We start from the raw sequence: 45,321 nt of genomic DNA, 5'->3' as shown, positions 1-45,321 counted from the left end.
GCCCTTGTGACATAATAGCTTCTACGAATTCGGAATTGCCTACTACACTTAATGCACCTTCTTTAGTCACGGGAAAAGCTGAAACTTCTGTGACAGCACCGATGATGCCACCAAAACGTTCGCGTTGCACTGTACTAGGGGTAACTTGTAACTTCATCCCCGGTTGAATTTGCTTGCCATCGCCAACGGGAAAAAACGCCACACTCACAGGTTGAGCCGATCGCTGTTGGGCGGCGATCGCTCCTATGGGTGTACCCTGTAAAACAACTTGTCCTGGACTTGCCGAGATTTCTAAAACTCGTCCGGAGTAACTGCTCTTGACTAAGCTGTTGCTCGATAGTTGCAGTGCTAATTGAGCAATATTGCGCTGGACTTCCTGAATTTCTTTTTTGCGGTTGGTTAGGGCTTCTAAATCTTGTTGCGCCGCAGTCGCCTGTTTGCTATCTAGTTGTTTTAACTGAGCTTGCAAATCTTTAATTGAGTTCAAGTTCTCTAGGTATTGTCGTTGTGCATCTGCTTCCTTGACATCTAGTTGCTTGAGTTGCGATTCGGCTTCATTAATTTGTGTCACAGCATTTAAGTAGTCTTGCTGTGACTGTAGGACTGTATCGCCAGAAATTGCTCCCTGCTTCAATAGCTGCTGGCGGTTGTCCAATCTCTGTTTGAAGGTAGGCAACAGATCCCGCAGTGCTTGTAAGGTTTGGGTTTGGTTGGCGCGATCGCGTTGAATCGAGTTTAGCCCTTTCTCTCTTAAAATCGGGGTGAGCTTCTGTACCGCCTGAAGGTTTTGCTGTAAAGATAAGCGTTGCTGTTTAATGGCTTCTTTGTCTGCGTTTTGCCGCTGTAGTTGCACTAAGCTAGCAGCGCGATCTTCTGTTTGTAGTTGTTCTAATTTAGAGCGTACTAGTTGTAGCTGTTTGATCAGTTCGCTTTGGTCTAGCGTCGCCAACACATCTCCTCTAGTTACAAAGTCCCCAACCCGAACGTTGATTGTTCGCAATTTACCTGCGATCGGTGACTGGAATGAGGTAATTGTACTGGGATATACTATTATGCCAGTACCCGTTACTGTAATTGGGATTCGACCTAAAAAACTCCAAGTTAGCCCTGTTGCCACCAACGAACCAACAGCAACTAGAGGTAGCCACTTTTTCGGGCTGACTACCTGCATAATTTGATCTAGTTCTTCAGGCGAAGAAGCACGCTCTAAAGCTTCTTTGCGGAACAGGTCGCTTTTTTGCCTAACCACCGAACACCGTCCCCATTTCTATGGGAATGAAAGTAAAAAACAGTTTTGAGTGAGTACAATACTGCTGCTGCGATCGCTAGGAGTTGCAGTCTAAATAGAAAATACGCAATACAATTGTTTGCTTATCTGACAGTATTAATACTTAAAAATGGAAGTTAATATATCATATCATCTTATGAGAAATCGGAAAATTAGAAATTAAATATTTTTAAATTTTTGATTTTTTTAGACATGAATTTAATTATAAGCAAAGAAGCCTTAGCTCATAACTTCAGGAGAAATTCAGCCAACTTTTCACAGCATTTAAAAAAGGGTGTAAAGGTTTAGGGAAAATACTTTATTTAAACTAAAATAATCAATCCCTTGTACACCATCACACCTTTACACCATAATATAAAACAGAGGTTCTAGAACTCGTGAAAGGTCTACTTAACCGTAAGCGTCGCTTTCTATAGTAATCCCGAATCATTCGTGAGAAAATCCTGAGATAAAAATCCTTGTTTTACAAGCATTTCTAGCCTCGATTTATTTATTCTCACGTATCATTTAGGACTGCTATATCATTTGTCCTTGCTCAGATGTCGATCTCAATATTAAGTAGATCCTTAATATTAAGGCCAATCTTTAGACCACCAATCTTTACGCTTATGGAAACATCATCGTAAGGTTTTTCTGATGGAGGATATGGTAGGGCTGGTAGTTTCCATTTTGGTAATTCCAATTTTGGTGGTTCCCAAAGCCTTCCTCCTACGAGGGCAACTGTTTTTTCGTCATCCAACTCTGTCATAACTGCAAGCTCTTCTTGTTCAAGAGTGATGTTAGACATAACAAATCCTTCCATCTACAAAATGAATTTGGTCTAGCGAAATTCTTTCAGTCACTCAACCAAAAATTACACTAACTTCCGTTAATGTAACAATTTTGTAATCTTTACACGAAAACATTGACGGGTAGGTAAGAAGTAAGGGATAATAAGGAATGGTCGCTTACCCTTTGACCTTTCATATTATCCAGCTTACACCCGCCAATGTTCGCGTAACGTTGTTGTAAGTTGTGATGCCAGAAATAGTCAGACCACTATGTTATAAGATGTATGTACACTTATTCGTAAAGGTCGTCTCTAATCCTTTGTCAGTTGTTGGTAGCAATTGGCAAAGGATTACTGGTTTATAAGGGTCTTAACGAAATAATGTGTAAGTTGCATGCTTATTAGCTTAGTGCTGTAGTGATTTGTAGCGATGATACAAATCATGATAGAGAAATTTTTGGCAATACAAACTGTTAAAGTGACTTTTGGTGAGTTGAGAACTCAATGCAGAGTGTACTAAAGAAATAACTTAGTACCCACTATAATCAGCAGGACTAATATCTCACCCACGCCTTGTCGGCGCTGTACTCATTTTTAGCGGTAGCATTTCCATTGAATGATATTGCGGTAGCATTTTGCTGGACTATCGTTACGTTAGAGTTTTTGCCTATCTTTTTGATGTCAACGTCATTGTTATTGTCGACATCGATATCTACTTTTTTCGCTTTGAAATAGTCTCCGCCGCCTACAACTCCACTGATTTCTTCATCAGCTAACTCTGTCATTACTACGAGGGTTTCTTTCTCAAGTGTTACAACTGACATAAAATTACTTCCTTGTACAAAATGATTATTTGGATAGTGAAATTCTTTACTTAACCAATAATTATGGATAACAAAATAATTTAGATACTTAAAAAAGAGTATCTGCTGAGTTTTTGTTAACCTTGTCTTTAGAAAGTACTAAAATAGTACATCTAAAGACATTTATTATTGGTTATTTGTTGGAATTTCTCTATATTTAAACAATACACTTTTTTGAACGGAACTTTTATGAAGAAATAGTAAAGTTCAGAGCAATAATTTTAAAGACTAGCATTTTTAAATGTTATTAATATATGGATAAACTCAGAGTAATAAAAGCAAGATAAGTAAAGTAAGAAAAGTAAGAAAAGTAGAAATAATAAAAATAGTAATATGGTTATATAAACTATTGAGATACTAAAAGTAGAGTAGACGCTAAATTTACAAACAAAATTCTTTGAAAGTTAATTACATGTACTACAAAATATATAGCAATCCTAAATGAATGTAAGAAAATTTACTCACTGATAATCGCTGTTACCCTTGCTAAAAGTGGATTACAGATGATTACAGTAATCTCAAATTCTCAGAAATCAAATAGGGTTGCTATATAAGAATAGAGCTAATATCAAAATCTAAAATCAGAGCTTTAAACGGCAGTTGCCTCAAATTTGAGAACCCGCGTACAGTGCAGCCTCTGTTGTTTCTCATGAAAAGAGCAACTCTAAATTATTCGCAAACAACAAGATTCCCGACTTCTTTAAAGAAATCGAGAATCTTAGCCTTATGCGGCTTTCAAGCTGAGATTTTGTATCTTAATTGTTTGGAAAATACTACAATAAGTAGTCGGACAGAATTAATTGAATAATAGGGTATTAGCTCGACTTTATCTATTTTCTAGCAACGCGATCGCGCTTTGCTGAAACCTATATGTGGTGGTAGTTTTACTTTTTCGATTTCACTGTGAATCAGTGACATGGAAAAAGTTTTTGCCAAAAAGCTAGAGTTTTTGCCCTATAAGGAGAATAAGTTCTTAATTTTGGATAAAGTCGAGCTTAGGAAAACAAATACTTTGTAAACAAAATGCTAAGTATTAGTAGTGCTACATTTTTAACTAGGAGTTTGATGTTTATAATAGTTGTTATGTATAAAAAATACCTGACAATCTGCAATTGACCATCAGGATGTCGAGTTTGCCCAGCAAGTGCTAAAGGCAACGAACGGCAAGAAGAATGTCGATTAAGAAGAAAAGGGGAAGGAAAAAACTTTTAAGTAAGTCTGTGCAATAAAACCAAACTGTGTGAAGGAAAGTAAATAAGGCTCAAACTCTTTCTCCCCCTGCCCCCTACCTTATACCAAAACAAATTTTTACTCCGACATACTTAGCTAGATTTCTGAGTATCTCTAACCAAATTATTTAACTCTTCCTGCATTTGACTTTGAACTATTTCATAACAAGCATTCACATAGTTACGATCTCTAGCTGCATCTTGACCATATCTTTCAAAAATAATTGGATGACAGATACGAGTGTGAATTTGCACAGGTAAAGGAATATTTGGCAGAGGGCCAATAGACAAGCCCCAAGGCAAACCTAAGTAAATTGGGAAAACACCAGGGTCTAATTGATATAACCACGGCAATCCCCACTGATGCAATTGTTTGACGAAATCATAGCAATCACATAAGACGATCAAGCTATCATGAGCGCCTACCGAAATTACAGGAATAATTGGAACTTCTTGTTTTAAAGCCAGTTTGACAAAGCCTTGATGACCGGCAAAATGAATTTTATAGCGTTGGCTATGAGGACGAAACATATCATATTGTCCACCAGGATATACTAGAACGCTAGCACCCCGATCGAAAGCCGCACTAGCCATTTTGGGATGTGCAACAATTGCTCCGAATTTCTGGGCTAATCCTGCTATTTCTGGACTCACTTTCCAAGCGTAAGGGTGCATTAGACCATACACCAAACGCTCGGTTCCAAATCTCGAAAACCAATCGTACATCATCATTATTAAATCTGGAGAAGCCATTCCCCCATTGTGAGAGCCAACCAGTAGTACTTTTCCTGTTGTTGGTATATGGTGCCATCCATCAGTTTTTACTTGAAAGTAATAACGGTAAAACCATGACCATACAGGCATCAATGATTCAATAAACTGAGGATCTCGCTGTGTTAATGAGTGATGAATATTTTTTGAGAATTCTGATGTTAAAGTATTGTCAGCGCTGACAGAAATATTCTCTACCTGTTTTGGAAATTCCATAATTAATCGCTTATCTTCCATCACTCTTGCAAGTATCTCTACAATTGCTCTAAATTTGAATGCACCAAAATTGTCTTCACTTTTTCAACAAGATTGATACAAGTCTGGGTGGTTTATTTTGATCTTGTTCGTGCCACCACTCTTTGAAGTCTTCAATTTGGAAGCCATGAACTTTCGCTGTGTTAAAAAAGTCCGATAGATGATGCACAAATGCCGTAATCTCAACGGACTCTTGCTGTCTTTGAAAATTAGCTTTTGTTCCTTGATATTGCTTGAATGGATGAAGCTCACAGATGAAAAAGTATCCTCCTTTAACTAAGACACGAGATGCTTCTGAAAATATCAAGCTGAGGTCTTCGATGTGTTCTAAAACAAGATTACAAGTAACTAAATCGGCAGACTCATTATCACAAGTCCATTGCTTGGTAATGTCTTCGGTAATAAACACTACATTCGCAGACCTTACTTTCTCTTTTGCCTTTTCGATCATCTGTGCTGAAAAATCAATCGCACAAACTTTCAGAGCAATTTGTGAAAGCAAAAGCGTATTTTTACCTGTGCCACAGCCAATTTCTACGATTGATTTACACTTCAAATCCATCAAGGTTTCTCTGGTGACGATTCGATCGAGATCGCGCGTCAGATTTTCGTCAGCATCGTATGTGGCTGACCAATTATCGTATGCTGCTTGAATACTCATATAGCTTCATTTTGCCAAGCAAAGGGTATCATACATATCGATCATTTCTATTTCACCGTGCGATCGCACAGTCCGAGTATAACTGCTGCCGCAAGTGCTGCTATTGTCCGAACGTGGTTCCAGAACGTCCAATTGGTAAGATATTTAGCCCATAGGTTCGCGCCTTCAGTGCTATCCGGTTTGGCGATCGCTAAGGCATCATTCAGCGGCACATTAAACGCGATCGTCACTAGAACGGTGCCAATCAGATACAGGAGGCTACCGACAAGCAAATAGGCAGCACCAGGTTGATGCCACTTTAACACCGAGGAAATCGCTAGAAAGATGCAAGCCATAGCCGTTCCAAAGAGTGCCAACATGAACAATGGATTGATCGCAGTGATATTGATGGATTGCATAGCGATAATGCCCTCCTTTGGTTGGAGTCGTGCAAGGGCATTCATCACGAAAGTCGAGAAGGCAAAGAAGACGCCAGCCACAAGCGCACAGCCTAGTGCTGTGAAAAGCGTCAACGGAAAGCGCAAATTGTCAACAATTACCATTAAAGCCTCCTGTTAATACTGCCCAACGCCTTGTTCGCAGATGGTGTTATGTCACAATACGCTTGGGTTAAGGGTTATTAGTGTAGATGATTGGTCTTTCAAGACGTTAATTGTCATCAATACCTAAATATTATTAATTAGGTGTGTATAGAGTTGGATGTAATTAAGAAAAAAATTAATAAATCAAATTTATCTAATCACTTAAAAGCTTTATCAGTAAAGGTTTAAACCAGGTACGATCGCGAAAGGTGATTGCGAAGTCGGGGTTATCTCATTAAACTTTGAAGCTAGTGGTACGTGAAAGTATAAAGTGAATGAATTTAGATATCCGAAAGTCTGTAGTTAGACAATTTTACTCAACAGAACTTAATAAACTTTACGATTTATCAGACTCATTCTGTAATTTTTTTCCTGCGTGTCGAATTGCAAGTGTTCAACTATTAACCCTATCTACTGATATGGCTTTCAATTGTGTAGAGATTGAAAGAATTGAGCAAGATATTCCTCAGTCTGTAGTTAAAACTTATAATCGCCATCTTTGGTACTCTCAATACAGCCTCAGCAATCTGTACTTGGTAAAAATTCCTGTTGAATCTGAGAATTCGTTTGCTCTTCTAATACAAGGATATGTTGATGATGGATGGGACAATAGCGGTCGGTTTATAGAAATTTTCGATAAGCAAGGTGATTTTCTAGGAGCAGGTCGTTGTCACTATGAAGGTGTAGAGTGGCTTTCTCGACAACTTGACGGCAAAGACTTCTATACTCCGGCTCCTCCTTGGGTTGGTGATGAGCCTGGAGTTCAACCTGCATCCGAGCCGAGATGGTCTACTGAATTTCTCTCACAATACGCTGTTAATATTGAGCATAAAGGTTCAGTTACCCGCTATATGCTTCCTGGCGAAGATTAGCAAAATTTTCAACTGTACCAAGGCATGGCTTAATAATAAGTAGAGCGATCGCACTGCTTGCGACAATGTATTTACAACCTTTAGGCATTAACGAGCTACAAACTACATTACTGTGAATTTGAAACAAATATTTTAGCTGTATAGCTTGGTAAGTCAGTAACTAAACCATCCTCTTGAGATTTCACTTCTTGATTGCTAACCCAATCTCGCCAATACTCAGCAGTTGGAAAGTCTGAAATTTTATATTGATTTATATTTTGGTCGGAGAAATTTACCACGACAACGACATGAGAATTCTGCTCATTCCAACGGGTGTAAGCCAGCACTTTCTCAGCTGCATTTTCGTAGAAAAACTTAATATTGTCACTTTGCAAAGCTGGATTTTGCTGGCGTAGAGCAATCAACTTTTGATAATACTCAAATAAATCATGATTCTGGTCGCTTGACAATAAAGACCAATTAATCTTTTGCGGTTTAGTCACATCTTCGCTTTTTTGCTGATATTCGCCAAACTCGTCTCCCATCCACAGCATCGGTATACCCATCGCTGTCATTAACACAGCAGCAGCTAACTTAGCTCGTTCAAATGCGGCGGCGTCAAAGATGCTACAATTGCCTAATTCTCGTAATAGACGTTCGCGATCGTGGGTTGCCAAATAATTAATTACATTGGTTGCGATCGCATAACCCTGCTGTTTGGGATCTAAAATCTGCTTGAGTTGTTCTAATTCAAATGATTTCCCACAAATATATGGAACTAGAAAGTAGCGAAAACTCTCATGCCAACAAGCATCTAATGGCCCATTTGGTTTGACTACAGTGTTTGTATCGGGAATGTGTTCAGCAATGTTGTAAAACTGTTTGGGCGCAGCATAATTTTTCGCTTCCTTAGTCAGCCAGTTGAAAAATTCAAAGTTAGCCAATTGCCGCACTGCATCAAAGCGAATTCCATCAATGTGATACTCCTGAATCCAAAATTTTACCACATCGCCGATGTATTCCCATGCAGGTTTAATATTTAAATTTTTATCGTAATTATCATAGTTGAACTCTGGCCCCCAGTAATTATCTGGGTCTTCAGGATAATGTTTGTGTTCGTAATACCAGTAATTTCGATCGATTAGTATTAAAGGGCATTCTTCATCTGTATGGTTATAAATTCCATCCATAAAGACGCGAATGCCTCTACCATGACACTCGTCAATCAACCGCTTTAAATCTTCTGTTGAACCGTAACTAGATTCTGTAGCAAAGAAGTGGCGAACTTTATAGCCCCAGTTATAATCACCAGGGTACTCATTAACTGGCATTAATTCAATTGCATTAATTCCCAATTCGCAAAGATAATCTAACTTAGCAATTATCCCTAAATATTTGCCTCGCTCGTTAGAATCAACTTCATCATCAGTAAAATCGGCAACGTGTATCTCATATATGACTAATTCTCGGTTATCAGGCAACGGTATTTCATTGTTTTGCCAAAGGTAATTATCAACAATGCGTTGTCCATCTTGAATGCGTACTATGCCGTATTTTTCTGTTTCATCAACATCTGTCGCTTTAGGATCGATGATATCTATCCATTCATCAAGTGCAAAATTTGGGCTTTTGGTTTGAATGCGAAATTTATATTGATAAACGCCATCTTCCAGTTTGATTTTCGTGCGAAAATAACCATCTTCACCTTTTGACATCGGAATTTCTTTCCAATCTGAAAAAGACCCAATTAAAGCTGCTCCTTTGTTGCGAGGAGCAAATAAGGAAAATTCAGTTAAATTTGCCATTTTCACATTTTTAGATTTTAGCTAGTTATAGTAACTAAAATTATTGTGTAATATAAAATAATTAGTAGCTTCTTTCTTAAGTATTATCAATATTTTTCTAATTTCTTGGACTTCAGACAGATATTGCGATCGCTATGATTTTAGAGGTGCAATAGCTATCTAAATCATAACTACTTACGCGGACATGATATGATAGTTTTGCTCAATTGTATCTAGGGTTTCGCTCTCAAATTTGATTCCATACCTTCTGGAATTAAATGTCTATTTCAAGACAGGAAACACAGCGATTTTTCCTGGCATCACATTACTCTTGCTACTGGCTAATTTTAAAATATCTATCCTTACTTAAAAGGTGGATAGTGGGTAGTAGGAAGCAGAGGAGAAATAAATTCCAAATTCCAAATTCCAAATTCAAACATTTTAGAACTTCTGTCTACTCTGCCTCTTGTGTCCCATGCCAAATGACAAATGACAAATGACAAATGACTATTTACCAATATCTTCATTCCAAAGTTCGGGGTTAGTTTCAATAAACTCACTCATCATTTGTTCGCATTCGTCAAGATTAAGATCGATAACGTCCACACCGTGAGATACCATAAATTCTTTAGCACCAGGAAAAGTTCTAGATTCTCCAGCGATGACTTTTTTAATGCCAAATTGTACCACTGCCCCAGCGCAGAGGTAACACGGCATTAAAGTTGAATAGAGTGTTGTCCCTCTATAACTGCCAACTCTTCCAGCATTGCGGAGACAATCGATTTCGGCGTGGGTAACGGGATCGGCATCTTGCACGCGTTTATTGTGTCCTCTGCCGAGAATTTTGCCATCCTTGACAAGAACCGAACCAATAGGAATTCCCCCTTCTTGTCTGCCTTGTTTTGCTTCTTGAATTGCAACTTCCATAAACTCATCCATATAATTCTCCTTTTATGACAAAACAACTAGTATTAATGGATCACGATGGCGGTGTAGATGATTATCTGGCAACTATGCTGCTGTTGACGATGGATAGTATTGAACTCCTTGGTGTTGTCGTCACTCCAGCAGATTGCTACGTTCAACCGGCTGTTAGCGCCACACGTAAAATTATAGATTTGATGGGATTTTCTCATATCCCGGTAGCAGAAAGCACTGTGCGCGGGATCAATCCATTTCCTACTCTCTATCGCCGTGATTCGTTTATCGTTGACCATCTCCCCATTCTCAATCAAAGGGAAACCATTACTACGCCATTGGTTGCCGAAACAGGTCAAGATTTCATGATACAGGTGCTACGCGACGCCTCAAGTCCCGTAACGTTGATGGTAACTGGCCCTTTGACGACGGTAGCAGTGGCTTTGGACAAAGCACCAGACATTGAAGCCAAGATTCACAAAATTGTTTGGATGGGCGGTGCATTAAATGTTGGTGGCAATGTAGAAAAAAGTTTAGAACCTGGACAAGACGGTTCCGCCGAATGGAATGTTTATTGGGATGCAGTTTCAGCCGCACGGGTATGGCAAACCCAAATTGAAATTATTATCTGTCCTTTAGATTTGACTAACAATGTCCCGGTCACATCGGAGTTAGTATACAAAATGGCACGACAACGCCACTATCCCATCTCTGATTTAGCCGGACAATGTTATGCACTAGTTATCCCCCAAGATTATTATTTTTGGGATGTGTTGGCAACAGCTTATCTGGGACATCCAGAATTTTATCAATTGCGCGAATGGGAAACAGAAATTATCACCACTGGTCTTAGTCAAGGGCGGACTAAAGTAGTTCCTAGTGGTCGGAAAATTTATGCAATGGATAAGGTAGATAAAGAGGCTTTTTATGCTTACATCTTGCAGCAATGGGCAAGGTAGAAAACTAAAAATTCACATCGTAAAGAATAATGAGGCTGCCTGCAATTATAAGTCCTCGCTCCGTGCTAATGATAGCAGCTTATTCATTAGATGCTAAATTCATAACTGTAGCCTATTGAAAATTAACTTCATTTTGTTAGGCACTGCTCACCCACTCTAACGATGCTTTACAGTTTAAATTGAGAATGTGCTTGCCAAACAAGAATTAGAGCAATCGTTGCTGGAAGTGTTTGAAGTACGAGCGTTGTAGGCTTTAACGTGACTGCACCATAAAGGCCAGCAACGATAACACAAACTAAGAAAAATAGCCGAATCGATCTGTTTTGGTTAAAAGCCCCCCAGAGTAAACCAGCCGCCATAAATGCATTGTATAGTCCTGCATTATTGACAATTGGAGCGACTTGATGCGCGATATCAGAGGTAAATCCGAGTCTTTCATAGATAAAGGGGGTTTCCCAGAAAAACATTTCTACCATCGCAATGGCGACATGAATAACACTAACAATTGCAACAGCGATGGTAGTAACAGTTTTCATAATGCTCCTGATTAAACAAATCAATCTATTTTAGAACCAGAGCCTTAAAGTAGTACAAGATTTCAATCACTAACGCAGTGACCTTATCTTTAATTTTATCGACAGCTTCGCTAACCACGTTCGCAGTTACAGAGTGGTTTGTGATATTCCAAGCATGTATACTTCGTCTAGGTTATGATGCTTCTCCAAGGCAGCTTCATGAATAGTGAAGTAAATGGGTGTACCAGTATGCACATAGTCTGGCATTCTTCTTTTATTTCTGTCATACATTGCTTTGAAGAAGCCAAAAATTGGATTCGGATTTTTGTCCACTCCAGCTACTCCGCCAATTCCAAGCTCCGCTGTCAGTTTTTCTTCTTCTGATCTTGTATCCAATGGTGCTGGCTTTAAAACGTTTCCTGTTGGAAATGGCAGCATAGTGACAATATCTTCTGTGTTGGCAATCCGCCAGTGCCGAACACCCAACTTCTCAAAACTCATTGCAAAATTTCTGTCTCCGCACCGAGGGCTAGCAAAGGTGTACAGTTCAATGTTGTTAGGATTTGTAAAATGAGTGTTTTTAAGAATATCGGGAATTGCTAATGTTGCCAGTGCGCCACCTAAACTATGTCCTGTGACAAAGACTTTAGCATTCGGCGACTTTTGACTAATTTGATTAAGTGCATTAATGAGTTTCTCCCGTAGACTTACATAGATGCCTCTAAAGCCTGCTGTTACAAACCCAAAATCATCAATATTAGGGATGATAAGTGAACTTTGATTTTTCTGCACAACCCCATCTGCAATAATATCTACTTTATTACCAGCTTTATCCGTACTATCTTTTAAGGAAACAAGCTGAATATTCGCATCTTTGAACCATTCAACAAAGCCTCTAGTGCCACGGAAGATTACATATACATTGTCATTATTAGCTTCAGAGGCAACATATCCAAAGGGAACGCCCTTTTCTGCAAATTCAGTATCTAGCTGGTACAATTCCTTAAGCTTAAAATCCTGTAATTGTTGATTCGGTGATTTCTTTTTAAGCTCAAACAAATCAAACTGCTTATATGCTTGCTGAGTTAACTCTGCCAGCTTTCGAGCCATTTCACCATCAAAACCTATAGGGTAGGTATGGGCATTCAATTGAGAAATAATTACTCTGTCTATGGGCATAACTTCTACTTAGATATTAAGAACGGCTGGTTGGATAGGTTTTCTCGATTTAAAACCTTCAGTCTATTGAGCCTAAGCATACCCAAATCTTATACAAGTAATTACCGTATATTTATCCAAATTCTTACAGATATATATAAAGTTTTCAGTATATCCTTCGCTGATATCCATAATTTTTCTGAATAACAACCGTATCCGGACATTATACGGAAACTTTCTGAATGTCATTCTCTAGTAAAATGCCCAAAAAAGTTGCTGTAAAAGGTTCAGAATATAATTCGCCTCAAGCATTTTTCTTAAAGAACAGGAAAAAGCTACATTGATTATTAATTAAGTAATAAAATTTAAACCTAAAAAAAGAGCCGCTACAGTACCTGCTACAGAAATTTCTCCCTGAATAATTTTCTCTAAAATTGATTCTACAGGAATTAATACGACTTCAATATCTTCTGTAATATCTAGTTGTTGCTCTCCAACTTTACTCGCATTTTCTGCTAAAAATAAATGTATTTTATTGGTATCTTTACTCGGCTTATCGTATAAAGTTCCAATTTTTTTAAATTTTTGGGGAATATAACCAGTCTCTTCTCTCAGTTCTCTAATTGCTGCTATTTCTGCACTCTCTTTTGTCGGGTCGAAATTTCCTGCTGGCAGTTCCAAGAAAAATTCACCTACGGCGTGTCTATATTGCCGGACAAAAATAATTTCTCTATTACTAGTGATAGGTAAAATCATCGCAACTTCAGGCTTAATACTGACAAAATAATCATCTATAATTTTACCATTTGATAATTCTATTTCATCTTGCCTTACCTGACACCAAGGATTATCTAAAACCATTTTTGATTTTAAAATCTTCCATTTCTTTAAGTTGTTCATAAATAAAAATAATCTATAAAAACTTTAGTCGTTAATCAATGAATGTAAAAAAGTATAACAGATGTATCCGATAATCTAAATTTTGAACTTACACTGGCTTTTGCAATAACATAATATGTAAAATAAGTATGCAAATAAATGTAAAATTATTTACAGTAAACAAGAGATTTCCGCTGACTATTAGTCGAGGTACAACGGCACAGACAACAAATGTATGGGTGAGAATTTCACACGATCGCATCGAAGGCTGGGGGGAAGCATCGCCATTTGGTGTGGGTAATCATCGGCAATCAACTGATGCAATCAAAGACGCCCTACAGCAAGTTGTGCCTCTGTTACAAGCATTCAATCCTTTACAACGTCAGGAAATTGAGCAAGTTTTAACACAAAACCAAGTTCCTTCTGCTGCAAGGGCTGCCCTAGATATAGCAATGCATGACTGGTTGGGTAAGTGCGTAGGATTACCCTTGTGGCAACTTTGGGGACTCGATCGCAATCAAATAGTCCCGACTTCAGTCACAATTGGGATTAATTCACCTGAAGGCGCGAGGGCGAGAGCGCGAGACTGGTTACAATTTACAGATGTCCGTCTTTTTAAGGTGAAGCTAGGTAGCCCAGATGGCATAGATGCAGATCAAAAAATGCTCTTAGCAGTGCGAGAAGAAGCGCCAGAACTAGAATTTTTTGTTGATGCCAACGGGGGTTGGAGTTTAGAAGATGCGATCGCCATGTGCAATTGGCTGGCTGATTTAGGTATAAAGTATGTAGAACAGCCATTGCCACGGGGAGAAGAACCAAGTTTAGCAAAACTCAAACAACACTCTCCCTTGCCTATCTTTGTCGATGAAAGTTGTTTCACCAGCGCTGATATTCCCGATTTGGCAAATTACGTGGATGGCATTAATATCAAACTAATGAAATCAGGGGGGCTAACAGAGGCAATGCGAATGGTACATACAGCACGAGCATATCGGTTGCAAGTAATGTTCGGTTGCTATTCTGACAGTTCGCTAGCTAATACAGCAGCATTACAGCTAGCGCCACTAGCTGATTATTTAGATTTAGACAGTCACCTGAACTTAATTGATGACCCTTTTACGGGTGCATTGCTAAAACAAGGAAAAGTTTTGCCAAACGATTTACCAGGTTTGGGAGTACAACACAGTGCGTCTACCACTTAATCAACGAGTAGCTATCTTGCTACATGAAGGGACTATTGGGACTCACGGCAAAACAGGGCTAGCAATTTTACGTTACAGTGAAGCCCCAATTGTAGCCGTAATCGATCGCGAGTGTGCTGGTAAATCCCTACCAGAATTAACAGGTATCAAGCGCGATCTGCCGATTGTGGCATCGGTAGCCGCAGCCCTAGAGTACAAACCGGAAGTTTTAGTAATTGGTATTGCTCCAGGAGGTGGTGCTGTACCAGATGATTACTGGCTAGAAATTAAAGAAGCTTTAGAAGCGGGAATGTCTTTAGTGAATGGTTTACATACACCAATGGCAAGTATCCCAGAATTAAATGCACTGCTCAAACCAGGGCAACTAATTTGGGATGTCCGCAAAGAGCCATCTAATATTAGTGTTGCTAGTGGAATGGCACGTACTCTTCCATGTCGGCGGGTGTTGACAGTGGGAACCGACATGGCAATTGGTAAAATGTCAACTAGCCTAGAGTTACATTGGGCGTCAAAACTGCGGGGCTGGCGTTCTAAATTCCTCGCCACAGGGCAAACTGGAATTATGTTAGAAGGAGACGGTGTGGCTTTAGATGCCGTGCGGGTAGACTTTGCCGCCGGTGCTGTGGAACAGATTGTTATGCGCTATGGCAAAAACTACGACATCTTGCATATTGAAGGACAAGGTTCGCTGCTACATCCTGGTTCAACAGCAACTCTACCCCTAATCCGTGGTTCGCAACCAACCCAACTAATATTAGTACATCGGGCGGGACAAGTTCATGTCCGCAATCATCCCCATGTAATAATTCCACCTTTACCAGAGGTGATTCGGCTTTATGAAGCTGTTGCTAATGCTGGTGGTGCTTTTGGAAGTGTTTCTGTAGCGGGTATAGCACTGAACACAGCCCATTTAGATGAATCTGCGGCTCAGGAAAGCATCGCTCAAACAATAGCAGAAACGGGGCTACCTTGCACTGATGTAGTCCGCTTTGACGCCAATGTGCTTTTAGATGCGGTGATGAATAATTAACGTGAATTCGACGAGTGCTATTTTGACCTCTCCCCCAGTGGGGTAAAACTAAAGCTAAAACCTTAGTAAATCAGGTTTGGGGGGAGGTTTTGAGAATTTATGCAATAAATATATTAAATTCGGGCGATCGTTTATTGAATTCGGGCGATCGTTGATTGAATTTGGGCGGTCGTTGATTGAATTCGGGCGATCGTTTGTTGAATTCGGGCGATCGTTTGTTGAATTCGGGCGATCGTTTATTCAATTCAACCAGTGGTTAGGGTGGGGTAAAACCCAGATTATTGAACAACTTCAGACTTGTGTGTACACCGTAGGTGGGGGGGAGGAATGGAAGTGGGGTTTTTAGAGCCTAGAACTCACGTTAAACTTATAGCACTGACACACTTGTTGCCATGTCTGTCGCCCAAGATTTAGAATCCCCAGAAAATGTTATATTCCCCCAGGGGATTTATATAGTGACGAACCGCCTTTAGAAACTGACTTGCATCGGTTGCAAATGACACTGCTCATCCAATGTTTGGAGTGGCTGTGGCAAAATCGCAAAGATTTTTATGCATCGGGTAATCTCACCATCTACTACAGTCCACGCCAGCGCAAATCAGAAAATTTTTGGGGGCCAGATTTTTTTGTCGTACTGGAAACTGAACGCAAACCCCCTAAAAGTTGGGTTGTCTGGGAAGAAGAAGGCAAATATCCCAATGTGATTATAGAAATTATCTCGGATAGCACAGGCGACACTGATAAAGGCTTAAAAAAACAAATTTACCAAGATATATTTCGCACACCAGATTACTTCTGGTTTGACCCAGAAACGTTAGAATTTTCAGGGTTCCATTTGCTGGATGGTGAATATCAACCCCTAGAACAAAATCCCCAAGGCTGGTTATGGAGTCAACAGCTAGGTTTATATTTAGGGATTGTTCAAGAAAAATTACGCTTTTACACTCGTGAAGGAGAACTGATTCCCACACCGGAAGAAGTAGCACAATACCAGAAACAACGTAGCGATCGCTTGGCAGCAAAACTGCGAGAATTAAATATAGATCCAGATATCATTTAACTTCCACGCTGTCCTGCTTGTGCCTGTTAGCTTGAATGCTATGGATCTTCAGGGAAAACCCATTTTGGCGGTTCCATCATTTTTTTTTGCAGACGTTCTTGTGCCAACTCCAGCATTTTCTCTAAGGGAGTCTCTTCAATAAATTTTGTGGCTGATTCTCTAAACTCGATATTGGGGTTTATCCCCTAAAACACACCCATTAACACAGGCTACAGCGCAGTTAATCTTTTGCTCCACAGTACATTCCTCTCTCTAAAAGTTATAAGTTATAAGTTGTGAGTCATGATTTTAATCTCTAACTCTTCACTGTTAACTCTTTACTATCAGGCATGACCTACAGGTAAATTTTACCTTGCCAGTTGGTATTTCATTAGTCTAAATACTCACTATTTAGAAAGTTATGAGTTATGAGTTATGAGTTATGAGTTATGAGTTATGATTTTTACTCCTCACTCCTCACTCCTCACTCTTCACTTCTCACTCCTCACTTTTATAAAGGGCGCTCATGTCAGAACTGTTTGCTACTACTGAAACTATAGCCGCGATCGCCACTGCTGTTGTCCCCCAACAGGGTAGTGTTGGGATTGTGCGGGTATCCGGTTCTCAAGCAATGGCGATCGCCCAAAGTCTCTTTCATACACCAGGGCGACAAGTTTGGGAAAGTCACCGGATTCTCTACGGTTACATTCGCCATCCCCAGACGCGACAAATAGTGGATGAAGCTTTGTTGTTGATGATGAAAGCACCCCGTTCTTACACCCGTGAAGATGTAGTGGAATTCCATTGCCACGGGGGAATTATCGCAGTGCAGCAAGTGTTGCAACTGTGTTTAGAAAATGGCGCTAGACTAGCGCAACCGGGAGAATTTACTCTCCGCGCCTTTTTGAATGGACGATTAGATTTAACTCAAGCCGAAGGTATTGCTGATTTAGTGGGAGCTAAATCGCCCCAAGCTGCTCAAAGTGCTTTAGCTGGTTTACAAGGAAAATTAGCTCATCCGATTCGGCAGTTACGCGCTAACTGTTTAGATATCTTGGCAGAAATTGAAGCTCGGATTGATTTTGAGGAAGACTTACCGCCGTTGGATGATAAAGCAATCATATCAGCAATCGATCGAATTGCCGCAGAAATAACTAGGTTATTACAAACCAAAGATCGAGGTGAGTTGCTACGCACTGGTTTAAAAGTGGCAATTGTCGGGCGTCCGAATGTGGGTAAGTCGAGTTTATTGAACGCTTGGAGCCGGAGCGATCGCGCCATTGTAACTGATTTACCTGGTACAACCCGCGATGTTGTCGAATCTCAGTTAGTTGTCGGCGGAATTCCCGTACAAGTGCTAGATACAGCGGGGATTCGGGAAACAACAGACCAAGTGGAAAAAATTGGCGTCGAGCGATCGCGTCGTACCGCAAATGCAGCTGATTTAGTCTTGCTTACCATCGATGCTTCCGCAGGTTGGACAGAAGGCGATGAAGAAATTTATCAAAAGGTACAACACCGTCCGTTGATTATAGTAATTAACAAAATCGATTTAGTAGAAGAAAGTGAAAGAACAACTCTTCAATCTAAAATCTCAAATCCAAAATCCAAAATTGTCACAGCCGCAGCCCAAAATCAAGGCATTGATGCTTTAGAAACAGCCATTTTAGAAATAGTTCAATCGGGAAAAGTGCAAGCTGCTGATATGGATTTAGCCATTAATCAAAGGCAAGCAGCAGCCTTAACTCAAGCTAAAATATCTTTAGAACAAGTGCAAGCAACAATTGTTCAGCAGTTACCTCTTGATTTTTGGACAATTGACTTACGAGGTGCTATTCAAGCTTTAGGGGAAATTACCGGAGAAGAAGTAACAGAATCCGTTTTAGAGAGGATTTTTAGTAGATTTTGTATTGGTAAATAAACTAGACAAGTATCAATAAAAAAATAAAAAATTGTAATATTTATGTCTAATTTTTAATTGTTATAATATAATGCTTGATACAATTCCAGTTCGAGTTCTTGGTTGTCTTAGACCAGGCATAATCACGGTTATAGCCTTTCCCGGTGCAGGAATGTTAGATGGTGGGTTACTAATGGAGTTACCAACTGAAATAATTCCAGTAAAGCTACGAATGCCAAATAGTGAATTTATAGTAGTTCGCAATAAACAAAGTGGAGAGTTTACACAGGTGTTGCCAAAAGATTCATCCAAATAACATTATGTCTTTTATCAATAAGATTAATTCTGTAAACGGATTAATTTTAAAAACCAATCCAGGTAAATTACCAGTGTAAACTATTTGCTTTAATAAAATTTTTATAGTTGCTGCAAAACTGCCAGTGAATATATTTATAATTAAATTATGTCAGCTAAAGATATTTTTCATACTGCTGTTTGTTCAGCTTTAAAAAAGGATGGGTGGACTATTACCCATGACCCTCTATCAGTTAAAGTTGATGAAATTGAATTTTATGTAGACTTAGGGGCAGAAAGAATCTTAGCTGCTCAAAAAGCTGGTCAAAAAATCGCAGTTGAGATTAAATCTTTTATCGGTGCATCGGAAATTAGTGATTTTTATGTCGCTTTAGGTCAGACGCTCACCTACCGTTCAGCATTACGGAAAAAGTACCCTGAACGAATTTTATACTTAGCTATCTCTGAAGATGTTTATCAAGACTTTTTTATTCGGCCATTTATTCAAGAAATAATCGCTGAACATCGGCTGAAGCTTCTGATTTTTGAACCCATTAAAGAAGAGGTTTTGCTATGGAAAGAATAAACTACCGTGAATTAGTGCAGACAATCCTGAAACGTCATTCAATTCACCACTCAAATGATGATACAGAAGTACAGTTAATTTTTGATACAGAGCGCAACCATTATCAAGTTCTTCATTTGGGATGGGAAGAACTGAGGCGAGTTTATGGTTGCATCATCCATATTGATATTAAGGACGGCAAAATTTGGATTCAGCGCGATGGAACTGAGACCGGAGTAGCAAATGAGTTAGTAACTGCTGGAGTGCCAAAACAAGATATTATTTTGGGTTTTCATGCTCCTTATAAGCGAAAGTTTACTGAGTTTGCACCAGGTTAGGCAAAATAACTGTAGGAGTTATAAGTTATGAGTGATGAGTTATGAATTTTTAACTCATCACTTATAACTCATAACTCATAACTCATTTTCTGTCGCGATCGCTCTTGGGATATTACCAGCAGTTGCCAGTTGCACTGTAAAGGTAGAACCTTCAGATAATTTACTTTTTACAGAAATAAATCCACCACAGCGCAGCAGCGATTGCTGTACTATCGTTAACCCTAACCCAGCACCACCATAATCTTCGGTTGCTGTTGTACGCACGCGATAAAAGCGATCGAAAATTTTGGGAATTTCGTTTTCCGCAATACCGATACCTGTGTCGCGGAATTCTAATTGGACATAATCGCCTTGATTACGGGCACGCACCCATACTTGACCTCCATTAGGAGTAAACTTAAGACTGTTGTGCAACAGATTAATTACAATTTGTCTCAGCTTACCAGTCATGCACCAAACAGATGGAAGTTCAGTTGGTACGGTGTAGGCTAGCATAATTCCTTTTTCTTGGGCTACAGGTTGGTAGGTACTAACTACTCCAGGTACTATATCTGAGAGACGCACCAACTCCAAAGTCGTCCCGTCCAAATTTTGTTCTAGCTGCACCAGTTCCAAGAAACCAGTAATCAGGGAGTTTTGCCGATCGCACTGGGTATTTAACATCTGTAAATAACGTTGTCGTTGCGGGGGTTTAAGATTAGGGGAATTTAATAATGAAAGTGCTGTTTTCATGTGCGTCAAAGGTATACGTAGTTCCTGACAGACATTTTTCAGATATTCATCTTTGAGTTGCTCTTTGTTGTGCAGTTCTTGATTTTGTTGCTCCAACTTATTAGTGCGTACTGTGATGATTTGACGATTAATTTCATCTTGTCGGAGGAGTTGTTTTGCCAACAGTTGATTCATCAGTACAGGTTGGGGCACGGTTGGACAAATAAAACTAGCAGGTATTGAAGATGAAGATGATTCTGGTGCAATCGCCTGTTGGATACTATTTAATACTTGCTGAATTACTCTCCCCTCAACAGTAGTTACAATCAGCAACGGCTGGTTTTTATTAGTATTTACCTTCCCCGATGTCTGATTTTTACGTTTTTTAAGTGGTCGATGAGCCAAAATTAAACTGCAAAACTGTGGCGATAACACCATCAGAAAGTTTTCCCGTCGCATTTGGCTATCTGGTGGTAGGTGAACAGGAATGTGATAGGGGGACAAGGAGGATGAGGGGGACAAGGGGGACAAGGGGGACAAGGAGGTATTTACTTTTTCCTCTCCCTTGTCTCCCCCTGCTTCCCCTGCTTCCTTTTTCCTACTCTCGTCAATCTGGCAACTATAAATGAGACTAGACACACCTACCGAGGATTGATAACGCGCTAATTCTGATTGCCAAATTTTATCTGGTGGTAGCTTCACCCAGAGAGTCGCTGCAATTTGCTGCTCAATGAGTAAGTCAATTTGCGCTCTCACCAGTGATAGCAGAGTAGCAGGACTGAGCGACAATGGTTTCGGAGGCGCTTGCACTCCCATAACCAGTTGATAAACAGACAGATCCTTAGCCAAAGAAATATTCATGAGTCAAGCACAACTTGGATGAAGCAAGAAATAATTCTGTCTTCGATTTTCACCTTTATATGTGCATTTTTTACAAAATCACCACGGAAAGAAACATTAACTATAAAAAACTCTACTTAGACGGGACTGGGGACTGGGGACTGGGGACTGGGAACTGGGAACTGGGGACGGGACTGGGTACTAGGAGAATAACCAATGCCCAATGCCCAATGCCCAATGCCCAATGCTTAAATTAAGCTTGGACGTTAAGTCTTTCGTGTAAAGCGTCGCGGGCGTGTTCTCGGTCGTCAAAATGGATTTTTTCGGTGCCGAGAATTTGATAATCTTCGTGACCTTTACCAGCAAGCAATACTCCATCACCGGGTTGTGCTTGTAAAATAGCGGTACGAATTGCGATCGCCCGATCGCAAATTACTCTTGGCTGCACTGTGTCAGCGATTCCCGCCAAAATATCTTGCAAAATCCTTTCTGGATCTTCAGTTCGAGGATTATCTGATGTTACCACTGCCACATCAGCTAACTCAGCAGCGATTTTACCCATTTTTGGGCGCTTGGTGCGATCGCGATCGCCTCCACAACCAAATACACAAATCACTTTACCAGGTATAAAGGGACGCGCAGCTTTCAATAAATTTTCCAAGCTATCGGGCGTGTGGGCATAATCCACAATCACGCTAATATCTTGCTCAGTACTAATCTGTACGCGTTCCATCCGTCCGGGAACTCCAGGGAACTCAGGTATCACAGCTGCCACTAACTGCAAATCTAGCCCTAAGTGTAAAACTGCTCCTACGGCTGCTAAAAGATTTTCTAAATTATATTGTCCGACTAGGGGCGATCGAAAAGCTACATCACCTTTTGGTGTATGTAATGTCCCACTCACACCATTCGGCTGATAACTTAAATCGCTCATCCATAAATCAGCGCTGTTGTCGTTGACGCTGTAACTCCAAACCCGTTCGGAATCTAACGAGGTAATTAACCGCTTCCCGTAAGCATCATCAGCATTAATTATTGCCCTTCCTTTGAGATAATTAGGACTAAACAATAACGCTTTGGCAGCAAAGTAATCTTCCATGTCGCTGTGATAGTCGAGATGGTCTTGAGTAAGATTACTAAATACCGCCACCTCAAATTCACAACCCAACACTCTACCTTGAGCCAAAGCGTGAGAACTGACTTCCATCACCCCAAACTCACTCCCAGCCTTCACCGCCTCTGCTAGCTGCTGTTGCAGTTCCACTGCAAAAGGGGTAGTGTGGGCAGCAGTTTGCTCAAAACCTGCCCAACGAGTGTAGAGAGTTCCCATCAAAGCTGTAGCTAAATTAGCTTTGTTGAGGAGAAATTCAATTAAATGAGTAGTTGTAGTTTTGCCATTTGTACCAGTCACGCCTACCAACTTGAGTTTTCGCCCTGGATAACCATAAAAAGCACTGGCTATCTGCGCGCAAGCTTGAGTGATGTTGCTTGCACTAATGACCACAGCCTGATTTGTGGGAGGATTTTTTTGTGCAGCTTCGGGAGAAACGATCGCAGCGACAGCCCCCGATGCGATCGCACTTTGCCAAAATTCCCCACCATCAACCCGCGTTCCTGGCATCCCAATAAACAAATCTCCCACACGACAAGCATGGGAATTCGTCTTTAAACCCCTAACTTCCACATCCTCTAAAGTTGGATAACTAGGCAATTGCTCAACACTGTCTACCGCTGTTAGTAATTCCCGTAATTTCATTTTGTGAACCTCGTCACATTCTTGATCTTGCGCTTATTCTGCATTATTTTTTTCTAATTGGCTAAATATTTACGCAACATTTGCTCCAACTGCTGCACGTTAGCACGAGGAGAAGGACGCGGCAATGGTTTTTCCTCTGCGTCCTTGGCGCCTTGGCGGTTCGATAAATAAAGCACCGGCACCTCATACTCATACGTAGCAAACCAATCTTCACGAGTCGTAATATCCCTAACTTCCAACTCGAAACTGAGATTTTGGATTTGTTCTAGCTTTTCTTGCAAGCCTTCACATAAATGACAGCCGGGTTTACTGTATAAAATTAATCGCATTCTTGATATGAGTTGGCGCAAGAAGTTATAAGTTTAGAATAACGTAGACGCTTCTCCTGTCGGAGACGCTACGCGAACGGCTTGTCGCAGCTACAGCAGAGGGCACGGAGGAGAAGGATAAAAGCTCATTGATTCATGAAAGTAGTCTAATGACCAAATTCTGTGACAATGATTAACAACCAACCAGAATACTGTATTTAAGCTACTCATGAGCCAAAGTTCTCAAAACAGCCCTTTACCAGGCAAACCTGTTCAATCATATTTCCAGTGGTTATACGCCTTCTGGAAATTCTCTCGCCCTCATACGATTATTGGTACAAGTCTGAGTGTTTTGGGTTTATATTTAATTGCCATTGCCATCAGTAGAGACGCGATGAATCTTGTCTCTACGTATTCTCTATTCCCTGTTTTTGGTGCATGGATTAGTTGTCTGTGTGGCAATGTTTATATTGTGGGGCTGAATCAATTAGAAGATGTAGAAATTGACAAGATTAATAAGCCTCATTTACCCTTAGCGTCTGGTGAGTTTTCTCAGCAAACTGGGCAATTAATTGTCGCTTCTACTGGAATTTTGGCGCTGGTTGTGGCGTGGCTAACTGGCCCGTTTTTATTGGGTATGGTAGCAATTAGTTTGGCCATTGGTACTGCTTATTCTTTACCGCCAATTCGCTTAAAACAGTTTCCTATTTGGGCGGCGCTGTGTATTTTTTCGGTGCGCGGTACGATTGTTAACTTAGGTTTATATCTGCATTATAGTTGGGCGTTGCAACAAAGCCAAACAATTCCGCCTGTGGTATGGGTGCTGACGTTATTTATTTTGGTGTTTACCTTTGCGATCGCCATCTTTAAAGATATCCCCGATATGGAAGGCGATCGCCTCTACAATATTACTACTTTCACCATCAAACTTGGCCCCCAAGCTGTGTTCAATCTGTCTCTTTGGGTAATAACTGCCTGCTATTTGGGAATAATTCTGGTTGGGGTGCTAAATGTCGCCTCAGTTAACGCCATATTCCTGATAGTTACTCATTTGGGGCTGTTGGCTTGGCTGTGGTTGCGGAGTTTGACGGTAGACTTACAAGAGAAAAGTGCGATCGCTCAATTCTACCAATTTATCTGGAAACTCTTTTTTATGGAATATCTGATTTTTCCTATCGCCTGTCTTTTGGCTTAAACAATGCTAGAAACCTTTCCCACTAGTTCGATTATCGCTGCTGTTGTAGTTGTTCTGAGTCTGTCAATCCTTGGCTATTTTGCCTGGAAAACTTTGATTACCTCAGACTTGTTTCAAAAAGGTATCAATCTTGCCCAAGCAAAAGATTACCAAGGTGCAGAAGCGGCCTTTCGCAAAGTGATTTCCATCAACTCGACTAATGACGTAGTGCGCTTGTTTTTGGGAGATGTTTTAAACCAGCAAGGACAAGTCGAAGAAGCAACAGAATTATTTCGGGAAGTAATTCGCCGCAGTCCGAAAAATCCTGATGCTTACTTGCGTCTGGCGAATATCCTTATGCAGCAAGAGCGAGAAGAAGAAGCTAAAACTAACCTGCAACAAGCTAAAGATTTATTACAAAAACAGCGCCAACCTGAAAAAGCTAAAAAAATCACTCAACTGTTAGATAAAATGAGTGCTAAGTCAAACGAATCTTAACTTTAATGAGAGTTGCAGATATTAAGTTTTACTGTTGTGTCTCCTAATTTTTGCCATTCCCATCATTATGGTGAGAATGGTTTTTATTTGGTAATTCACTGTTGTAAACCATAATTATGTCTGCAATTTCTACAAGTTTGACCGCTCTCTTCATAGCCGTTACAATTGCGATCGGATGCGCGACAAGCTCCATAGCCACAATTAATTGATTTAGGCTTAATAAAAGAAAATCTTGGAAATTTTAAATGATTTATCTTTGTAAAATAGCGATGATACTAACAGCCTTTTTGTTTTGTAAAGACATATTGTAGTCTTCTTAAGCAGTAAAAAAATTAGATCCACTGTATCAGTAATATTTTGGTAAATGCGATTTTTTAATCAAAATTGGTGCGAATACACTGGGCTAACATTAGAGCAATTTTTGGGTTCTGGTTGGTTGGCTACATTGCAGCCACTATTAAACTTATGGAAACAAAAGTGTCAGCAATTACCTAAAAACGACTTTTTACTTTTAATAAAGCACCATCTATCAATACTCCGGACAGTTTTAAGTTGAGCCAATCGACAAGAAAGCTATCGATCCATTAGGGTGCTGATTAGAAGAAACAAGCACTGGAACGATAGCTGTATGGAAATTATACAATGACCTTTTTGAATTTAGAATAGCTGCGTAATCTTGAGTTAACACATTCTCATGCAAGCCCAGAGAGCCGTAGTATATCATCCTCGCGATTTCTGATAAAACTGGCGATCCTATCTGCAACGTCAGGATCGCACCCGATGTGATTCAATGCAGAATCTTATCAGGGAAAATCTCAATACCTACATGAAGTTCTTTGTACAGTTTTTTGTACAGCTTTGAAAACTTCAATAATGCTTGCTTCTGGTCTCCATTGCCTAAATCAGCAACAGCCCCAAGCAGGAGTTGCAGTAACTCGTTAGCCCAAACAATTCCCCCTACTGCGAATCCTGTGACTATAGCACCACCAGCAACAGCAGAAGCAGTGCTTGCTAAACCATTGGTAACTACACTTTTGGATACTAATGCTCCCCCTTTTAAGACTACGGCTGATGAGCTGTGAGCGGCAACCCAATGACTAACTGCCACTAATCCTTTTACTATGAACGCTTCTATTAGCATGACTTATTGCCTTTTTTCGAGTGTGTACATATTGTTCGTAATGTCTCTGCGTTATCAAGGTAGTTGCGAAGAAGAGAGACTCGCAGTAAAAATTTACAATTCCCTCTTAATGTCATAGCTCCCCAAAATTTCAGACCAGTTTTTTGTTGCAAGTTCCTTTTGCAAGGAACTCTTCATAATTCTTCCAGAAACCGCTTCGATGCCTAGGCTGACCACTATGGTAGCCACTATTTGTGCAGGCATAGGTAACCAAGAAAATAAAAAAAGCGAAACCAGAACTTCTAGACTGAGCCTAAAAACCTTTGATAACAATAGTCGAGAAATTAGGTTAGATCCGGGCATCATTTACTCTCCTAGTTAAGACTCAGAGCGTTGATTCATACATACCTGAAAAGATTCATCGCAGTCGCAATTAGTTGAGGACTGACCTCTAGAGAGTTTTAGACAATACGATCTGAACCACAAGAGTGATCGGGATCAAAAGCAATTCCCTCATCAGAAATATCAATTCCTGCATCGGGAGAGATTAAACCCAATGTGCCGATTGCCAAAGCAGTGTCTTTAGTTGCAATAAGACCACATCTAAGTGCCTCGCCAGCGTCTTTGCCATCAAGAACAGCTTTGGCGGCGACACCGACACCAACTAGTCCAGCGATTCCGGCAGCAATAGGAAGATGAGCAGCCATCAAATTTCTCCTTTCATTGCGTTGTTGTAAGTATCTTAGCTGCTAAATACCGGCGTGATGGCCTAGTCTTGGCTCACTTGTACTGAGCTAAACTAGGTGCAGGCATCATTTAATCAAGATTGCACGCGATGGAAAGTCGGAAAGCGTCTCAGGACGGCGTAAATAAAATTAAGAACTCTGTTAATGCAATTAGTAAGCGTGAAGGGCGGGGAAAGCAGAGTCATCTTTGGCTTATTGAAGCTACAAAAAAAATGAATCCGGATTGGAATTGGAATCAGAACTCGAATTACCCGTCTGGCATTAGCCTCACAACTTGGAAGTGGTTTCGATCTGGCGCAAAGTCAATTAACGCAGGTGCCTTCAACGCTTACTGCGTAGTGCTTGGACTTGATCCAAACGAAATAGCAGAGTATCCACCCAATTCTTATGGATTTATCCGTCCTCCAGAGGCAAGAAGCGTATTTAATGATTACTCAGGAGATCGCGTGGTGGATGAGCTATGGGCAGATCCATTATCAAAGAAGCACGGAGGAACAGCCGATAGCTACATCAAAGCAAATGTTGAAACTGCTGAGCCAGGGAGTAAAGACGAAGTGTCAGTCTTTCTAAACATCAAATTTGTGAGGCAGGGGTGGGGTGCAAATATCACAATTCGATCAATGAACGATACTCCAGTGAACGCCTCAAAATTTCAATTTTTGCACTTTAAGATCCGTTCTCCCAACCAGGATTTTGTCGGTATTAGAGTACGATTAACTGATGCAAATAATGTTTCCTGGGGGTATGGAAGAAGCGACTTAGCATATGATAAATCAAAAAAATTTTCAACTTCATCCGATGCTTGGTCACAATCTATTCAACTGCCCCTAGATGTGCAAAATTGGTTTCATTTCCGCTATGACGGATATCCCATAAGTATCGGACAAAGACCTAATTTTGAAGCTATCCACCTTGTTACTTTAGAGGTTGGGTTTGAGCCAAAATCAGAAGAGCCTACTTGCGGCTTAACAGGATTTTCTATGACTACTGCAAGAGAGGGAGAAATTCATATTAGCCCTATCGGATTTAATTGATGAAACTTGAGGAGGCAATTCTGGTTGTATGTTGAGAGTGCGCCCTTGGCATTCAACAAACTGTTCCACCGTCTCAAGTCTGGGATTGCCTGTCTTCTCCACCTCAACTCGTTGGGGCATGAAATCGGTGAGTTTGCGATCGCCCTTCTGATGGGAGCAATGCGATTTTGTTAGATGACCCAAAAAAAGTGCGATCGCTAAAAATACAATCTAAGTAAAAAGTAATTTTATTTACACAAATTTTATCCTTTTACACACAAAATTATCTTGATGAGATATCTCAAGAAGACTACTATTATGTCATTTGAGGATTATTCCCAACTATAATCAGTTTTTTATATTTAGTATCAATTACAGCAAATAGTAACTGAATATGAGAAGTAAAGTATAAAATGTATTAAACAGTTTGAAGTTTAATAAAGGAATTAAAGATAGAACCACAAAAATTATCCCAACTTCCAGCTATCCATTGACAACGCAGATGTAACATAATTTCTGCATTTCCTTGCAACCAAATCAACGAAAAACAACGGAAAATTCTTTTTAAAATCCTTGATTTTCCGTTAGGACTCTATCAATAAGCTGGCACTATTAATAATCAGTTCGCTTAACTCAAAACCTTGCCTACCAAGGCTTGTATCTTACCAGGCAATGATTTTATGACTTGTGTATACACCGTAGCTCCCAAGGTTAGGAGAAGGACTTGGAAATTGTCTCTTGTGTACAAATAGACAATTATATGAAAGTACACTTGTATCAAGTTAGCTTAATCACTTATAATTCCTGCTAGAACCCCGCCAAAGCGACGCTTTTGCTCCTGTAAGAGTAAGGAAGGGCTAGGATGGGGTATTTTGACGATCGCAATTAGCCGAACTTGATATTTAGATGTAAACCAAGCAGGTAAGGTAAGAAAAATGCTGAAAAACAAGAATCTACTGGTAGCAGCTATTATCTGCTTGTGTTTGAGTAATGGGAATACTGCCTTTGGTAAAAATGTTTGCGTTATTTTAGCAAAAATTCACAACTCTACTCAGTCCGCAGTTATTCGGAACAAAAACGCAGTTGCTAACTTCGAGCAAGGAAGCAATCTCTATAAACAGGGAGATTTAAAAGGAGCAGAGGCGGCTTTTCGGAAGGCAATTGAACTAGAACCCAATTTTGCACAAGCTTATATTGCCTTGGGAAATACTCTCGACGATCGCGGTAAACCACAAGAAGCGATCGCTCAATACAATAAAGCCATTAGCCTCGATCCTCAAGACTCTAGAGCATATTTTAATCTAGGTTTGACTTTAGCAAGACTGAATCAATTAGAACCTGCGATCGCCCAATACAAAAAAGCCATCAGCCTTGAACCCAAGTATCCTGAAGCTCACTATAACTTAGGAAATGCTTTCTACGCTCAAGGCAAGCTAAAAGAAGCAGTTGCCGAATATACAGCAGCAATTCGCCTCAAACCAGATTATGCACCAACTTACACCCGTTTAGGAAATGCTCTCTACGATCGAGGTGAGCTAGCAGAAGCAGTTACTCAGTATAAAAAATCTATTAGCTTCGATCCCAACTATGCAGACGCTTACTATTACTTAGGAAACGCCTTGTACGCTCAAGGAAAGCCAGCAGAAGCAATCGCCAACTATACCGAAGCCATTCGCCTCGCTCCGAAAAACCCAGCAGGTTATAATGCCTTGGGAAATACTCTGTACGCTCAAGGCAAACTAGAAGAAGCGATCGCACATTACAAAAAAGCCATCAGCTTCGCTCCCAACTATGCAGACGCTCATTATAATTTAGCAAGTGCTTTTTACGCTCAAGGCAAGCTCACAGAAGCAATCGCTGGCTATACCGAAGCGATTCGTCTCGATCCCAAACACGCACAAGCTTACACCGGTTTGGGAAATGCGATGGACGATCGAGGTAAACCTCAAGAAGCGATCGCACATTACAAAAAAGCCATTAGCCTCGTCCCCAACGATGCATTCACTTACTATAATTTGGGAATCACTTTAGGAAGACAACAACAGTCAAAAGAAGCGATCGTTAATCTCAAAAAAGCCAGAGAATTATTCCAAGCTGAGAAAAACAAGGAGATGATTGAGCAAGTCGATCGGCTAATCCAAAAAATTAATACCCAAACGGATTGAATAAAGGGATTCGGGACTGGGGACTGGGGATTGGGGACTAGGAAAGAAGCAGGGAAGAAGAACTATTAACAAATGACAAATGACAAATGACAAATGACAAATGATAGAGGCAAAGTCTACCTCGTAGGTGCTGGGCCTGGAGATGCGGCATACCTAACAGTAAAAGCTTACAAACTCTTAGCTGCTGCTCAAGTGCTAGTCTACGATGCTTTAGTAGATGCTCAATTATTGCAGTGCGTACCAAATGATTGTCTGAAATTGGATGTCGGGAAACGCGGTGGCAAACCCAGTACAAGCCAAGCCCAGATTAACAAGTTACTAGTAAAACACTGTCTGCAAGGAAAACAAGTTATACGGCTCAAATCAGGCGATCCTTTAATTTTTGGGCGTTGCATTTCCGAAATTGAAGCCTTGAAAGCATCCGATTGTGATTTTGAATTAGTACCAGGAATTTCCTCAGCCCTTGCAGCACCCTTATTAGCAGGAATTCCCCTAACAGATCCGGTGTTAAGCCGCACTTTTGCAGTGCTTACAGCTCACGAACCAGAGGTTTTAGACTGGGAAGCACTGTCACGCTTAGAGACATTGGTAATTTTGATGGGAGGGCGACATCTACGAGAGATTGTAGATCGACTGATGCGGCATGGGCGATCACACATAACACCCATTGCCATCATCCGTTGGGCAGGAACTCCCGAACAACAAATTTGGACGGCGCAACTGGGCAATATTCTAGAACAAACCGCCGGATTATCTCTTTCTCCGGCGGTAATTGTGATTGGCGAAGTTGTTGGGCTACGCAAGTACTTACAACCTGAGAAAATAGATTGTCAGGTTTCTACTACAGGCAAAACTTTTAGCCCCCCTGCTATGTCAAGCAATTTCCCCTTATCTCCCCTTACTGGTAAAATGATCTTGGTAACACGCTCAATTGGGCAATCGAGTCAATTTAGCGATCGCCTCATTGCATCAGGTGCAACAGTCATCGAAATGCCTACCTTAGAAATCGGCCCCCCCTCCAGTTGGGAAGCTTTGGATCATGCGATCGCTCATTTATCTGACTTCGACTGGTTAATTCTTACTTCTACCAATGGCATAGACTACTTTTTTGAAAGGCTAACTACCCAAGGTAAAGATAGCCGTGCCTTAGCTGGCATTAAAATTGCCGTCGTTGGTGAGAAAACAGCCCAAAGTCTCAAACAACGCTCTCTGCAAGCAGATTTTATTCCCCCCAACTTTATTGCCGATTCTTTAGTGGAAAATTTCCCAGATCAATTAGATGGTAAAAAGGTGTTATTTCCCAGAGTTGAAAGCGGCGGCAGAGAAGTTTTAGTTAAGGAATTAATTCTCAAGGGAGCAAAGGTGATAGAAGTTGCGGCATATCAATCTTGTTGTCCTAGTAGTATTCCACCTGCGGCAAAGTTAGCTCTCCAAAACCGCAAGGTAGATGCAATCACCTTTGCCAGTTCTAAAACTGTACAATTTTTCTGTCAACTTACTAATAGTATATTTGCCAACAATGATGCTAGCCAATTATTAGAGGGAGTTTGTATTGCCTCTATCGGCCCCCAAACCTCTAAAACTTGCCATGATTTATTCGGACGCGTGGATGTAGAAGCCGAAGAATACACTTTAGATGGTTTAACCCAAGCACTGATCGCATGGGCGACAAATTCTTAGATGAGGGAGCAGGGGAGCAGGGGAGTAATGAGTAATGAGTTGGAGCAGGGGAGCAGGGGAGCAGGGGAAGAAGAATTATTGACAAATGACAAATGACAAATGACCAATGACAAATGACAAAACGCATAATCGGCTTAACTGGTGGTATCGCCACAGGCAAAACCACTGTCACCAATTATTTGGCTAGCACTTATAACCTGCCGATTTTGGATGCAGATATTTATGCTAGAGAGGCAGTATCTTTAGGTTCGCCTATTTTGGGTGCGATCGCTCAACGTTATGGCGAACAAATTTTACTACCAGATGGCAGCCTCAACCGCCAAAAGCTAAGCGAAATTATCTTTAATCGTCAAGATGAACGCAACTGGATAGAGGATTTGATTCATCCTACTGTGCGCGATCGCTTCCTCAAAGCCATTACTCAGTCTTCGTCACAAATACTGGTGTTAGTAGTGCCTCTATTATTTGAAGCTGGAATGACTGATTTGGTAACAGAAATCTGGGTAGTGCGGTGTTCTCAAGAGCAACAACTACAAAGATTGATACAACGAAACCATTTAAACAGAGAACAGGCACGTGCCAGGATTAACAGCCAATTATCCATCGAAGAAAAAGTGGCTCATGCAGATGTCGTTTTAGATAACTCTTCTACCCTAGAAGTACTACTGAAGCAGATAGATGTAGCTCTAGCTACGACAAGTAGTGACTAAATTATATTAATTATTAAAATATATACATATATGACATTTTCAAGACATAAAAAGCTTATTAATTAATACTAGATAGTTAAGCAAAAAACTTATATCTCACCAAATCTTGTCCAACAGTTAGGTGATTTTACAGTTGAATCTGCGTTTAATAGTACTGTAAATTTAAAAGAATGGCTTTTAAATAAATTATAAGTTCTATTTTTTAAATGTTTTTAAGTGCCTTCTCTTCAATCATAACAGGTATGAACTTAAGTTTTAGTTTGTTAAATAAATTAGCTTTGGTGATCTCGCCAGCAACAGAATTAAAACAAAAGAATAAAATTCATGATTACAGACAACAAGTTTGTGGAGGCGACTACATATTTGAGCGCCTCAATGAAGGAACAATCGGCTACATGACTGGAGTAGGGAAAAGCGTTAAAGCTTGCGATCGCATTATTTTACGAGAAGGTTGTGAATCTTATCAATATCAAGTTGAAGAAATTGATTATTACTCCGCTCCATCTGATATGTGGATAGCTTTACTCAAGCAAATACCGAATGACTAAATATAAAAGTTAACCAGTTGCTTCAATTCTAGACTTCAATACAGTTTAAAATTTCGAGTATATCATTTATCGAACAGAATTCAGGAGTCAGGAGCGGAGCGTCTTTGGCTTCGCTTCTGAATTCTTCTTCAATCTAGTTGTCTTCTTGGCACAATCGCGATCGCCTAACGTAATCAAATGTAACGTAGCTGGCTGGATTATCTACACAAGTTGTAGATTGAGCGATCGCTACGCTCGCAGTATAAGTATAGTTAGTATAGAAAAATACTTGTTTTGAATAAAATAAATTCTTTTATTTTACCTAAAAATCTAAGTAAACATACTAATACACTGTGAGATAAATTTGCTTACCTTTAACAAGGGACTTGGGTAGGGGCAATTCATGAATTGCCCTTACTTGTCTGCTTGCTTAATTGAGATGGTAGCTGGATTTGCGCCGCACTCTGTTAGGCTGTGATTGGTTTATTATTCTCAGCTTAATTTCGATTTAATCATGATCAAAAACATTACTTTAGATCCTCTAGTAACTGATATTCGGTGTGAAGAAATTTGTCAGATTTTGGGAGAGACTTACAACCAGGAACACTGGAACGATTGGCGCTGGCAAATGCGGCATCGGTTGACTAAGCTGGAACACTTTCAGAAGTTATTCAGGCTTAGTGCTACCGAAGAACAGGGACTTTTAATTGCACCAGAGAAGTTTGCTGTAGCTGTAACTCCATATTTTGCATCACTACTCGATCCAGAAGATCCCCTTTGTCCGCTACGGTTACAAGTGATCCCACGGCAAGAAGAACTAATAGTTAGTCCAGCAGACATGGTAGATCCATGCGGTGAGGATGGCGACACTCCAGTACCAGGACTCGTACACCGCTATCCTGACCGAGTGTTGCTGCTTGCCCTAGACAGCTGCGCTGCTTATTGTCGTTACTGCACCCGCTCTCGTTTGGTGAGCCAAGGTGAGATGTACCCAGTAACGCGGCGGTTGGATGCGATCGCCGCTTACCTGGAGGAACACACCGAGATCCGTGATGTACTAATTTCCGGTGGCGATCCTCTATTGATGGCTGATGAACCTTTAGACAATTTGCTGAGGCGGCTGCGTGCCATTAAGCATATTGAATTTATCCGCATTGGTTCCCGGGTGCCGAGTTTTTTACCGCAGCGAATTACACCTGAACTGGTTGCCTTGCTACGTAAACATCGTGTGTGGCTATCTTTGCACTTTTGTCATGTGCAGGAACTTACCCCAGAAGTGGCACAAGCTTGCGATCGCCTCGCTGATGGCGGCATTCCTCTAGGCAGTCAAACCGTGCTGTTAAAAGGTGTGAATGATTCTGAAAAAGCCCTGAAGAATCTGTTTCACGGTCTTCTGAAGCTGCGTGTGCGACCTTATTATCTTTATCAATGCGACCCTGTTGTTGGGACTGCACATCTGCGAACGAGCGTGCAAACTGGGCTTGATTTAATTTCTCAATTACGCGGTCATACTACTGGCTACGCTGTCCCAACCTATGTAATTGATGCCCCTGGTGGCGGTGGCAAAGTGCCAATTCAAGCCGAAACTTTAGTTGCTTATGAGAATGGTACTGCTACAGTGCAAAATTGGGCAGGTAAGACGTACACCTATGTAGATCCAGTAAAGTAGGTTTAACCCTATATATAAGTTGCTTGCCATCATCAAAAAGGGTCTAGTTGGAATAGGTTCTATTGAGTTCTTGGCAAACCAAAAAACTAAGTAATTGCAGGAGATTAGTTGGAATGTTGATTGTTGGTAATACAAACCTAAAAGGTCGAGGTGTCTTCGCACAGAAGCACTTTTTCAAAGGAGAACTCATTGAGAGAGTGCCAGTTGTTGTTATACCCGCAGAACAGGTTGAATTCCTAGATCAAACAATTTTGGGCAACTATTACTATGATTGGGAAAATAAAGCTGCGGCGATCGCTCTAGGTTTATCTTCCTTGATCAACCATTCCTACAATCCCAATGCTTATTATGTGAAAAAATTCGCTGACCGAGAGTTGGATCTGATTGCCTACCGAGATATAGAAGTGGGAGAAGAAATTACTGCTAACTACAACGGTTCTCCTGATGATAAATCTCCTATATGGTTTGATGTTGTTGATGAGATATTTTCACTTAATTAAGGATTTATTAATCGAAATTCTTTAATTAAGATATTTGATTTGTACGTTAAAGCTAACAGAGAAAGCTTTCTCACTGGGAATTATCGGGCTATGGGGTTATTCATTGGTCTGTGTTATGACCTGAAGGCAGATTACCTTCAGGCTGGTTTCAATGCCTCTGAGGTGATGGAGTTCGATGATGAAGAAACCATCATCGGGCTAGAAACTGCACTATTGCAGTTAGGTCATCAAGTTGAACGTGTCGGTAATGGTAGAGAACTTGCTGTACGTTTGGCAAAAGGCGATCGCTGGGATCTGGTTTTCAATATTGCTGAGGGTTTAAAAGGTCGTTCTCGTGAAGCTCAAGTCCCGGCAATCTGCGAATTATTCGCTCAAGCTTATACCTTTTCCGATCCGCTTACCTGCGCCCTGACGTTAGACAAGGCACTAACTAAGAGAGTAGTGCGCGATCGCGGTTTGCCGACAGCTCCCTTTGAGGTCGCGAATACTACCGCAGAGGCAGCAGCTGTGTCGTTGCCAATGCCACTTTTCCTTAAGCCTATGGCGGAAGGCAGTTCTAAAGGGGTAACTGGGCGTTCTCTTGTCAAAGAACGCGAGGAGCTAGTCAATACTTATCAAGTGTTACACGAACTTTTTGGGCAACCAATACTCGTGGAAACCTTTCTTCCTGGTAGAGAAGTAACAGTAGGCATTATTGGCAACGGTAGCAACTCACGGGTAGTAGGTGTGATGGAAGTAATTTTTACAGGTCAAGTGGAAGCTTTTGCCTACACCACCCTCAATAAAGATGAGTATTTGGAACGGGTATCTTATCGTTTGCTCATAGATCCCGAAGCACTAGCAGCACAGGCAAGGCAACTAGCGCTGGATGCTTACCATACTCTTGGTTGCCGTGATGCTGCCCGTGTGGATCTACGCTGCGATCCTAGTGGTGTGTTGCAGTTTATGGAGGTTAACCCATTGCCAGGGCTACATCATATCCGCTCAGACTTACCAATGATCGGACGTTTAGGTGGTATGACATATACAGAAATCATTGCTGAAATAGTCGAGTCTGCATGGCAAAGATATAAATGCTGAAAAATAGGCAGTGGGGCAGGCTGACAGGTGCAACAAACCTATATATGTCAGCGACTTCCTCCTCTCCTCTGCCCTTTTTTATGCAATATGAAGTTGCTCAAACTAAACTACAGAGGGATGTTAGGTGATACGCTCATCTTATAGGGTGTTCAATAGTGTTACCTGACTGTGGAGAATATACTCATGAATTTATTATTTATGCAAACAGCAGCACCAGCTATAGATGCTGCTCCTCATTTTCCTGTTGCTTTTACCTTGGTGTATGTCGTTGGTTTTGTTGCTGCTGTCACCATTGGCTCAATAGCTTGGTACAACTCGAAACGCCCCGCAGGTTGGGAAAGCAAAGAACGTCCTGATTTTGTGCCTAAAGTTGATAAAGAAGAAACTCCGGGTGTGGGTGAACCTAAATAATAAGCAGTGATCAGTGCTGAGTTTAATAATCAAACTTACAGCAGTTTTCATTTATTTTGAACCACATTTTAGATCATTCAGAAGCCTTGTAGAGACGTAGCAGTGCTACATCTCTACATTTGCCTATTAACTCCGCAAAGAGCTTACATTCATATCGTCGTTCAATCTGCGAATCAAACGGGATAACTCACGAATGATATTCACCGCAATTTCGGGAGTTTCTTCGATCGCATCATATAGTTGCTCTTGCGTCAGTTCTAAAAATTCACAAGGTTCCAAAGTCGTGGCAGTCGCAGATCGAGGTTGAGTATCGAATACTGCCATCTCACCAAAATATTTTCCCTGTTCCACCTCTGCCAACTGTTTATTCCCAATGTGAACTTTAACTCGACCGGAGACGACAATATAGAGCGATCGCCCTTCTTCTCCCTGTCGAAAGATCGTGTAATTAGCTGGGAATGACAATTCGTTCATCACTGAAGTGAGCCGCACAATAAAATCATCCCGCAATTCCTTAAAAATCGGGACTCGCCGGACAAATAATAAACGGTCAACACTGGTTAGCATAATTACAATTTAAAATTCAACATTACTGAACATCTCAAAACTGAAGTCAGAGGGCGATTAGTCATATTACCGATGTTGAATGCTAGCCGTCAAGGATATCCGAGCCTTTATCATCTGACAAGGGTTCTCTTCAATAAGAACGATTGCATAGAAGTTTCTCAAACAATAGCTCAGTATTCAATACTACTGGTTTTGTGCATTTTGAACTCAGAATTTAGTTTCGGGAAAAGGTTAAAGGTTTTTTCTTTCCATTTTTCCCTCACGAGTGTCAATGGGTACAAAGCCCAAAACATCTAGTAATTTTGTCAATCACTTTTATTTATCATTTTAAAAAACAAGAGTATTTGCTCTTATTTGGCTGAAAGCCATAATATAGACTTCATGAGCTCCCAAGGTACCTTGCTGAGAAAAAAATCACCAATTTGATTGGAGGCAACGCCTCTAAAAATTGGGTCATTGGCTGATAAATAACGAATATCGCTCGGTTGTCGTTAGAAAAACAGTCACAAAATCTCCTTATCTGCCCTCAGATCGAGAAGCAGAGAACGATTAACACAAACAGCATTGAATTACTGTGAGCAACAATTATGGCTTGGCTAATTAGTACATTATTGATTGGAATCTCTGTCGCTTTTGCAACTACCTTTGACGACAACTTATATTTGACGGCTTTTTTTGGGAAAGTCAATCGTAGCTTTCGTCCTAAGCATATTGTTCTCGGTGAATTTCTGGGATTTACTACCTTAGTATGTGCTAGTCTCCCTGGTTTCTTCGGCGGTTTAATTATTCCTAGCAGCTGGATTGGTTTACTAGGTTTACTTCCCATTGCCATTGGTATCAGTCATCTCATCAGTCGAGAAGAACAAGAAGAGACAGTGCAAGCGGTATCAGTTGACTTAACCTCTCCGGTAAAATCTGGACGCCAGAAGAAATCACTATTAGCAACCATCCGCGATCCTCAAACTTACCGTGTTTCTGCTGTCACCATTGCCAATGGAGGAAACAACATTGGAATTTATGTACCGTTGTTTGCCAGTAGCAATCTTCCAAGTTTGGGCGTAATTCTATGTGTTTGCTATTGCAGTATTGGGATGTGGTGTTTACTCTCTTACAACTTGACTCGTAATCCTCTGATGACTCCCGTTTTAACTCGTTACGGTCGCAAAATCTTCCCCTTTATCTTAATTTACTTGGGACTGTCTATCTTAATTAAAAGTGAAACATATCGTCTTTTACCTAGTCTGGCAATGCTTGGGAATTAGGTATGAAGCGATTGCTCCCCCTTGAGTGGACGCTCCACGCGATCGCAATTTTTGATGATGTAAGCAAATCAGCGATCGGTTCCCATCCAAAAAGATTTATTAATCACTTGAATTTATCAATATGAATAACAATAATATTTGCTCTTATCAATCAACTTATCTAAAGTGAAAATAAAGCACATTATCGATGGCTCTTATAAAAGCAAGTCCACCAATAGGAATCAGATCGTGAAGGAACTAATGAATCAATCCAACTCTAAAAAATTAACTCAGTGGCTCGTAAAAGCAGTGTTTCTGGTAGTTTTAGCGGGATTTACTCTACTTATCCAGCCCAGCGCTAGAGCGCAAACACTAACACCATCCATACCTACGGAATCTGAACTAGCTCCAGTTGAATCACCAATAGAGCCTGTAACACCACCAGTAATATCTCCGCTTCAATTACCAATAGAGCCTGTAACACCACCAGTAATATCACCAGTTGTATCGCCAATAGTGTCAGTAGCAGATAACCTTAGACATTTATTACAAACTAATGAATGTGTCGGCTGTAACCTCGCTGGGGCAATGTTAAAGGATGCAAACCTGCAAGCAGCAAACTTGGAAGGTGCTAACTTACAAAATGCAGACTTAGAAAGAGCTAACTTACAGCAAACAAACTTACAAGGGGCTAACTTTCAAGGAGCAGATTTAGGCAAGGTAAACCTTTGGGGAGCAAACCTAGTGGGAGCAAACCTATTTGATGCAGACTTAGAGAAAGCCAACCTACTGGGAGCAAACCTGCAAACCGCTAACCTACAAAACGCAGACTTGGAAGATACAAATCTGACAAATGCAAACATCCAGGGAGCGAACCTAATAGGCGTTGATTTGGAAGATGCAATCAGACCGGAAGGATTTGCTATTCAGTGATTAAACTGAAGTTCTCCATACAAGTTGAATAAAAAATATCAAAAGCCTGATTCAGCAATGAATACAGGCTTTAATTAATTCGTAATTCGTAATAAATAGACTTCTTGGCATTTGTAGGGAAAAGAGTAAGGGGGGAATAGCACTAAGATAAATCCAAAGTCTTGTGTTGCCTCGTTCCCAGCCTCCAGGCTGGGAACCCATTTTGCGAGGCTCCGCCTCTTCTTTCTTGACCAGAGGCAGAGCCTCTTGGAACTCGTTCCCAGTCTTCAGACTGGGAACGAGGTTAAACAAGACTTTCGACTTTTCTTAGTGCCATTCGGGTAAGGGGGAAAGGGAAAAGGAATAAAAAACCTTTCCCCTTTTCCCGCCTCTTGCAAAAGTTACTTCTGCAAGAGGTCTAATGTAGATGCAAAGGGGCTTGCCGCCGGTTAGTACAGAGACGCAGAGAACGCAGAAAGAGGAGAAATAAAGAGGATGTTTAAAAAGTTTTTTTGGTAACATCAAAGCCTTTTCTCAGAAGTAAAGAGGTTTCGAGAGGGCTTTCTAGGATATTTTGTGACTTTTCAAACATTCTCTTAATGTCAAAATATTTTCAGTCAATTAATTCCAGCAATTCTTTTGTTTTCAAATCAGCTGCTACAGGTTGAGAACATGCAATCTGAGGAGAGATAGAGCAAATCGCCTCTGTGGTTGTTTCAAAACAATTTGACAACCCAATTGTATTTAACAATCCTGTACGTTTTAGTAGTTGTTGGACTTCAGGTTGTAAACCTGTGAGAATTAAGCGGCAATTGTGCCGTTCCAAGTCATGATAAATATCCTCTAAGGCTACTAATCCAGTTGTGTCCATATTTGGCACAAACCGCAACCGGAGAATTAAATACTTTACTTCCGGTTCATCGCGGAGGAAGGTAGCAAACCGTTCAGCAGCACCAAAAAATACGGGGCCATCTACCCGATAAACGGCAATTTCTTTACCTAATTCCAAAGGAGTACCGGGGGGAAATACTTCTGTTTCAGGTATTTTGGCTAGGCTCAATTCGCTCATACGTTTAATGAACAAGGCTCCGGCTGCAATCAATCCCACTTCGACAGCGAGAACTAAGTCAAACAAGATTGTCACTAGCCAAGTGAGAATCATTACAGCAAAGTCGGAGTAGGTAGCACGCATCAATAAACCAATGGCTTCCCACTCAACCATCCGCAGGCTAACCACCATCAAAATCCCAGCCAGTGCTGCTAAAGGAATCTGTGCTGCTAAGGGTGCTAAAGTTAAAACAATTATGGCTAAGACAACACCGTGAATTACGCCAGATAGTCGGGTTTTGCCGCCAGAACGGACATTCACAGCAGTTCGAGCGATCGCACCTGTGGCAGGAATACCACCAAAAAATGGCACAATCATATTAGCCAAACCTTGACCAATTAATTCGCGATCGCTATTATGTTTCTCGCTGACTGTCATCCCATCAGCTACTACCGCCGATAGCAACGATTCAATACTCCCCAGTGCAGCTAAAGCCAAAGCCGGGTTAATTAGTTCTCGAATCACACTAAAATCATTCCAGTGGGGAATACCTTGAGGCATCGGTAAAGATTGAGGAATCGTGCCAATTGTTGGTACATTTAGATGCAAGGAAGAAGCGATCGCAGTTGCTAACACCAATCCCACTAAAGAACCTGGTATTGTTGTATTGATCCTCGGCCACAAAAGATTGGTGGCAATCACCACAACAGCTAAAGCAACTGCTGCCCAATTAAGAGCTTCTACATGAGTTAGACTTTGCCAAAGTCCCGGTAAAAAATGTTCGCTACGCGGTAATTTTAAACCAAAGAAATTATTTAACTGACCACAAAAAATAATCACGGCAATACCATTAGTAAAACCTGCCGTCACCGGATAAGGAATAAACTTTACTAACTGTCCAAGTTTGGCAACCCCCAAGGCAATCTGGATAATCCCAGCCATCACCCCAGCAATCCAAACTTTCTCAAGGCCGTACTTGGCGACAATTCCCACCAAAACTACAGCCATTGCACCTGTTGGCCCTGTAATCTGTACTGAGGAACCACCAAAAAATGCGGCGACAATTCCCGCCACAATCGCGGTGTAAAGTCCCGCCTTCGGTTCCACACCACTGGCCACCGCAAAGGCTAAAGCCAAAGGCAATGCCACCACTGCTGCTGTTAGTCCTCCCGTCAAATCGCCACGCAGTCCACTAAACAATTTACCCAGCGGCAAAAGCTGTGGTTCTTTGAGGATATTAGATGTTGCCATATCTTGATTTTCAATTCTTATACACAATTTGTTGAAGCACACACAAATGTTATTCCATCTTTTCGGTAGATTTCATCAGGGTTGTTGATAATTCCTTGATTGCACATGGGTTTTGGTTCAAGTTAGCCTATTTACTGATTAATAAAAGCGCAGGCTTGCTTGACATAATGGATATAGTGTGTATATGAAAGTTGGCGATCACTACCTAAAGTCTCAGTTACAGAGATAAATTTCTGCTTTAATCCAAACGCACAGCAGCTAGCGCCAGTACAGCCCAAAAATTTGATATTTTAACAAATAAGCCTATTTTTAGTATTCACTTTATAATTTATATGAGTACAAATTTGATAAATACTAATGTTGCAATCGATTGAAGAAGTGTATAAAAACGGTAATATACAACTTTCAGAATTACCATCTAATGTGTCAGAAAGCCGTGTTATTTTAACTTTTTTACAACCAGAAAAATCTCCAATCCAAAAGCAGATAATGCGGTTCGGTATGTTTTCTGAAAATAAACAATCAACAAAAAAGACTTATGAACTTCACGATAGAGATTGAACAAGAAGAGGATGAACGCTTTCTAGCAGAAGTGATTAATTTTCCTGGTGTACTGGCTTATGGGCAGACACGAGAAGAAGCAGTTGCTAGAGTTCAAGCATTAGCTCTGCGTGTCTTAGCAGATAAGTTGGAACATGGAGAAGTAACTCCAAAGCTAGTCAGCGTTTCATTTGCCGCAGTATGAGTGAGTGGTCTAGCACAAAGGCAAAGCGTGTCCTAGCTGCTTTGCTGCGTATTGGTTGGGCGATTAAACGCCAATCAGGTTCGCATAAAATTCTGACACGCCCTGATTGGGCTGATTTTGTGTTTGCTTTTCATGATGGTCAAGAGATTGGGCCTCGGATGTTAGCAAGAATTGCTAAAGTCACAGGTTTAACACCTGAAGATTTGTGATGACAGTTTGAATTTTATATAAATAAGCTTGGTGGATTTGAGTATTTCGGCTTTTTATGCTTCACGAGAAGTTATACCAATTCTTTATTTAGCGCAGCTTTATAAAGAATTGGTATTAGATAGATTAAATTCTGTATCGTAATACACACATAACACATGAAATCAGAAGCATCCATCAAGTAAATGTAAGCCTACGATGGGTATAGCAAGCTTAAAAAGTAAGGCATAATACGGTTTCCCAATACCCAATTGCCAATTTTTAAAACATTTAGGAGACTAAACAATGGTTCAGGTTCGCTATGGTGGACAGAATGGCCAACAGTATGAATTTGCTATCAGTAACGAACACGTTGTAGTGCGTACCGAAAGCCGCAGCACGATTGTCGGTGCAAGATCCTTTGAAGTCGCACCTGTATCACCTACAGCTCGTAGCATCCTCAATCAATTTGAGTTAAAAACCCGGTTTCGGCAAGCCGGTGTAGAAATTTTGCAAGCGAAAGTTCCGAATCAGGGTGTCGCTTTGCGCGATCGCGCCCGTGAAATTCTCAACAATGAATCTGAAGTCCAATTTGCCGGACGCGTCTTAATCGATCCAGTATCCCAACAACCTGTAGTTTATACTGAAAACCTTTTTGTTAAACTTGATAGCGAAGAAGAGTTAAGGGTCTGCCAAGAGGTTTTAAGACGTTACAACTTAACAATTAAACGCCAACTTGAATATGCACGAAATGCTTACTTTGTCAGTGCCCCTACCAATACTGGTATAGCCGTCTTTGACATCGCCGAAAGACTTCTAAATGAGGAATCAGTTGAACTGTGCCATCCCGAACTAGCGCGCGAGTCACGCCAACGTCAGATTTTCCCGCAACAATGGCATTTAAAGCAAACAACAATTAATGGTAAGACAATTAACGCCCATGCCAACGTTGAAGCCGCTTGGAAGTTGAGCAATGGCACTGGCACAACTATTGCAATTATCGACGATGGTGTGGATTTCGATCATGAAGAGTTCCGTTCTTCTGGCAAGATTGTTGCCCCACGTGATGTCACGCGTAAAACGAACAATCCCAGACCAGGAAATGATAATAACCACGGTACATCTTGTGCAGGAGTAGCTTGTGCAAACGGCAATTTTGGGGCATCTGGTGTAGCACCGGGGGCAAAACTGATGCCGATTCGTTTAGCTTCGGCGCTGGGATCGCAGGATGAAGCAGATGCTTTTGTTTGGGCGGCTCAAAATGGTGCTGATGTTATTTCTTGTAGCTGGGGCCCCGCAGACGGTACTTGGTTTGAGCCAGACGATCCCGCACACAAGCAAAAAGTACCTTTGCCTGATTCCACACGACTTGCTATAGATTTTGCAATCAATAAAGGGCGCAATGGCAAGGGCTGTGTAATTTTATTTGCAGCTGGCAATGGTAACGAAAGCGTTGATAATGACGGCTACGCCAGCTACCAAAAGATAATTGCAGTGGCAGCTTGTAACGATTACGGCACGAGAAGCGCTTACAGTGACTTCGGTCAAGCGGTTTGGTGTGCCTTCCCCAGCAACAATGGTGATATTTCTCAAACCACTGGAATTTGGACAACCGATCGCTCTGGTGTACTTGGTTATAATTCGGGTAATCGAAATCTGGGTGAGGCTTTAGGCAACTATACAAACGAATTTGGCGGAACTTCTAGTTCCTGTCCAGGTGCAGCAGGTGTAGCAGCCTTGATTCTTGCCAGAAACCCAAATCTGCGTTGGGATGAAGTGCGAGACATTATAAAACGCTCCTGCGATCGCATCGATTCAGCTGGAGGTAAATATGATGCCAATGGTCGCAGCCCCTTTTACGGTTACGGTCGAATCAATGCTCTCAAAGCTGTAGAATTGGCCAAGCCACCGCAAACATCACCCATCAGCAGATTCCAAGCAGTGCAAGATGTGCCAATTAACGATTTGCAAACATCAACATTATCGGTGGCGATCGCTAATACCACCCTCCTAAAATCCATCAAAGTTAATGTAGATATCGAGCATACTTATATTGGGGATCTTATAGTTACTCTTCTTCCCCCAGTGCAAACAGGCATACTTCCCATAAATCTGCACGATCGCCAGGGCGGAGCTACAGATAATATTAAAACAACTTATGACGAGGTAAATACCCCTCAACTTGCTGCCTTTAAAGGTAAAAGTCCCCAAGGAACCTGGACTTTAGAAGTTGCAGATAAATCTGAAGGAGATACAGGAAAAATTCGCAGCTTTACCATTGAAATGGGATTTTAAACCCAGCGTATTAGACATAAGAGTGAAAAATGAATGTAGAGACGTAGCACTGCTCATAGCCCGGATTTCTCACAAAGAGATAAGAAAAGGGTTAAAAAACTGCGAAAATGCATATATGATAAGCATTTCACCAGCTAAGTGTAAACACAATAAAAGACAATTATCTCCGTCGGATCGATAATACCAATTCTCTATGAAGATGCATAGAATAAAGCTTCATGGAACAGAGCTTCAAGGATAAAATCATAACAGGTCAAACAGGAGATTAACTCGGAAGACATTTGAGCTAACTCATGTTTAATCCGTTGGCGCAATTCCT

46 protein-coding genes and 2 pseudogenes are annotated in these 45,321 nt (G+C 40.8%); 29 read left to right on the top strand and 19 right to left on the bottom strand.

What is annotated here, in order from left to right:
• The 6 genes from RMY32_RS08735 to RMY32_RS08710 all read right to left on the bottom strand — a co-directional run.
• A partial coding sequence (locus tag RMY32_RS08735) for an NHLP bacteriocin system secretion protein (RefSeq protein ID WP_322713406.1) occupies positions 1-1,249 on the bottom strand: 1,249 nt, incomplete at its 3' end.
• A gap of 574 nt (positions 1,250-1,823) precedes the next feature.
• A complete protein-coding gene (locus tag RMY32_RS08730) occupies positions 1,824-2,075 on the bottom strand; it encodes a hypothetical protein (RefSeq protein WP_322666556.1) in 252 nt (83 codons plus the stop codon).
• 536 nt (positions 2,076-2,611) lie between these two features.
• Positions 2,612-2,881 carry a hypothetical protein gene (locus tag RMY32_RS08725; RefSeq protein ID WP_322666557.1) on the bottom strand — a complete coding sequence of 90 codons (270 nt, stop codon included), beginning with the start codon at positions 2,879-2,881 and terminating at the stop codon, positions 2,612-2,614.
• Positions 2,882-4,242: 1,361 nt separating this feature from the next.
• Positions 4,243-5,136: a lysophospholipid acyltransferase family protein gene (locus RMY32_RS08720; RefSeq protein ID WP_322713405.1), complete on the bottom strand. Its 894-nt coding sequence runs from the start codon at positions 5,134-5,136 to the stop codon at positions 4,243-4,245.
• 76 nt (positions 5,137-5,212) lie between these two features.
• Positions 5,213-5,836 carry a class I SAM-dependent methyltransferase gene (locus tag RMY32_RS08715; protein WP_322713404.1) on the bottom strand — a complete coding sequence of 208 codons (624 nt, stop codon included), beginning with the start codon at positions 5,834-5,836 and terminating at the stop codon, positions 5,213-5,215.
• 47 nt (positions 5,837-5,883) lie between these two features.
• Positions 5,884-6,234 carry a DUF1772 domain-containing protein gene (locus RMY32_RS08710; RefSeq protein WP_322713403.1) on the bottom strand — a complete coding sequence of 117 codons (351 nt, stop codon included), beginning with the start codon at positions 6,232-6,234 and terminating at the stop codon, positions 5,884-5,886.
• A gap of 458 nt (positions 6,235-6,692) precedes the next feature.
• Between RMY32_RS08710 and RMY32_RS08705 the strand changes: the two genes are divergently transcribed.
• The gene (locus tag RMY32_RS08705; RefSeq protein WP_322713402.1) at positions 6,693-7,289 is read left to right on the top strand and encodes a hypothetical protein; all 597 of its coding nucleotides are present in this window, start codon (positions 6,693-6,695) and stop codon (positions 7,287-7,289) included.
• A gap of 107 nt (positions 7,290-7,396) precedes the next feature.
• Here the strand turns inward: RMY32_RS08705 and RMY32_RS08700 are convergent, their stop codons facing one another.
• Entirely contained in the window at positions 7,397-9,073 is a 1,677-nt protein-coding gene (locus RMY32_RS08700) for an alpha-amylase family glycosyl hydrolase (RefSeq protein WP_322713401.1), read from the bottom strand.
• Between the two features lie 486 nt (positions 9,074-9,559).
• Positions 9,560-9,991, bottom strand: coding sequence for a nucleoside deaminase (locus tag RMY32_RS08695; protein ID WP_322713400.1), 432 nt, complete (start codon positions 9,989-9,991; stop codon positions 9,560-9,562).
• Positions 9,992-10,005: 14 nt separating this feature from the next.
• Here RMY32_RS08695 and RMY32_RS08690 point away from each other — a divergent pair, with 14 nt between their 5' ends.
• A complete protein-coding gene (locus RMY32_RS08690; RefSeq protein ID WP_322713399.1) occupies positions 10,006-10,929 on the top strand; it encodes a nucleoside hydrolase in 924 nt (307 codons plus the stop codon).
• Positions 10,930-11,096: 167 nt separating this feature from the next.
• Here the strand turns inward: RMY32_RS08690 and RMY32_RS08685 are convergent, their stop codons facing one another.
• From RMY32_RS08685 to RMY32_RS08675, 3 genes are all read right to left on the bottom strand, one after another.
• Positions 11,097-11,465, bottom strand: coding sequence for a DUF1304 domain-containing protein (locus RMY32_RS08685; protein ID WP_322713398.1), 369 nt, complete (start codon positions 11,463-11,465; stop codon positions 11,097-11,099).
• 126 nt (positions 11,466-11,591) lie between these two features.
• Complete coding sequence (locus tag RMY32_RS08680) at positions 11,592-12,623, bottom strand: lipase family protein (protein WP_322713397.1); 1,032 nt, start codon at positions 12,621-12,623, stop codon at positions 11,592-11,594.
• 330 nt (positions 12,624-12,953) lie between these two features.
• Entirely contained in the window at positions 12,954-13,502 is a 549-nt protein-coding gene (locus RMY32_RS08675; RefSeq protein WP_322713396.1) for an NUDIX hydrolase, read from the bottom strand.
• 128 nt (positions 13,503-13,630) lie between these two features.
• On the opposite strand from RMY32_RS08675, the gene RMY32_RS08670 reads away from it, so the two are divergent.
• The 4 genes and pseudogenes from RMY32_RS08670 (at position 13,631) to RMY32_RS08655 (ending at position 16,773) form a co-directional block, all read left to right on the top strand.
• Complete coding sequence (locus tag RMY32_RS08670) at positions 13,631-14,683, top strand: dipeptide epimerase (RefSeq protein WP_322713395.1); 1,053 nt, start codon at positions 13,631-13,633, stop codon at positions 14,681-14,683.
• Positions 14,667-15,713 carry a DUF1611 domain-containing protein gene (locus RMY32_RS08665; RefSeq protein ID WP_322673221.1) on the top strand — a complete coding sequence of 349 codons (1,047 nt, stop codon included), beginning with the start codon at positions 14,667-14,669 and terminating at the stop codon, positions 15,711-15,713. The genes RMY32_RS08670 and RMY32_RS08665 overlap by 17 nt, the downstream gene beginning before the upstream one ends.
• A 76-nt stretch (positions 15,714-15,789) precedes the next feature.
• Positions 15,790-16,059 carry a hypothetical protein gene (locus RMY32_RS08660; protein ID WP_322713394.1) on the top strand — a complete coding sequence of 90 codons (270 nt, stop codon included), beginning with the start codon at positions 15,790-15,792 and terminating at the stop codon, positions 16,057-16,059.
• A 46-nt stretch (positions 16,060-16,105) separates the two neighbouring features.
• Positions 16,106-16,773, top strand: a pseudogene (locus tag RMY32_RS08655) (Uma2 family endonuclease).
• 38 nt (positions 16,774-16,811) lie between these two features.
• Here RMY32_RS08655 and RMY32_RS08650 read toward each other — a convergent pair.
• A pseudogene (locus tag RMY32_RS08650) lies at positions 16,812-17,010 on the bottom strand (hypothetical protein).
• Positions 17,011-17,278: 268 nt separating this feature from the next.
• On the opposite strand from RMY32_RS08650, the gene mnmE reads away from it, so the two are divergent.
• From mnmE to RMY32_RS08630, 4 genes are all read left to right on the top strand, one after another.
• Positions 17,279-18,673 carry a tRNA uridine-5-carboxymethylaminomethyl(34) synthesis GTPase MnmE gene (gene mnmE / locus RMY32_RS08645; RefSeq protein WP_322713393.1) on the top strand — a complete coding sequence of 465 codons (1,395 nt, stop codon included), beginning with the start codon at positions 17,279-17,281 and terminating at the stop codon, positions 18,671-18,673.
• A gap of 70 nt (positions 18,674-18,743) precedes the next feature.
• A complete protein-coding gene (locus RMY32_RS08640) occupies positions 18,744-18,968 on the top strand; it encodes a hypothetical protein (RefSeq protein WP_322713392.1) in 225 nt (74 codons plus the stop codon).
• 147 nt (positions 18,969-19,115) lie between these two features.
• Entirely contained in the window at positions 19,116-19,532 is a 417-nt protein-coding gene (locus RMY32_RS08635) for a XisH family protein (protein WP_322713391.1), read from the top strand.
• Positions 19,520-19,849: a XisI protein gene (locus tag RMY32_RS08630; RefSeq protein ID WP_322713390.1), complete on the top strand. Its 330-nt coding sequence runs from the start codon at positions 19,520-19,522 to the stop codon at positions 19,847-19,849. The genes RMY32_RS08635 and RMY32_RS08630 overlap by 13 nt, the downstream gene beginning before the upstream one ends.
• 75 nt (positions 19,850-19,924) lie before the next feature.
• On the opposite strand, the gene RMY32_RS08625 is transcribed toward RMY32_RS08630, so the two are convergent.
• The 3 genes from RMY32_RS08625 to RMY32_RS08615 all read right to left on the bottom strand — a co-directional run bounded on the left by RMY32_RS08625 (position 19,925) and on the right by RMY32_RS08615 (position 23,485).
• Positions 19,925-21,421 carry a DICT sensory domain-containing protein gene (locus RMY32_RS08625; RefSeq protein WP_322713389.1) on the bottom strand — a complete coding sequence of 499 codons (1,497 nt, stop codon included), beginning with the start codon at positions 21,419-21,421 and terminating at the stop codon, positions 19,925-19,927.
• Positions 21,422-21,653: 232 nt separating this feature from the next.
• Complete coding sequence (locus RMY32_RS08620; protein WP_322713388.1) at positions 21,654-23,156, bottom strand: UDP-N-acetylmuramoyl-L-alanyl-D-glutamate--2,6-diaminopimelate ligase; 1,503 nt, start codon at positions 23,154-23,156, stop codon at positions 21,654-21,656.
• Positions 23,157-23,209: 53 nt separating this feature from the next.
• On the bottom strand, positions 23,210-23,485 hold the full coding sequence (locus RMY32_RS08615) for a glutaredoxin family protein (RefSeq protein WP_322713387.1): 276 nt from the start codon (positions 23,483-23,485) through the stop codon (positions 23,210-23,212).
• Between the two features lie 208 nt (positions 23,486-23,693).
• Here RMY32_RS08615 and RMY32_RS08610 point away from each other — a divergent pair, with 208 nt between their 5' ends.
• Both RMY32_RS08610 and RMY32_RS08605 read left to right on the top strand, forming a co-directional pair.
• The gene (locus tag RMY32_RS08610; RefSeq protein WP_322713386.1) at positions 23,694-24,659 is read left to right on the top strand and encodes a homogentisate phytyltransferase; all 966 of its coding nucleotides are present in this window, start codon (positions 23,694-23,696) and stop codon (positions 24,657-24,659) included.
• 3 nt (positions 24,660-24,662) lie between these two features.
• Positions 24,663-25,136 (top strand): tetratricopeptide repeat protein, encoded by a 474-nt coding sequence (locus RMY32_RS08605; RefSeq protein ID WP_322713385.1) that lies wholly within the window; start codon positions 24,663-24,665, stop codon positions 25,134-25,136.
• A gap of 787 nt (positions 25,137-25,923) precedes the next feature.
• Here RMY32_RS08605 and RMY32_RS08600 read toward each other — a convergent pair.
• Entirely contained in the window at positions 25,924-26,277 is a 354-nt protein-coding gene (locus RMY32_RS08600) for a hypothetical protein (RefSeq protein ID WP_322713383.1), read from the bottom strand.
• A gap of 440 nt (positions 26,278-26,717) precedes the next feature.
• On the bottom strand, positions 26,718-26,963 hold the full coding sequence (locus RMY32_RS08595) for a hypothetical protein (RefSeq protein WP_322713382.1): 246 nt from the start codon (positions 26,961-26,963) through the stop codon (positions 26,718-26,720).
• Between the two features lie 128 nt (positions 26,964-27,091).
• Here RMY32_RS08595 and RMY32_RS08590 point away from each other — a divergent pair, with 128 nt between their 5' ends.
• The 10 genes from RMY32_RS08590 to psb35 all read left to right on the top strand — a co-directional run bounded on the left by RMY32_RS08590 (position 27,092) and on the right by psb35 (position 36,757).
• Positions 27,092-28,036 carry a hypothetical protein gene (locus RMY32_RS08590; protein ID WP_322713381.1) on the top strand — a complete coding sequence of 315 codons (945 nt, stop codon included), beginning with the start codon at positions 27,092-27,094 and terminating at the stop codon, positions 28,034-28,036.
• Between the two features lie 45 nt (positions 28,037-28,081).
• Positions 28,082-28,210, top strand: coding sequence for a hypothetical protein (locus RMY32_RS08585; RefSeq protein ID WP_322713380.1), 129 nt, complete (start codon positions 28,082-28,084; stop codon positions 28,208-28,210).
• 740 nt (positions 28,211-28,950) lie between these two features.
• Complete coding sequence (locus RMY32_RS08580) at positions 28,951-30,180, top strand: tetratricopeptide repeat protein (protein WP_322713379.1); 1,230 nt, start codon at positions 28,951-28,953, stop codon at positions 30,178-30,180.
• A gap of 93 nt (positions 30,181-30,273) precedes the next feature.
• On the top strand, positions 30,274-31,860 hold the full coding sequence (cobA, locus tag RMY32_RS08575) for a uroporphyrinogen-III C-methyltransferase (RefSeq protein ID WP_322713378.1): 1,587 nt from the start codon (positions 30,274-30,276) through the stop codon (positions 31,858-31,860).
• A 113-nt stretch (positions 31,861-31,973) separates the two neighbouring features.
• Positions 31,974-32,570, top strand: a complete 597-nt coding sequence (gene coaE, locus RMY32_RS08570) for a dephospho-CoA kinase (RefSeq protein WP_322713377.1) — start codon at positions 31,974-31,976, stop codon at positions 32,568-32,570.
• 242 nt (positions 32,571-32,812) lie between these two features.
• Positions 32,813-33,118, top strand: coding sequence for a hypothetical protein (locus RMY32_RS08565; RefSeq protein WP_322713376.1), 306 nt, complete (start codon positions 32,813-32,815; stop codon positions 33,116-33,118).
• A gap of 493 nt (positions 33,119-33,611) precedes the next feature.
• Positions 33,612-34,766, top strand: coding sequence for a KamA family radical SAM protein (locus RMY32_RS08560; RefSeq protein WP_322713375.1), 1,155 nt, complete (start codon positions 33,612-33,614; stop codon positions 34,764-34,766).
• 113 nt (positions 34,767-34,879) lie between these two features.
• Complete coding sequence (locus RMY32_RS08555) at positions 34,880-35,266, top strand: SET domain-containing protein (protein ID WP_322713374.1); 387 nt, start codon at positions 34,880-34,882, stop codon at positions 35,264-35,266.
• A gap of 90 nt (positions 35,267-35,356) precedes the next feature.
• Positions 35,357-36,346, top strand: a complete 990-nt coding sequence (locus RMY32_RS08550; RefSeq protein WP_322713373.1) for a D-alanine--D-alanine ligase — start codon at positions 35,357-35,359, stop codon at positions 36,344-36,346.
• 183 nt (positions 36,347-36,529) lie between these two features.
• The gene (gene psb35 / locus RMY32_RS08545) at positions 36,530-36,757 is read left to right on the top strand and encodes a photosystem II assembly protein Psb35 (RefSeq protein WP_322674798.1); all 228 of its coding nucleotides are present in this window, start codon (positions 36,530-36,532) and stop codon (positions 36,755-36,757) included.
• Between the two features lie 126 nt (positions 36,758-36,883).
• Here psb35 and RMY32_RS08540 read toward each other — a convergent pair whose 3' ends face one another.
• Complete coding sequence (locus tag RMY32_RS08540; protein WP_322696418.1) at positions 36,884-37,324, bottom strand: cyclic nucleotide-binding domain-containing protein; 441 nt, start codon at positions 37,322-37,324, stop codon at positions 36,884-36,886.
• Positions 37,325-37,911: 587 nt separating this feature from the next.
• Here RMY32_RS08540 and RMY32_RS08535 point away from each other — a divergent pair.
• The 3 genes from RMY32_RS08535 (at position 37,912) to RMY32_RS08525 (ending at position 39,498) form a co-directional block, all read left to right on the top strand.
• Complete coding sequence (locus RMY32_RS08535; RefSeq protein ID WP_322713372.1) at positions 37,912-38,586, top strand: cadmium resistance transporter; 675 nt, start codon at positions 37,912-37,914, stop codon at positions 38,584-38,586.
• 2 nt (positions 38,587-38,588) lie between these two features.
• On the top strand, positions 38,589-38,711 hold the full coding sequence (locus tag RMY32_RS08530) for a hypothetical protein (protein WP_322713371.1): 123 nt from the start codon (positions 38,589-38,591) through the stop codon (positions 38,709-38,711).
• A gap of 115 nt (positions 38,712-38,826) precedes the next feature.
• Entirely contained in the window at positions 38,827-39,498 is a 672-nt protein-coding gene (locus tag RMY32_RS08525; protein ID WP_322713407.1) for a pentapeptide repeat-containing protein, read from the top strand.
• A gap of 592 nt (positions 39,499-40,090) precedes the next feature.
• Here RMY32_RS08525 and RMY32_RS08520 read toward each other — a convergent pair.
• On the bottom strand, positions 40,091-41,776 hold the full coding sequence (locus tag RMY32_RS08520; RefSeq protein WP_322713370.1) for a SulP family inorganic anion transporter: 1,686 nt from the start codon (positions 41,774-41,776) through the stop codon (positions 40,091-40,093).
• Positions 41,777-42,133: 357 nt separating this feature from the next.
• Here RMY32_RS08520 and RMY32_RS08515 point away from each other — a divergent pair, with 357 nt between their 5' ends.
• The 4 genes from RMY32_RS08515 to RMY32_RS08500 all read left to right on the top strand — a co-directional run bounded on the left by RMY32_RS08515 (position 42,134) and on the right by RMY32_RS08500 (position 45,002).
• A complete protein-coding gene (locus RMY32_RS08515) occupies positions 42,134-42,337 on the top strand; it encodes a hypothetical protein (protein ID WP_322713369.1) in 204 nt (67 codons plus the stop codon).
• On the top strand, positions 42,315-42,521 hold the full coding sequence (locus tag RMY32_RS08510; RefSeq protein WP_322713368.1) for a type II toxin-antitoxin system HicB family antitoxin: 207 nt from the start codon (positions 42,315-42,317) through the stop codon (positions 42,519-42,521). The genes RMY32_RS08515 and RMY32_RS08510 overlap by 23 nt, the downstream gene beginning before the upstream one ends.
• Positions 42,518-42,730, top strand: coding sequence for a type II toxin-antitoxin system HicA family toxin (locus tag RMY32_RS08505; RefSeq protein ID WP_322713367.1), 213 nt, complete (start codon positions 42,518-42,520; stop codon positions 42,728-42,730). The genes RMY32_RS08510 and RMY32_RS08505 overlap by 4 nt, the downstream gene beginning before the upstream one ends.
• A gap of 283 nt (positions 42,731-43,013) precedes the next feature.
• Entirely contained in the window at positions 43,014-45,002 is a 1,989-nt protein-coding gene (locus RMY32_RS08500) for a S8 family serine peptidase (protein ID WP_322713366.1), read from the top strand.
• Positions 45,003-45,321: the final 319 nt, after the last annotated feature.

It is taken from the genome of Nostoc sp. ChiSLP03a (genome assembly GCF_034531215.2).
Taxonomy (GTDB): domain Bacteria; phylum Cyanobacteriota; class Cyanobacteriia; order Cyanobacteriales; family Nostocaceae; genus Nostoc.
This window is presented reverse-complemented; position numbering and strand designations above follow the sequence as displayed.

Excerpts from the sequence above, each read along its gene's own strand:
- coaE (WP_322713377.1), top strand. The coding sequence starts at position 31,974 with ATGACAAAACGCATAATCGGCTTAACTGGTGGTATCGCCACAGGCAAA.
- RMY32_RS08710 (WP_322713403.1), bottom strand. The coding sequence starts at position 6,234 with ATGCAATCCATCAATATCACTGCGATCAATCCATTGTTCATGTTGGCA.
- RMY32_RS08630 (WP_322713390.1), top strand. The coding sequence starts at position 19,520 with ATGGAAAGAATAAACTACCGTGAATTAGTGCAGACAATCCTGAAACGT.
- RMY32_RS08620 (WP_322713388.1), bottom strand. The coding sequence starts at position 23,156 with ATGAAATTACGGGAATTACTAACAGCGGTAGACAGTGTTGAGCAATTG.
- RMY32_RS08610 (WP_322713386.1), top strand. The coding sequence starts at position 23,694 with ATGAGCCAAAGTTCTCAAAACAGCCCTTTACCAGGCAAACCTGTTCAA.
- RMY32_RS08725 (WP_322666557.1), bottom strand. The coding sequence starts at position 2,881 with ATGTCAGTTGTAACACTTGAGAAAGAAACCCTCGTAGTAATGACAGAG.
- RMY32_RS08540 (WP_322696418.1), bottom strand. The coding sequence starts at position 37,324 with ATGCTAACCAGTGTTGACCGTTTATTATTTGTCCGGCGAGTCCCGATT.
- RMY32_RS08505 (WP_322713367.1), top strand. The coding sequence starts at position 42,518 with ATGAGTGAGTGGTCTAGCACAAAGGCAAAGCGTGTCCTAGCTGCTTTG.
- RMY32_RS08520 (WP_322713370.1), bottom strand. The coding sequence starts at position 41,776 with ATGGCAACATCTAATATCCTCAAAGAACCACAGCTTTTGCCGCTGGGT.
- RMY32_RS08700 (WP_322713401.1), bottom strand. The coding sequence starts at position 9,073 with ATGGCAAATTTAACTGAATTTTCCTTATTTGCTCCTCGCAACAAAGGA.
- RMY32_RS08600 (WP_322713383.1), bottom strand. The coding sequence starts at position 26,277 with ATGCTAATAGAAGCGTTCATAGTAAAAGGATTAGTGGCAGTTAGTCAT.
- RMY32_RS08675 (WP_322713396.1), bottom strand. The coding sequence starts at position 13,502 with ATGAACAACTTAAAGAAATGGAAGATTTTAAAATCAAAAATGGTTTTA.
- RMY32_RS08535 (WP_322713372.1), top strand. The coding sequence starts at position 37,912 with ATGGCTTGGCTAATTAGTACATTATTGATTGGAATCTCTGTCGCTTTT.
- RMY32_RS08690 (WP_322713399.1), top strand. The coding sequence starts at position 10,006 with ATGACAAAACAACTAGTATTAATGGATCACGATGGCGGTGTAGATGAT.
- RMY32_RS08705 (WP_322713402.1), top strand. The coding sequence starts at position 6,693 with ATGAATTTAGATATCCGAAAGTCTGTAGTTAGACAATTTTACTCAACA.
- RMY32_RS08720 (WP_322713405.1), bottom strand. The coding sequence starts at position 5,136 with ATGGAATTTCCAAAACAGGTAGAGAATATTTCTGTCAGCGCTGACAAT.
- RMY32_RS08580 (WP_322713379.1), top strand. The coding sequence starts at position 28,951 with ATGCTGAAAAACAAGAATCTACTGGTAGCAGCTATTATCTGCTTGTGT.
- mnmE (WP_322713393.1), top strand. The coding sequence starts at position 17,279 with ATGTCAGAACTGTTTGCTACTACTGAAACTATAGCCGCGATCGCCACT.
- RMY32_RS08500 (WP_322713366.1), top strand. The coding sequence starts at position 43,014 with ATGGTTCAGGTTCGCTATGGTGGACAGAATGGCCAACAGTATGAATTT.
- RMY32_RS08615 (WP_322713387.1), bottom strand. The coding sequence starts at position 23,485 with ATGCGATTAATTTTATACAGTAAACCCGGCTGTCATTTATGTGAAGGC.
- RMY32_RS08560 (WP_322713375.1), top strand. The coding sequence starts at position 33,612 with ATGATCAAAAACATTACTTTAGATCCTCTAGTAACTGATATTCGGTGT.
- RMY32_RS08685 (WP_322713398.1), bottom strand. The coding sequence starts at position 11,465 with ATGAAAACTGTTACTACCATCGCTGTTGCAATTGTTAGTGTTATTCAT.
- RMY32_RS08515 (WP_322713369.1), top strand. The coding sequence starts at position 42,134 with ATGTTGCAATCGATTGAAGAAGTGTATAAAAACGGTAATATACAACTT.
- RMY32_RS08605 (WP_322713385.1), top strand. The coding sequence starts at position 24,663 with ATGCTAGAAACCTTTCCCACTAGTTCGATTATCGCTGCTGTTGTAGTT.
- RMY32_RS08555 (WP_322713374.1), top strand. The coding sequence starts at position 34,880 with ATGTTGATTGTTGGTAATACAAACCTAAAAGGTCGAGGTGTCTTCGCA.
- RMY32_RS08550 (WP_322713373.1), top strand. The coding sequence starts at position 35,357 with ATGGGGTTATTCATTGGTCTGTGTTATGACCTGAAGGCAGATTACCTT.
- RMY32_RS08530 (WP_322713371.1), top strand. The coding sequence starts at position 38,589 with ATGAAGCGATTGCTCCCCCTTGAGTGGACGCTCCACGCGATCGCAATT.
- RMY32_RS08525 (WP_322713407.1), top strand. The coding sequence starts at position 38,827 with ATGAATCAATCCAACTCTAAAAAATTAACTCAGTGGCTCGTAAAAGCA.
- cobA (WP_322713378.1), top strand. The coding sequence starts at position 30,274 with ATGACAAATGATAGAGGCAAAGTCTACCTCGTAGGTGCTGGGCCTGGA.
- RMY32_RS08635 (WP_322713391.1), top strand. The coding sequence starts at position 19,116 with ATGTCAGCTAAAGATATTTTTCATACTGCTGTTTGTTCAGCTTTAAAA.
- RMY32_RS08590 (WP_322713381.1), top strand. The coding sequence starts at position 27,092 with ATGGAAAGTCGGAAAGCGTCTCAGGACGGCGTAAATAAAATTAAGAAC.
- RMY32_RS08565 (WP_322713376.1), top strand. The coding sequence starts at position 32,813 with ATGAACTTAAGTTTTAGTTTGTTAAATAAATTAGCTTTGGTGATCTCG.
- RMY32_RS08730 (WP_322666556.1), bottom strand. The coding sequence starts at position 2,075 with ATGTCTAACATCACTCTTGAACAAGAAGAGCTTGCAGTTATGACAGAG.
- RMY32_RS08670 (WP_322713395.1), top strand. The coding sequence starts at position 13,631 with ATGCAAATAAATGTAAAATTATTTACAGTAAACAAGAGATTTCCGCTG.
- RMY32_RS08680 (WP_322713397.1), bottom strand. The coding sequence starts at position 12,623 with ATGCCCATAGACAGAGTAATTATTTCTCAATTGAATGCCCATACCTAC.
- RMY32_RS08695 (WP_322713400.1), bottom strand. The coding sequence starts at position 9,991 with ATGGATGAGTTTATGGAAGTTGCAATTCAAGAAGCAAAACAAGGCAGA.
- RMY32_RS08640 (WP_322713392.1), top strand. The coding sequence starts at position 18,744 with ATGCTTGATACAATTCCAGTTCGAGTTCTTGGTTGTCTTAGACCAGGC.
- psb35 (WP_322674798.1), top strand. The coding sequence starts at position 36,530 with ATGAATTTATTATTTATGCAAACAGCAGCACCAGCTATAGATGCTGCT.
- RMY32_RS08625 (WP_322713389.1), bottom strand. The coding sequence starts at position 21,421 with ATGAATATTTCTTTGGCTAAGGATCTGTCTGTTTATCAACTGGTTATG.
- RMY32_RS08715 (WP_322713404.1), bottom strand. The coding sequence starts at position 5,836 with ATGAGTATTCAAGCAGCATACGATAATTGGTCAGCCACATACGATGCT.
- RMY32_RS08595 (WP_322713382.1), bottom strand. The coding sequence starts at position 26,963 with ATGGCTGCTCATCTTCCTATTGCTGCCGGAATCGCTGGACTAGTTGGT.
- RMY32_RS08510 (WP_322713368.1), top strand. The coding sequence starts at position 42,315 with ATGAACTTCACGATAGAGATTGAACAAGAAGAGGATGAACGCTTTCTA.